Origin of the sequence: Myxococcus llanfairpwllgwyngyllgogerychwyrndrobwllllantysiliogogogochensis, from assembly GCF_006636215.1 — a bacterium.
GTDB classification, from domain to species: domain Bacteria; phylum Myxococcota; class Myxococcia; order Myxococcales; family Myxococcaceae; genus Myxococcus; species Myxococcus llanfairpwllgwyngyllgogerychwyrndrobwllllantysiliogogogochensis.
In genome coordinates, this window is record NZ_VIFM01000078.1 from 1 (window position 1) to 41,553 (window position 41,553).

Sequence of the window (41,553 nt, forward strand, 5' to 3'; positions counted from 1 at the left end):
GGCTGGAGGAGGGGAGGGGACGTTCCGGACAGCGGAGGTGACGGCGGGGCTTTTGTGGGACTCGCGTGACAACGAGCCCGCGCCCGTGCGCGGCATGTTCCACGAGCTGGCGGCACGCGGCGCGGTGGGGGCGACGGGCAGCTCGTTCAGCTACTGGGGCTCCACGGCGAACCTGCGCTTCTACCACCCCCTGGGACATGAGCGATTGGTGGCCGCGTTGCGCCTGATGGCCGACGTGCTTGGAGGGGATGTGCCCTTCTTCCTGCTCAGCGGCTTTGGCGGAGTGGAGTGGCGCGATGGCTGGGGCGGCGTGGGCGGCCTGTTCACCGCGCGAGGGCTGCTGAAGAACCGCCTGCAGGGCGAGGTGAAGACGGTGGGCAACGGCGAGCTGCGCTGGCGCTTCCTCGACGTGCGGCCGTGGGAGCAGCCGCTGGAGTTCACGCTGGTGGCCTTCTTCGATGCGGGACAGGTGTGGACGGACCTTCGCTTTCGGGACAAGGGGTTGTTCCGGTACGCGGGAGGTGGGGGCCTGCGAGTGGCCTGGGACAACACCTTCATCGTCCGAGCGGACTACGGCGTGAGTCCTCGGGATGGCACGTCCGCCTTCTATCTCGACTTCAACCACATGTTTTGAGTGGCCGATGTCATCCGGTGGCATTGACGCCCGCGGAGGGTGCCAGCTAGCGTGACGCCACGATGATGCTCTTGAACGCGAGCTTCCTGACGACCGCCACCGGCCGCTGTTGCCGTGGCGCGTGTTGTTAGTCGAGCTGCTTCGAGCGTCCTTCGTTCCACCGGTTCATTTCCGCTGAGTCCCGGGCCTAGCGCCTCGGACTCGTTGCTCCGGTGGTGTTCCGCGCCCCTGCGATGAGGCCCTGAACTCGTCGTGCGTGCGTGGCCTTGCGTCCCTCCGCCGGAGTCTTGCGCATGCCCATCACCCGCTTCGCGCCGCATGACGATTTCCTGCGTGTCTACTTCGCTGGGGATGGTGTTCCCCGGCACGCGGACTTCCACTGGTTCTGGCTGCGGCACAACTCGGAGCTGGACCGTCATCCGCTCACGCGCGAGCGCATCGTCTGTTCCTCGGAGCTGCCGCTGGAGCTGCGGCCTCGCGGGGTGCGGGTCTCGGCGGATGCCTCTGGCCTCGATGTCGACTGGGGGGACCGCGCCGATGGGCAGGTGAGTCGGTACGCGGCGGACTGGTTGCTTGCGAATGCCTATGCGGCAGACCGCGTCGCCGTGCCTCCGCCGCCCTCGGACAGTGTGTTGCTCACGGTGGAGGCTTCCCAGGTGCGCGAGCCGCTCGTGCCGTTCGCCTTGAAGCGACTCCAGGAGTCCGGGGCGGTCATCGTGCGGGGCTTCGAGGCGGACACGGAGGCGCTCATCGACCTCTTCGGTGGTGCAGGGCTCTCTGTCATCGAGACGCACTTCGGCCGCATCGAGGATTTGCGCACCGACAACACGACGAATCGGAACACGGACCAGCTTGGCTATACGGACAGCGCGGTGCAGTTGCACACGGACCAACCCTTCCTGGACCGACCGCCGCGCTACCAACTCCTGCATTGCCAGCGGCCCGCCGAGACGGGTGGGGAGAACAGCGTCGTGGATGGGCTCGCGGCGGCACGCTACCTGGCGGACCAGGACGCCGCTGCCTTCGAGCTTCTGCGCACGGTGCAGGTGACGTTCCATCGCAAGCAGGCGGCGTTCGAGCGGGTGCTGGTGTCACCCGTGTTCGACTTCGATGCGCCTGAGGGCTTTCGCATCCGGTACAGCTACTTCACGCTCGCGCCGCACCGGGTGCCGTTCGCCCGGATGGAGGCGTGGTACCGCGCCTACAACCGCTTCGCGACCCTGGTCAGGGACGAGCGCCACCAGTTCCGCTTCCGACTCGGGGCGGGTGACTTCCTCCTCTATGACAACTGGCGAATGCTTCACGCTCGCACCTCGTTCACGGGTGCCCGCTGGGTTCGCGGTGTGTACTTCGATGCGCGTTGAACCCCGGAGAACACCATGCCCGCTTCGCCTCGACTGGCCCCCCACGGAGTGAGTCACCAGGAAGTCCTCGACCAGATGCGCGAGCTGCGCGCCGATGATGCGCGCTGGAAGGAAGGGAAGACGTGGAGTCTCGTCTACCACGCGGGGGATGACATCCGCCGGCTGCTCGCGGACGCCTACACGGAGTTCATGTCCGAGAATGGCCTCAGTCCGTTGGCGTTCCCCAGCCTCGCGCGTTTCGAGTCAGAGGTGATGGCTACGGGCGCGGAGTTGTTTCACGGAGACACCGCCGCGGGGACGCTGACGTCGGGAGGAACGGAGTCCATCCTGATGGCGGTGAAGACGGCCCGGGATTTCGCTCGGGAGGAGCGGGGAATCATGGCGCCGGAGATGGTGCTGCCCGCGTCCGTGCATCCGGCCTTTCAGAAGGCCGCGCACTACTTTGGGGTGAAGCCCGTCAATGTGCCGCTGGGGCCGGACTTTCGCGCGGACGTGGCGGCGACTCGGGCCGCGTTGACGGCGAACACGGTGCTCGTGGTCGGCTCCGCGCCGGCCTATCCCCACGGACTGGTGGACCCGATTGTCGAACTGGCGGCGCTCGCACGGGAGCACGGTGTCCTCTTTCACGTGGATGCGTGTCTCGGGGGCTTCCTGTTGCCGTTCGCGCGGAAGCTGGGGCACGACGTGCCCGAATTCGACTTCGCGGTGCCTGGCGTTACGAGCCTGTCGGCGGACCTGCACAAGTATGGTTATGCGGCGAAGGGGGCGTCGCTCGTGCTGTACCGCACGCCGGAGCTGCGTCGGTATCAGTTCTTCACGTACGCGGACTGGTGTGGCGGCATCTATGCGTCGCCGTCGATGGCGGGGACCCGGCCGGGAGGCGCCATCGCGGCGGCCTGGGCAGTCCTGAAGTATCTGGGGGAGGAGGGATATCTGCGGCTCGCTGGGACGGTGCTCGATACGGCGAGGGCGTTGCGCGAGGGAGTCACTGCCATTCCAGGCTTGAAGCTGGTGGGCGAGCCCCGGCTAAGTGTCTTTGCCTTCGCGTCTGACACGTTGGATGTGTATGCGATGGAGGCGCGAGGGTGGAAGTTGGACCGGCAGATGGGGCCGCCAGCGCTGCACCTGATGGTGACGCCCGCGCACGAAAAGGTGGTGGAGCCGTTCCTCGCGGACTTGAGAGAGTGTTCCGCGAGTCTGGAGCGCGGAGAGCCTGCGCCCGAGGGAAGCGCCGCCATGTACGGAATGCTGGGCGCAATCCCAGACCGGCGCGAGGCCGCGGACTTCATCCGCCAGTTCATGGACTCCATCTACGGATGAGCGCGCTCATCCCGATTCGCGCGGTGCCCTCATCCTGGTTCGGGCTCGTGGGGACTCTCCGATGAGCGCGCTCATCCAGCGTCGCACGCTGGCCTCATCCTGGTTCGGGCTCGTGGGTGCCCTCCGATGAGCGCGCTCATCCAGGTCCTTGTGGTGGTGGGGCTTCCCGGGCTCGTGCTGCTGGGGACACGAGTCTTCAAGCCCGTGGCATGGGTAGGGCCCGTGGTGATGTGTTACGCGGCGGGCATCCTCCTGGGGAACGCACCGGGGTTGTCGCTCCAGACGGGCGTGAGCCTCTCGGTGAGCGAGGCGGCGGTGCCGCTGGCGATTCCCCTCCTGTTGTTCTCCACGGATGTGCCGCGCTGGACGAGGCTGGCCCGCACGACGTTGCTGTCTTTCGCCCTCGCCTGTGTGTCCGCCCTCGTGAGTGCCACCGTGGTGGGACTCGCCTTCTCGGGGCGGATGGACGAGTGGTGGAAGATGGCCGGCATGTTGGTGGGTGTGTACGTCGGCGGTACCGCCAACATGAACGCAGTGGGCGTGGCGCTCCAGGTGCGCGAGGAGACTTTCGTGCTCCTCAACACGGCGGACATTGTCGCGGGTGCTGCCTACCTGCTCGTGCTGATGACGGTCGCACAGCGCATCGCGCTGGCGTTCCTTCCTCCGTTCCCGAATCCGACGGGCTGGGATGGTTCAACCGCAGAGGAGGGGACGCGACAGGATGGCTTCTCCTGGCGGTTCGCACGAGGTCTGGCCCTGTCGCTGCTGCTGGCTGTCGCCATCTGCGGTGTGTCCGCTGGAGTGAGCCTGGGGCTCGCGGGTCGACTGGAGGCCACGGTGGTGCTGTTGCTCATCACCACACTGTCGCTGGCGGCGTCCTTCATCCCGGCCGTCCGCTCCCTTCCTGGGAGCTACGCGCTGGGGGACTACGCACTGCTCGTCTTCTGCGTGGCGGTTGGGACGTTGGCGGATGCGAGTCAATTGGGGAGCGCGGGACTGTCTGTCTTCGTCTTCTGCGCCAGCGTGATGGTGCTGGCCATCGTCCTGCATTTCGGTCTGGCGGCGCTGTTCCGCATCGATGCCGACACGGTGCTGATTACCTCCACGGCCACCATTTTCGGCCCGGCCTTCATCGCCCCCGTGGCCCGAGCGCTGCGCAATCGCGAGCTGATGGTCTCCGGCATCACCACGGGGCTGATGGGCTTTGCGCTGGGGACATACCTGGGGCTCGCCCTGTCCTGGCTCCTGCGGCCTTGACTCAAAGAGAAGTCCCCGTTCTCCAGTTTCAAGAGCGCTCCATGCTAACTGTTCGTCCTGTCTGCAGTGCTGTGCGTCTCGCTTGAGGAGGAGAGGTGCTCCTTCGCTGCGACGGGGTGTACGCGACGCAGTTTAGGCTGGCAGGGCACATGACTTTGTCACGCACTGGAGGACCTTCCCCCTGTGTCAGGGAAGAAGTCGCCTCGGCTGACCTGCTGAGCTAACCACCCGAAGGGGGCGAGTGCAGGCGGTTGCAGTGCCGTACTCAGACGCATTCAAGGCGCAGATGGTGAAGCGGATGATGGGTCGAGCGCGGTGAGTACACCACGCCCGCGCAACACTCAATGACGAAGACGAGCTGCCCCGACTCATCCGACATCTACCTTGACACTCACCGCGCTCGAAGGGCATGAGCGTAGATCCCACGCTCGCCCCATGAGTGAACCGGAAGCACGCTTCCGGGGCTCCTCCACATTCAGATACTTCATCTATGTTTCGAAACGATGCACGAGGTCTTCGCCGCCTGGGCTGCCTATCCAGGGCTCTCTTTCTTGGATGGGGTCTGCTGATTGCTTTGGTGGCGCTCTTCACCCCGCAGGCAGCCTGGGCAGCCTGTGTGGATGGCCAGCAGGAGTCATGCTCGGACAACGGGTGTCTCGGCACGAGGATCTGTCAGGGGACCGCCTGGGGGGATTGTGAGTTCAATGGCGCCTCGACGAACTCGTGCTCCGTCTGCGGCCGCTCCGGGAATCAGCTCTGCACGACTGGGGCTTCTCTGGAGGGCGGAGGCAGCCCCATCGCTGGCTCCTGTTCCGCGAGGGGCGCGGAGCGCTGCAACAACTGCGATGACGACGGGGATGGATTGGTCGACGAGAATGCCTCCAACGACGGGCCGATGGTGAATGGCCCCTGTCAGAGCGGCAGCGGGTGCCCGGGAACGAGCACGTGCACGAACGGCGCACTCCAGTGCGTCCACCAGGTCGGTGCCCGGGTGTCTTGCGGCAGCGCCACGGACGTGGTGTGCGCCAACGCAACGGCGGCATGCAAGGCCGATGGCACCCTGGCGGCATGCCAGTCTCCCGTGGTGGGGCCAGAGACCTGCAATGGTTGTGACGACGACCGCGATGGTGTCGTGGACAACGCGCCAGGGTCGTCCGCGCCGCTCCAGCGGGAATGTGAGAGCACCGCGGGCATGTGCCCGGGCTCGCAACAGGCCTGCATGAAGGAGACAGTGAACGGGTACACCACCCGTTACTGGAGCGCCTGTACTTCACTCGCGGAGAGCTGCAACGGCCTGGACGATGACTGCGATGGCAGCATCGACGAGGGCAACATCTGCCGGGTGGCCGAGCAGGTCTGCTCCTGTCAGCCCAGGACCTGCGCCCAGCAGGGCAAGAACTGCGGAGTCATCGAGGACGGGTGCGGTTGGCCGATGGACTGTGGAACGTGTGGATCAGGTGCCGTGTGTGGTGGCGGGGGGACCCCGAATGTCTGCGCCGGTATCTGCACGCCTCTGCCCCAGGCCCAGGCCTGCCAGGGCAAATGCGGAACCGTGTCGAATGGCTGCACGGGCTTCTACGCGTGTGGTGGCTGCAACGCCCCGCAGACTTGTGGCGGTGGGGGGGCTCCGAACGTTTGTGGATGTACGCCCTCGCCCTATGCCACGGCTTGCGCGGGAAAGAACTGTGGGTCGGTTCCCGACCTCTGTGGTGGCACTTATGTCTGTGGCTCCACGGGAGCTTGTACCTCCCCGCAGACCTGCGGTGGCGGTGGCTCTCCGAACGTGTGTGGTTGCACCATCATCCCGAGCGCGACGGCGTGCGCGGGGAAGAACTGTGGATCGGTCAGCAACGGCTGCGGTGGGTCCTATGTCTGCGGGAGCTGCTCGGGGGTGAACTCCTGTGGCGGCGGTGGCACCGCGAACGTCTGTGGCTGCACGCCGATGAGCGTCGCGGAGGCCTGCGAAGAGCAGGAGTGCGGGGCTGCCACCAACGGGTGTGGGGCCAACGTGAGCTGTGGGACTTGTTTCCCCGGGACGACCTGTAAGGGAGGCATCTGCCAAGGCAATCCCGATGGCGTGTCCGACGAGCCCGTCTCTCGCTGACCGAGCAGGTGTGGACAGCGAGGCGGCCAGACACCGTGGGTGAGGCTCGTGATGACGCGAACGGAGGGCGGAGCAGGTCCTCCCTCCTCGCGCCACGGGTTCTTGTGTGGTTTTGACGCGAAGTCCCCGATGTGGATGAGGCGGGTATGTCTTCAGTAATGAGTGTACGCGGGGAACGTGGGATTGGAATGAAGCGGATATTCTCGGTCTTGATGGTGCTCGTTTATGGCTCGCAGGTGGCGATCTCCTGTAGTTCGCCCCTCGCCGTGGATGAGCTGGCTTCGGAGGCGGCGGCCACCGCCGTGGCACGTCAGGCATCTCGCGCGGTGCTGACTCTGCCTGCGGATACGCTGCTGCCAACGGAAACGTTGGAGGGCACCGCGGCGGGGCACACGCCCGGCAAGCTCGACGTCGGCGTGGATGGCGCGGCGAACTATTCCATCCCACTCTGGAGTCCGGTGGGGCGGGGCGGTGTCGAGCCGTCCTTGTCCCTCCAGTACAGGAGCAGCCAGAGCAATGGCCTGGTCGGAGTGGGCTGGGGACTGAGTGGGCTGTCGCAGATCAGCCGGTGCGGCAAGAGCCTTGCCCAGGACCAGACCCTGGCCCCCATCCGCTTCGATGACACGGACCGTTTCTGTCTGGACGGACAGCGGCTCGTGCAGGTCGGCGCGGGGACGGGTTGGACGGAGTACCGCACGGAGGTGGACTCCTTCTCGAAGATCATCGCCCACCAGCCGGACGCCCTGGGACCGACCTGGTTCGAGGTGTGGGGACAGAATGGTCGAATCATGTCGTACGGCACGATGCCGGTGACGACCCACTCGCGTATCGAGGGGCGGCGCCTCGTCGTGGAGCCGCTCGGGACGACGAACCCCCAGCAGAACAACAACTACGAAGGCAGGGGAAGGCTCGCGTGGAGCCTCTCGGAGGTGGCCGACCGCTCGGGCAATCGGATGGTTGTCTATTATGGGTACTCCGAGGACGCCGCAGACGGATATGCCTATGAGCAGTGGCCCTCGCAGATCCGGTATACCTTCGGCCCGGAGGGCTCGGCGCTCGCCGACGCGCAGCGCTCCGTCAGTTTCTCGTATGAGACGAGGACCGACACGAGCTTCAGCTTCGTCTCCGGATTCAAGCTCAAGACCACACGGAGACTCTCGCGCGTGGAGATGAGAGGGCCTCCGTCAGGGTTATTGCGGAGCTACAACCTTCGATATCGCAACGACAGCATCTCCTCGCGCAGCCTCTTGCGCGAAATCCAAGAGTGCGACGGCCTCGAGGTCTGCGCGCACCCCACTGTCTTCACGTGGGAACTCGGGAACCTGGTGTTCAAGCGTCGCGAGCAGGCGATGGCGGATGGCGTCACCCCTGGAAGCCTGCGCACCCTGGATGTGAACGGCGACGGTCTGGATGACCTGCTTTACATGGCCTACACTGATTCGAGGTGGTACTTCCGGTTGAGCCGTGCCACTCCCGCCCAGGATCCGACGCAGGCTCCCTTCTCCGAGCCCATCGCCGCTGGGCTCCCGAGCGCCGGCCTCAATGATCCCACCGCGCCGGGGGTCTTCGAGGTGGGGGATTTCAATCGGGATGGTCGCTCGGACATCGTCTTGCTGCGCTTCAAGGAATTCATCCCCGGGGCTCCCCTGCCGGACGGGGGGCATTTCCCGCACCGGATAGACTATACGGTTCAAGCCTACCTCTCGACCGGTACGTCCTTTGTCGCGGCGGGCGAGGAGCAGAGCCTCGCTAAATACGAGCCCTTCGCCGTCATCTCGATGAAGCTCGCGGACCTGGACGGAGACATCGCGCCGGAGATCATCTTCTCCTGGGGCGCGGACGGCCACTGGGGATACCTCAAGTTCGATGGCACGACGATGTCCTCGTGGACCGCCCTGCCGCAGGCCTCTGGCCGCCGAGCCATCCTGTCGGGTGATATCGACGGTGATGGGACGGTCGAGCTGTTGGCCCGCCCGGGGCCGGAGGACAACGCGGGCGTCTGGCATCATGGTTATGGATTGACGCCGGAGGGGCAGCAGAAGAACTTCAACATCGGTCAGCTCGCCAGCGAATACCTGGGACGGGTGGAGTGGTTCGCGGACCTGAACGGTGATGGGCTGCCGGACCACCTCCTGAGTGGCGATTCGGGCGGAAACGTCATCGTCGCGCTCAACACGGGAAGGGGATATCTGGAAGCGGGGCTCCGGGTCCTCCCCTCCGACTTCGCGTTCCCTTCGTCAGTCGATTTCCTCGGCTATCGCAGGGACGCGGGAGTTCGCGTCGTCGACTTCGATGGAGACGGCCATCAGGACTTCCTCCTGGCGCGGGGAAACGCTTCATCGAACTTGACCATGTCCATGCTCTTGACCCGTGGGACCTTCTTCGAGGGGCGGGTTCCGAGAGATGAGACGGGGGCGACGCTCCCGGTGACGGCCAACAACCAGTTGATGGATGCCAATGGCGATGGCCAGGCGGATGTCATTGGCGCCGGAACCTCTGGCGGGCTCAGTCTCTTCCAGCGTGTTTCCATCAGGGCGGATTTGATGACCCACGTCCAGGACGGACTGGGCTTCCAGTCGAGCGTTCGCTACGCGCCGCTGTCGGATGGTCGGGTGTACTCGAGCGTGACGGGGGCTGGCCCCTGTTCCTATCCGGTTCTCTGTGTGAAGGGCGGCGGCTGGGTCGTCTCCCGGGTGGTTTCGGGCGCGTCGCCATGGGATAGCGGCGCGCAGTTCGACTTCCTCTATGCGGGGGGGCGCCGGGATGTCCGAGGGCGCGGCTGGCTGGGCTTCAGTCAGCGGGTGGTGAAGAACGCCGTGACAGGTACGACGACCACCACCACGTTCGACAATGCGACACAGGTCCAGTCGTTCTATCCGAACGCGCGGCTCCCTGTCGTGGAGACGCTCGAAGCGCCCATGGGCGCCGGGAAGGTGTTGACGGCGGAGCGGCGCACGACTCGCTCGTACACGGTGAGAGCGGGCTCGGCGGGAGGGGAGATCCTCGCCCTCTCCGAGTCCATGGTGCTGGATAGGGAGTGGGAGACACCGCCCGCGATCGCTGGTGCCATCCTCCGTCAGAACCAGTCGACGACAGGCTTCGACACGCTTCATGGGAACAAGCTCTGGGTCGAGGCGGTCTCCGGAGACGGGGAGACGTCCATCTGGGGGGCGACCTACGACGACGACGAGACCCAATGGCTGCTGGGGCGCGTCGACCGTGTGACGCAGACCTCCGCGATACCGGCGGGCGGGTTCGTCACTCGCACCACCGACTATGACTACCAGAGCGGCACGAAGCTCCTGCTCCGGGAGACGGTGGAGCCGACGGTCTCGGGCACTGAAGCAGAGGATGTCCGCCTGGTTACCACATATCAGCGGCTGGCGAGCGGCGTGGTCGAGAAGGTCGAGCAGTCGGATGTCCTGGGCCGGGTCAGCTCGACCACCCTTCGTTACGACGCGGAGGAGGTGTTCCCAGTGACGGCGCTCAATCATCTGGGGCACCGGACGGACTACGCCTTCCACCCTGGCTTGGGAATCGTCGCGCTCGAGCAGGATGCGAACGGATTGCTGCGTCAGCGGAAGTACGACGGCTTCGGGCGGCTGCGAAGCGAGAGCGCGGCCGGCGACGACGGCTGGTTGTTCAGCTATGGGCGGGACGAGCTGGGGCGGTCGACGTTGTCTGCTCAGTCGATGGGCGGGGAGGAGTTGTTCATCCTCCGCGACGTGGCGGGACGGGAGATCTTCAAGCGAGTCCGCAACTTCGATGACTCCTACAGCGCCGTCGGCGTGAGCTACGACGGGCTCGGCAGGCCGAAGACGGCCACGGTGCCCTATTCGGTGGACGCGGCGGTCGCCCCAGCCGTTCGCTCCTTCGAGTACGACAGCCTGGGGCGGCTGCAGAAGGTCACCCAGCCGGACGGCTCGACCATCGAGCATACCTACCAGAACCTCCAGCATTGGACGAAGGACGAGAACGGCCACATCCGGTACACCGTGGAGGACCAGTCCGGACGTGTGGTGCGGAGCGTGGACGTCCTCACGCCTGGCAACGAGTTGCTCACGCGCTACGAGTATGGGGCGTTCAGCACGCTCTCCGCCGTGGTCGATGCACACCAGAATCGCGTGTCCATGCAGTATGACCGGCTCGGACGGCCGACGAGCCTCGACGACCCGGACCAGGGGCACACCGTCACTCGATACAACGCCTTCGGGGAGGTCCGCGAGCAGGTCGATGCGGCGGGGCTCAGCACGCGCTACGAGCACGACGCGTTGGGACGCGTCATCTCGGAGATTCGAGCGGACGGGACGAGCACGTTCAGTTGGGACACTGCGGTCGACGCGAACGGCATCGCCAACGCGCTGGGACTGCTGGGCAATGTGACCAACGGACGCGACCCCCAGACGACCCAGGATGATGTCTCCTCCGCGTTCGTCTATGACGGCTACTCCCGCGTCCGGCGGGAGTTCAGCCAGGTCGAAGGACAGCTCTTCGACCTGGAGAGGACCTATGACTTCATCGGGCGCCTCGACACGGTGACCTACCCGGCGGTGGGGACTTCGCCGCGGATGAAGGTGCGTTATGGCTATGCGCCGGCGAACACCTTGCGCAATGTCGAGCAGGTGTCGCCGGTCTCGAAGACGTTGTGGACGGTCACCGGACGGGATGTGTCGGGTCGTGTCTCCTCCGAGCAGTTCGGAAACGGGGTGACGACGACGCGCCGGCGCGACGCCGAGGGCCACCTCCGATTCCTGGAGAGCCTGGGGCCTCAGGGCGCCGTACAGAGGTTCGCCTATGGCTACGAGCTGAACGGGAACCTCCGCCATCGGGATGACCTGTTGGCGAAGGTGGGGGAGGAGTTCAGCTACGACTCGCTGGAGCGGCTCACTGATTGGGTCGTGACGCTCAACTGCAAGAGCGCGCGGACGCGCTACGAATACGATGCGATTGGCAACCTGACCCGTCGCCGTACGACGATTGGGGAGGGGGCGGGTGCTATTGTCACGGACGTGCAGTCGTCCTTCGCCGGGGCGGCACCTCACGCGGTGAAGACGGTCGGAGCCTCGACGTATGGCTATGACGTCAAGGGCAACCGACGTTCGTCGTTCGACGCCGCCACCGGGGTGAGCACGAGCATCGACTATACGTCGTTCAATCTACCTACGAGCATCACCCGGGGAACGGGGACGTCGACCTTCGTGTATGACACGGCGAATGGGCGTGTCGCGAAGAAGCACTCGAATGGCGACTCCACGTATTATGTCTCGAACCTCTACGAGAAGCGGACCGTCTCGGGTGCGGTGGCTCATGCCTTCAAGATCTACGCGGAGGGGCGCGCGGTCGCTCAGGCGAACTGGACTGGGAATGGAGCCGGTGGCTTGGCGACCGAGTTGGTCTACCTGCACGACGACCATCTCGGGACGGTAGAGAGCATCACGGACTCGACGGGAACGGTCGTGGAGCGGCGCAAGTATGAGCCGTTCGGGGAGGCGCGCAGCCCGCTGAACCCCGCGGTGGCCAAGGCGCCTTCCGTCGGCGGTCCAGGGGTCCGGCTTGGGTTCACCGAGCACGAGGAGGACGCCGAGACGAACCTCGTCAACATGCGAGGGCGTCTCTATGACCCCAAGACAGCGAGCTTCGTGTCTCCGGACCCATACATCCAAGCTCCCATCCTGGGGCAGTCCTACAACCGTTACAGCTATGTCTTCAACAGCCCGCTCAACTTCGTCGACCCGTCTGGCTTCAGCGGCATCTCGCTGGTCTCCCAGGGGGACGGAGTGGCGTACTGGGATGGGGTGAGCCCGAGCGCGTGGGGAGGCGAAACCATGGATATCATAGGGCCGGGTCAGTCCGGAGGTTGGGCGAGCTTTACCGGGAGCATGATCGGAAGCATCGCCTCGGAAATCTCCTCGAGCATCTCCCGGAGCATCAGCGTCCAGGTAGGGATGTTCCACGCCAAGGTGGACATGGTCGGGGGGATCGCGGACGCAGTGACGGACCCGGCGTTCTTTTACAACGTGGTCACGACGGTTCGTACCACCTACGAGAAGGAAGGGCTGTCGGAGGCGGTCAATCTTTTCAATCCCATTCATCACTCCCTGACCTCCGGCTATATGGCGCGGGAGGCCTACGAGAAGGGGGATTACGAAGGGTACGGGTACCACTCCTTCAACTCTGGTTTGAGTATCGTGACCGCCGTAACGGGGGCCGCCGGGATCGCGCGGGCTGCGTCGGGTGTCGTTGCCGCAAGGGGCTTGGATGCGACGGTCAATGTTGGTGCGCTCGGTGGCAAACTTTATGGCGCAAAGAAGCTCGCCCAGTTGGAGTCATATCTGGGGAGGCGAGGCGTCACCTTGAAGGTGGGAGATGAGTTCGTGCCTCCAGGTATGGCTGGCGGCTTCAACGCGATAAAAGGAGAGCTGGTGTTGCGCAGCAATCCAACAGAGTATGTCGTTTGGCATGAATTGTCGCATTTCCGACAATCCCGAAAGCTAGGCGTGCAAGCCTACAGCGCTCAGAGTCGCGTTCAGAAGGAACAGTATGTTTTCGATGCGCTCAACAACTCCAGCCGGAGGTGGAGTTTGCTGAACGGGGACCAGCAGCAGCACGCGATCGAATACATCATGGATGTCGGGGGATTCCGATGACCGAGGCTGAAGTTCGGCGAAGCGCAGAGGCTTTTGTCGCCGCGCATGACACGAAATCCTTCAGGTTCACCCTGGCGGAGGTTCGGAAGCGTGCTTTAAAGCCTGGAGAGTGGGCCGTCGTCTTCGATGTGACGGACTCTGACGACGCGTTGATTGATGGACCAGTGGTTGTCATTGTGGATGACGAGACTGGAAGGGCTCGTTTCTCGTGATAACCGTTTCCGTCAAGTCGACCTAGACTCGCGTTGGTGGCCGGCCGTCGCAATCGAGCGGCGGCCTCCTGCCTCGTTCGCTCTCGCCCCTCAACCCGTTACCGCCACAGACTCCTGGCCGCCCTGGATGTCCGCGAGCCAGATGCACCCGCGTAGGGTGTGTCCTTCCGCGGCGCATCGTTGTTCGCACCGCGCCCTCCACCGCGCATTGCATTGCCAGGGCCCATAATAGATGGCCCAGTTCACGAACCCACCTGCCGCGCTTGGGATGGTAGGCCCCACCCATTTGGCGGAAGCCGGAGCTGCGCCACCCCGTCAGGCCGCCTCTTCCCGAATCTCCAACGCCTCCCGGACTCCCGGGAGCGCGGAGAGCAGCTCCAGCTCCGCCCTCTGGAGCACGGAGACCCGCTTGCCGGAGATGCGCTCCATCGTCAGCTCGATGCGGTGGTCCCCCGCCGCGTTGACGCGCCGGAAGATGCGGGCCCGCCGGCCCTCCGCCCGACAGGCGAGGATGTCCTTCTGGAGGCTGCGCAGGCGTCGGAACACCTTCAGCGCCATCCGCCCCTCGGGGGTGTCGAAGGTGTGGAAGTGCCGATTACGCGACAGTGGCTTGCTGGGGTCATGGAGCCTCTCCACGAGGCGCCGAACGAATGGGTCCATCGACGAGGGAGGATAACATCCGGTACCCTCCCGCTCAGCGATGCCCTGGCGAATTCGAACCCTTCCCTGGACCCTGGCGCTCCTCCTCCCGCTTGCTTGCAAGGAACCGGAGGTGGCCGCAGTCCAGAACCGTGCCCAACAGGCCCAAGCCGCCCTGGGGGAAGCCCGCGCCCAGCTCGCCAACGGGCAGCCCGGCCCCGCCCTCGTGGCCCTCAAGAAGGCCGCCACCGCCGCCCCCGACAGCGCGGAGCCCTATCTGCTGATGGCCGATGCCCACCTCATGAACAACAACATGGGCGCGGCCATCATGTCCCTCAAGCAGGCCGAGGCCCTCATCCCCGGCACCGACCCCTCCATCCAGAAGCAGCTCTCCGAGCTGTACCTGGGCAACGGCAACACCCAGGAGGCCCTCACCATCCTCTCCACCCTGCGCGACTCCGGCCTGCTCACGGAGTCGGACGTGCTCGGCCTGGCCCGGCTCCAGGCCCGCGAAGGCCAGATTGAAGCCTCCTTCGCCACGCTGGAGAGCGTCCTGCGCGACAGCCCGGACGACCCGGAGGCCAAGGCCATGGAGGCGGAAGTCCTCCTCATGAAGGGCGACGAGCTGCTCGCCGCCAACCTCATGGACAAGCTGCTCCAGCAGAACCCCGCGCACACCACCGCGCGCCTCCTGCGGGCCCGCTACTTTCTCGTCAGCGGCGTGCCGCAGATGGCCGAAGCCGACCTCCAGGCCGTCGAAGGCAAGGACGCCAACCGCGGAGACGTCGTCATGCTGCGCGCCCGCGCCCTGCTGGCCCAGGGCCGCGCGACGGACGCCGAGGCCGCCCTCAAGCCCCTGGTCGACGCCGAACCCCAGAACGCCGAGGCCCTCGCCTGGATGGCTGAGACGGTGCTCGCCCAGGGCCGCCGCGCGGATTCACTCGCCCTGGTGGACCGTGCCCTCCAGTTCCGCCCCCGCCTCGCCCGCGCCCTCTACGTGCGCGGCCGTGCCCAGGAGGAGGCCAAGGATTTGAAGGGCGCCGAGGAGAGCTACCGCTTCGCCCTCAGCGCCGAGCCCCGCTTCGCGCCCGTGCACACCCGACTGTGGCGCCTGTTCCTCCAGTCGGAGCGCAAGGTGGATGCGTACTCGTCCCTGGAGCGCCTGCTGGCGCTGGGCGAGGCCTCCCAGGAGGAGAAGGTCGCCCTGGCGAAGCTCTCCGCTCAGCTCCAGACGCAGATGGCTCGGGGCATGAAGCTCATCGACGAGGCCCTCACGCGCGAGCCCGACAACGTGGAGTACCAGGAGGTGAAGAAGGCGCTCCTGGCCGTCGCTCCCAAGCCGAAGAAGAAGTCCACCGGCCCCGTCATCATCCGTGGCGGGCGCCGCTGACCAGCAGCGGCGCGGCGGGCGCTCCGGGCAGTCCCGGCGCCTCCGCCACCACGCGCTCCAGGGCCTTGAGCCCCTTGCGCTGACCCACCGCGACGGCGATGAGGTTGTCCCGGTGGAAGTAGCGCCGCGCGACTTCGCGCACGCGCGCGGCGGACTGTGAGTCCACCAGGTCCGCCCGGTGTTCGAAGGTCTCCGGGGCGCGGAACAGCTCCGTGCCGCCGAACCACCCGGCCAGCTCCCCCGGGGAGTCCTGGGAGAACTCCAGCAGCATGCGGTGGCGGCGCTTGGCCCGAGCCAGCTCCTCCTCGCCAATCTCCTCGTCGCACAGCGCGCCCAGCACGCGGAACGACTCGGCCACCACCTGCGCGGCCTTCTCCGGCGCGCTAGCTGCCTCAATCTCGAACAGGCCCGAGTCGTGGTAGCCGTCCAGCGACGCGTGGACGGAGTACGCCAGTCCGCGCTTCTCCACGATTTCGAAGGGCAGCCGGGAGGACAGGCCGTCATCCAGCACGCGCCGGATGATTTGCAGCGCGGCGTAGTCGTCGTGCTGCTCGGGCACGGTGCGGAAGTTGAGGCGGAACTCCGTCTGCGACTCGTCGTGAGAGACGAAGTGCAGGCGGGGACCGGGCGCGGCCGTCGGCGGGGGCGCCTCCGTGCTGGCCGGGCCTCGCGGCAGGTGCGCGAAGGCGCGCTCGGTCAACTCCAGCACCTCCTCGCGGCGCACGCGGCCCGCGGCCGTGACGACCAGATTGCCGGTGACGTAGTGCTGCGCGAAGTGCTCCAGCACCTGGTTGTGCGCGAGCGCGGAGACGGACTCGCGCGTGCCCGCGATTTTCAGGGCCAGCGGGTGGTCGGGAAAGAGCAGGCGCTTGGACAGGTTGTCCAGGTCGATGTCGCGCCCCTTCTCGTCCACCTCGTCCAGCATCTCCTCCAGGATGATCTGCCGCTCCACTTCCATGTCCGTGAGACGCGGACGGGTGAGCATGTCCCCGAGGATGTCCATGCCCACGCGCATGTGCGCGGGGTGCAGCGGCGTGTAGTAGTACCCGTGGTCCCGGGTGGTGACGCCGTTGAGGTTGCCGCCCACTTCCTCCACGGCGGCGTTCATCTTCACCGTGTCCGGCCAGCCCGCACTGCCCCGGAAGAACAGGTGCTCCAGGTAGTGGCTGACGCCGTTGTTGGCGAGCGTCTCGTGGCGGCTGCCCGTGCGGACGTAGATGGCGAGCAGGGCGGTGTGGAGGTGGGGCGTCTCGACGGTGACGACGCGCAGCCCGGAGGGCAGCACGTCCCGATACGATGTGAAGCTCATGCGCGTGGAAGCCTTAACACGAAGGCCGTGCCCTGGCCGGGAATACTCTGGCAGGAGAGCGAGCCCCCGTGGGCCTGGAGGATCTGCTGACTCACCGCGAGCCCCAGCCCCGTGCCCCCCTCCTTGGTGGTGAAGAACGGCTCGAAGAGGTGACGGCGCACCTCCTCCGTCATCCCCTGACCTGTATCCCGCACCGTCACCTCCACGTCCTGCTCCAGGGGGCGGGTGGCGATGGTGAGCTGCCCTCCGTAGGGCATCGCCTCGCGGCTGTTGCGCAGGAGATTGAGGAAGACCTGGCGCAACTGCCCTTCGTCGGCGAGCACGGGGGGCGTCGTCGGGGAGAACTCGCGCACCACCTCCACGCCCGCGCGCATCAGCTCCTCGCGGGAGAAGTCCAGTACGCCGTCCAGCACCGCCGTCACGTCGCGTGGGTCCAGGTCCGGCCGCTGGGGCCGCGCCATGCGCAGGTAGTGCTCGGTGACGTCCGCCAGCCGGTCCACCTCGCGGGTGACGGCGGAGAGCAAGTCCTTCACCTCGTTGGCCTCGTCGGGCGCGGGGAACGTCGCGCGCTCCACCGCGTCCCCGAGCAGCTCCACGTTGAGTCCGATGGACGACAGGGGATTGCGCACCTCGTGAACAATCTGCGCGGAGATGCGGCCCACGGCGGCGAGCTGTTCGGCGCGCATCAGCGCCTCCGCCTGCGCCTTGATTTGCGCCTCGCGGGCCTGGAGCGAGCGGGCCATCTGGTCGAACGCTCGCGCGAGCACCGCCACCTCGTCGTGCCCGCGCACGCCCAGTTGCGCGCTGTAGTCACCCTTGCCGATGCGGGACACGCCCTCGATGAGCGTGCGCACCGGGCGCAGCGTGCGCGCCGACCACGCGGTGGCGCCCAGACCCAGGAGGATGGCCGCGACGGAGAGGCTGATGATGGCGAGGCCCGTCTGGCGCTCGCGCTCCTCCGCGCCGTCCACGCGCTCGCGGATGCGGTTGGACAGGGATAGCCGGAGCAGCCGCAGCTCACGGCCGATGGCGTCCTCCATGGTGAGCACGTCGGCGGTGGCGCGGTCCACCTGGGCCTTGTCCGGCGCCTGCGTGGAGAACGCGTCGAACACGCTCTCCGCGGCGCGGCCATATTCGCGGTAGCGCGAGTCCAGCTCGAGGAGGCGCGCCTCCAACTCCTCGATGAAGGGCACCTCGCTCGCCGGGGCCATGTCCCGAAGCTGGGTGGCCCGCTCGCGCGTGGTGGCCAGCCGCTGGGAGATGAAGGCCGTGGGCACGTAGACGCGGGCCAGGCGGATGATGGCGCGCCGTATCTCCGCGCTGTCCTCCTCCAGCATGCGCGCGGTGTGCCGCTGCTGGTTGGCGTGGTTCATCTCCATCTCCGCCGCGTCCTGGGAGAGCTGGAGATAGCCCTGGCTCAGCAGCCGGATTTCCAGCCGGTTGCGGTGCAGCTCCGCGACGCTGAAGAGGGACACCAGGCCGAAGGTGACGAGCACCACCGCGTAGCCCAGGAAGATGCGGGTGGCGAGGGAGAGCTTCATGCGCGCGAGGACCGTGCAGCGGCCGGAGCACCATCGCTACGCGGCCCGCGCCCGGGGTGCAAGCAACGCTGTCCTCCCGCCAGCCCCCCGGCGGGGCGACCGGCCGTCCTGGCCTCCTGACTCATGGCCCCAGAGGATAGCCCGGGGGACCGCGTCCCGCCCGGGGACATTCGTGCAAGTGGATTGCAATCGGCGTGGAGGCTCCCGCGTAGGGAGACGGGTGGTGAACCCCCTCGCTCGTCCACCAAGGAATCACGCCATGTCCCCCTCGGCCCGTGCCCCGCTGGGCGCCCTGCTGGCGCTGCTCGCGTTGCCCTCATACGTCCTGGGCGCGGAGCCCGCGAAGGACTCCGTCGAGCCCGCGAAGGTCGAGGCCCCCGCTGACGCCGCGACGAAGCTCCTGGGCATCTGGGCCGGAGAGCCTGTCTTCGGGCCCGAGATCCAGGGTGAGCTGACGGTGTTCCGCGAAGGGGACACGTGGCGCGCGCGCATCGCTGGGTACGAGGCACCGGGGCGCCTGGAGAAGAACGCGCTGACGGTGACGATGCCGGGAGGGCTGGGGACGTTCCGGGGCGTGGTGGGCATCGACGGCAAGCTCATCCGGGGCCACTGGGTGCAGCCGCGCGTCGTGGTGGGCGGCGTTCAGTACGCCACGCCCGTGGAGCTGCGCGCGCTCCAGAAGGGCGTGTGGCGGGGCCAGGTGACGCCGTGGGCGGACCGCTTCACGCTGTACCTCGTCGTGTACGCGCGGCCGGACGGCACCATCGCCGCGTACCTGAGAGATCCGGAGAAGGGCTTCGGCAAGCAGTTCGCGTTCAACGTCTCCATGCAGGGCAACGCGGTGAAGCTGGTGGACCCGCGCGGTCCGACGATGTTCGAGGGCACCTTCGACCCGCGCTTCGGTCGGCTGACGGTGCCCATCCTCTTCCTGGGCCCCATCAACTTCACGAAGAAGGAGCGCGACCAGGCCGTGGGCCTCTACCCGCGCACGCCCGCGTCCGGGCCCTATGCCTACCGCCAACCTGTCGCGGAGCAGGATGGCTGGGCGACGGCGTCGCTCTCCGACGTGGGCATGGACCCCGCGCCCATCCATGCGCTGGTGCAGCGCATCCTCGACACCGAGCCGGGCCCGTCGGCGGGGCCGCTCATCCAGGGCGTGCTCATCGCTCGCAAGGGCAAGCTCGTCGTCGAGGAGTACTTCCACGGGTTCGACAAGGAGCGCCTGCATGACCTGCGCTCCGCGTCCAAGACGCTGGCCCCGGTGTTGGTGGGCACGGCGATGGAGCAGGGTGCGAAGCTTTCACCCGAGACGCCCGTCTACTCGCTGTTCCCCTCGTACAAGAGCGCCGCGCCCGCGGACCCGCGCAAGGCCCAGCTCACGCTGGAGCACCTGATGACGATGACGTCGGGACTGGACTGCGACGAGAATAACGACGAGTCCCCTGGCAACGAGAACGCCCTCCAGGATCAGGAGGGGGACTGGTACACATACACGCTCGACCTGCCCATGGGCCGGGCGCCCGGAGAGCCGCAGGCGGTGTACTGCTCGGCGGGGATGAACCTGGTGGGCGGCATGGTGCGCAACGCGACGGGCACGTGGCTGCCCGAGCACTTCGCGCGCACCGTGGCCGAGCCCCTCCAGTTCCGCCGCTACGCGATGAACCTGATGCCGGATGGAGAGGCGTACCTGGGCGGCGGCCTCTACGCGCGTCCCCGTGACGCGCTGAAGCTGGGGCAGCTCTACCTGGCGGGCGGCGTGTGGAACGGCAGGCGCGTGGTCAGCAAGCGCTGGGTCGAGCGCTCCATCACCCGCCACTCCGTGATGAGCCCGGACCGGACCTACGGGTACGCGTGGTGGCGTCACGAGCTGCGCGTGGGCGAGCGCGTCTACGCGGAATATGAAGCAGGCGGCAACGGCGGGCAGTACGTCATGGTCATCCCCGAACTGGAGCTGACGGTGATGTTCACCGGCGGCAACTACGGCCAGTTCAACCTCTGGAAGACCTTCCGGGAGGAGCTGCTGCCCCGCTACATCCTCGCGGCGGTGCGCCGGTAGGCAGGGGTGGGAGCCCGGCCCGTGTCTTGGCTCGACGCCCGGACACAAACGTGGGTAGAAGGCCGGTCCAATGGAGCCCGTCTCGACGAAGAAAGCCTCGCTGGTGACCGAGATCTCGAAGGAGTTCACCTTCGAGGCCGCGCACCGCCTTCCCAACGTCCCCCCTGGCCACAAGTGCTCGCGCGTCCACGGGCACAGCTACCGCATCGAAATCACCGTGCGGGGGCCGGTGGACCCGCACTTCGGCTGGATTGTCGACTTCGCGGAGCTCAACGCCGCGTGGCAGCCGCTGCACGCGCTGCTGGACCACCGGCTGCTCAACGACGTGCCCGGCCTGGAGAACCCCACCAGCGAGCTGCTGGCCGCGTGGGTGTTCGAGCGGCTGAGCTTCGCCACCGCGCGCGTGGTGAAGCTGCGCGTGTCGGAGACGTGCACCTCGCAGTGCACCGTCTATCCGGCCGAGGGCTAAAGCCCTCAGGTCTCCACCTGGCCCAGGTTGGCGTGGAGCACCGCGCCATTCACCGTGGGCGTGGTGGCGCAGAAGTAGAGGACGTGGGCGATCTCCTCCGGGGTGATGAGGCGCCCGAAGGTCGACTTGGCGGCGATGGTGGCGGTGCGAGCCGCGTCGTCGCCCAGGTGCTCGCGCAGCATCTCCGTGTCGGTGAAGCCCGGGCACACGCAGGCGGTGTGGATGCGCGTGCCCGCCAGGTCCTGGCAGGTGGAGCGCATCAGCCCGACGAGCGCGTGCTTCGACGTCACGTAGGAGGCATTGCCCCGCACGGCCTTCTCCGAGAGCGTGGAGCCCACGTAGAGGATGGAGGAGCCGTCGCCCAGGTAGGGCCGCGTCAGCCGGTTGAGCACGGCGGGCGCGACGACGTTGACCTCCAGCACCCGGCGAAGCTGCGCCGCCGTCAGCGTCAGCGCGTCGTCGTGGTCATAGATGGCCGCGTTGTGCACCAGGCTGACGCGCCCCTTCGCCTGTCCCACGGCGTCGCGCAGCGCGGCCTCCACGCGGGGCTCCCAGTCGCCGGAGCCCAGGTCCACGCTCAGGTCCACGACGCCCGGCACGTGGCTCGGCTGGCGCGCCAGGTTCAGCACGCCCCAGCCCTCCTGGCGAAAACGCGCGGCCAGGGCCTGCCCGATGCCCCGACTGGCGCCCGTGACGATGGCCCAGTCGTTCGTCACGGAGCCACCCACTCCCAGGAGGACGACTGCCCCGGACCGGAAGCGCACTTCACCACCAGCCGGGTGACGCCGTCCTTTCGCAGGGCGGTGCCGTCGCCCACCAGCTCCTCACCGAAGACGCGCGCCAGCTCCTCGAGCGTCACGTTCTCCACCGGGAGCACGGTGATGTCGCGCGCGAGGAAGCGCAGCTCCTCGCCGTTGAAGCGCGCCAGGACATTGCCCTTCGCGTCCCGCTCGAGCTTCAGGTGCGGGGAGTGCTCCGGGAGGAAGAACGTCTCGTTCCATGTGCGGCAGCGGGCGATGATGGTCTGCTTCAGGGGGCCGTAGTCGGACAGCATCCCGTTGTCGGCGACCTCGCCCGTCAGCGCGACGTAGACAGTGAAGTTGTGGCCGTGCAGGTTCTCGCGGTGCGTCGCGGAGAAGATGGTGAAGTGCCCGGCCGAGAACTTCATCTCTTCCTTGTAGAGCTCCAGGGTCGTCGTACGTGGCATGGGCGGCCATGGGGTTAGCACCAAGCCCCATCCACCTCAACGGGCCTGCCGAGCCTCCGGGCGGGAAGTGTCACGCCGCGGGACGTCCTGGCCCCGTCCCTGGGAAATGCGCGATTCTGGAGCGCCCATGCTCCTGCCCCTGCTCACCCTGGGTGTGCTCCTGTCCGCCCGGCCACCGGCGGACGAGAAGGTCTTCGCCCCGTGCCCCGAAGCCTCGCCCGAGTGGACGGCCGCGCGCGAGCGCCTGCTGGCGCTGGATGCACGACTGGAAACCCTTCCGGACGGGGGTGACCGGAAGGCAGGCGCCAAAGCCCTGCGCGAGCTGCTCACGTCGCGCTGCTTCGCGATGAGCCGCGAGGAGCGCGAGCCGGTGCCCGAGGACGTGTCACCGCTGGCCCTGAAGGCCTGGTGGAAGCAGGGTGGACGGACCTGGGTGGAGTCCTATCTGGAGCTGGGCAAGCCCGGCGCGCGCACGGTGGTGCTGCCGCCCGAGGCGCGCGAGACGCTGACGCGGGACTCCGTGAAGCCGGACCACCGGCTCGCCTCGCTGCTGTGCGCCGCGTCGGACACCGCCTGCGCGAAGGAGATGGAGGGCCCGTACACCCGGGTGGACGCGGCCTTCCTCCGCGCGCTCGACCGACCGGACGAGTCCTCCGTCGCCGAAGCGGAAGCGGAATCTCGCAAGGGGTGCGAGGAGGATGCTCGCACCCGGCCCCAGCGCTGGCGCTACACGGCGTGGCGTGGCTGCGAGGGGGGCTGGACGTCCTTCGACAAGGTGCTCCCCGTGGTGCGCATGCGGATGCCGAAGGACGGATGGCTGGTGTTGAGAGGCCGCCGGGGGCACCACGGCTTCTGTGACGAGGTGCGCGCCTACCACCTGGGGACGGGGGCGGCCTGGGTGTCGCAGAGCTGCAGCGACCTGGCGTTGTACGACGACGCGAAGCGAATCGGTCAGGTGGATGTGAAGACCACGAACGCGAACCGGCTCGCGCGAGTGAGGGTGGGCACGCTCTCCGTCGATTCGCTGCGGGAGCTGACGTGGGTGCTGCTGCTCGCCGATGAGGCCATCACCGTCGACCGTGCTCGCCCGCTCACACGCACGGTGCCGGCGGGCTACCCCATCGAATGGCGGGAGCGGCCCTCCGGAATCACCACGCGGGGAGGAGGGGGTGGAGGCAGCTTCTGGGGCAACACCGGCCAGACGACGCTGCGGTGGACGTGGTTTCCCCCCGAGAAGGCCGAACCCCTGTCCGGCGAGCTGACGTGGCCCGAGTCCGCCGACCCGGCCGATGACCACGCGGACCGCCTGCTCGTCGACGCCGAGAAGTCCTTCAAGGAAGGCTGCCCGTCACGACCCGCGCCCGTGGACCTGCTCGACTTCACGCGCCCGGCCAGCGTCAACAAGCGCGACGCACCCGAAGGTGTCACCGCCCAACAGGACGACCTCGTCACCGCGCTGCGCGACTGGCGGCCATCCCCGGGCTGCTCCGTCACCAGCAAGTGACGTCCCACCTCGGGGCCGGCCGCTTCAAATTGCGTTGCGCGTCAGGCCTCGGGGTAATTAGTAAGAGGCAATGTTGCAAATTACCTCCGCGGTGAGGCGTGTCCCGCCTCGAGCGTCCCGTCCCCCGGTGCGCTGTTGTCGCTCCATGTCTCGCTAGCACCTCACGGGCCCTGACGCGGGGGCCGAGCCTGTCTCCAGGCTCGGTGCGCCGCGCTCCCGCGCCCGTCCCAGACACCCACACACCCTGTCTCCCGGCGGTGCCACACCGACCGGCCGGGTGACGTTCGCGCAGTCGTTCCTCGTCCTGTTTTTCACGGGCCGCCGGAGGTGCACACGCATGCGTGCGAGCGCCACCGGTGTGTCCCGACCCCTGAATGGAAGTTGGAGTCAGCCATGAATTGGAAACGTGCAGCGGTGGGAGGGGCTCTGGCCCTCCCGCTGGTGGTGGGCGGTCTTGTCCTCGCGCGCGACGAGGGTTCGGACGCGCAAGGTGGAGCAGGCCCGGCGAAGCCGGCGGCGGCTCCTGTCGTCGCGGCGGAGGTCGTCACCCGACAGGTGGCGGACAGCGCCGAATTCACCGGCACCCTCGCGGCGGTGCAGAGCGTGGAGCTGCGGCCTCGCGTCGGTGGCTATATCGATGCGGTGCGCTTCCAGGAGGGGGGCCTCGTCACCGCGGGACAGGTGTTGTTCCAGCTCGACGCGCGCACCTTCGAGGCGGCGAACGCCCGGGCCCAGGCGGACCTGCGTCAGGCCGAGGAGCGGCGCACGTTGACGGAGAAGAAGTTCGAGCGCGGTGAGAAGCTCGTGGCCGAGCAGGCCATCTCCCGGGGCGACTTCGATGTGTTGATGGCGGAGCGCGCGGAGGCCCGCGCCCGGGTCGAGTCCGCGAAGGCGGCGGCTCGCTCGGCGGAGATCGACCTGCATGACACCCGCGTGCGTGCGCCCGTGAGTGGTCGGGTGGGGCGGGCGCTGGTGACGGCGGGCAACCTGGTCAGCGGCGGCAGCGCCAACGCCACGTTGCTCACCACCATCGTCTCGGTGGAGCCGTTCTACGTCTACTTCGACGTGGACGAGGCGACGTACCTGCGCTTCGCGGGCACGGCCTCGGGGGCGCGCGGCAAGGACGGCCGCGTCAACGCGGTGCCCGTGCGTGTGGCGCTGACGGGTGAAGAGGGCTTCCCTCGTGAGGCCCGGTTGGACTTCCTGGACAATCAGGTGGCGGCGGTGACGGGCACGGCGCGAGCGCGCGCGGTGTTGCCCAACCCGGATGGGAAGCTGACGGCGGGCCTGTTCGCCCGGGTGCGGCTGGAGACGGGCACGGCGCGGCCCACCATCCTCATCCAGGACCAGGCGGTGGGGACGGACCAGAAGGGGCGCTACGTGCTCGTCGTCCGTCCGGACCAGACGCTGGAGCAGCGGCGCGTGGAGCTGGGGACCACCGAGGGCGGGCTGCGCGTGGTGCGCGAGGGCCTGTCGGCGGGTGAGCGCGTGGTGCTCAAGGGCATGGCGCGGCCGGGCATGGCGGTGGCGCCGACGATGGTGGCCATGGCCGGCTCCGAGCACGCCGAGGGGGCGCGGCCGTGAAGTTCGCGCATTTCTTCGTGGACCGGCCCATCTTCGCGGCCGTGTTGTCCGTGCTGCTGCTGATTGGCGGTGGCCTGTCCCTGATACAGCTTCCGTTGAGCGAGTACCCCGCCGTGTCACCGCCCACGGTGGTGGTGCGCGCGGCCTATCCGGGCGCGGACCCGGGCGTCATCGCGGAGACGGTGGCCGCGCCGTTGGAGCAGGAGATCAACGGCGTGGAGGGCATGCTCTACATGTCCTCGCAGGCGACGAGCGATGGCCGGGTGGCCGTCACCATCACCTTCGCCATGGGCGTGAATCCGGACACCGCGCAGGTGCAGGTGCAGAACCGGGTGGCCCGCGCGATTCCCCGCCTGCCCGCGGAGGTGCAGCGGCTGGGCGTGCTCACCGAGAAGTCGAGTCCGGACCTGCTGATGGTGGTGCACCTGGTGTCGCCGGACGAGTCGCTGGAGCCGCTCTATCTCTCCAACTACGCGGTGCTCCAGGTGCGCGACGTCCTCCAGCGCGTCCCGGGCGTGGGGGGTGTCAGTGTGCTGGGCGCGGGCGAGTACAGCATGCGCGTCTGGTTGGACCCCCAGTTGCTCGCCGCGCGCGGGCTCACCGCGAGCGACGTGGTGGGCGCCATCCGCGAGCAGAACGTGCAGGTGGCGGCGGGTGTCATCGGCCAGCAGCCGGATGAGCGCTCCGCCTTCCAGCTCACCGTCACCACCCAGGGACGCCTCACGGACGAGGAGCAGTTCCGCGACATCGTCGTGAAGGTGGGCGAGAGCGGACAGGTGACGCACCTGCGCGACGTGGCCCGGGTGGAGCTGGGCGCCAACTCCTATTCCGTGCGCGCCCGGTTGGATGGGAAGTCAGCGGTGGCCATCGGCATCAACCAGGCCTCGGGCTCCAACGCGCTGGACGTGTCCGCGGGCATCCGCGCCCGGATGGACGAGCTGAGCCAGGCGTTCCCCAAGGGCATGGAGTACCGCATCGCGTATGACCCGACGCTCTTCGTGCGCACGTCCATCCGCAACGTGGTGACGACGCTGCTGGAGGCGGTGGTGCTGGTGGTGCTGGTGGTGCTGCTGTTCCTCCAGACGTGGCGCGCCTCCATCATCCCGCTGGCGGCGGTGCCCGTGTCGCTGGTGGGCACGGCGGCGGTGATGCACATGTTGGGCTTCTCGCTCAACACGCTGTCCCTCTTCGGACTCGTGCTCTCCATCGGCATCGTCGTCGACGACGCCATCGTCGTGGTGGAGAACGTGGAGCGACACATCGCCCAGGGCGTCAATCCCAAGGAGGCGGCCCGTCGGGCGATGACCGAAGTGACGGGCCCCATCATCGCGATTACCTCCGTGCTGTCGGCGGTGTTCGTCCCCACGGCGTTCCTCGGCGGACTCACGGGCCAGTTCTATCGGCAGTTCGCGCTGACCATCGCCATCTCCACCATCCTCTCGGCCTTCAACTCGCTGACGCTCAGCCCGGCGCTCGCCGGGGTGCTGCTGCGCGGGCACCACGGGCCCAAGGACGGCCTCACGCGCTTCATGGACAAGGCGTTTGGCGGCTGGCTCTTCGGGCCCTTCAACCGCTTCTTCGACAAGGCCTCCGCTGGCTACGTGTCGCTGGTGAAGCGGGTGGTGCGCGTCAGCGCGCTGGCGCTCGTCGTATACGGAGGCCTGCTGCTCCTGACGTGGGTGGGCTTCGCCAAGGTGCCGGCGGGCTTCGTGCCCATGCAGGACAAGTACTACCTGGTGGGGCTGGCGCAGCTTCCTCCCGCATCCTCGCTGGAGCGGACGGACGACGTGGCGAAGCGGATGTCCGCGCTGATGCTGGCGGAGAAGGGCGTGGCGAGCGTCGTGGCCTTCTCCGGCATCACCATCAACGGCTTCGTCAACTCCCCCAACTCGGCCGTCGTCTTCGCGGTTCTCGACGACTTCGAGCAGCGCAAGACGAAGGACTTGTCCGCGAACGCCATCGCGGGTCGGCTCCAGGCGAAGCTGGGCGGCATCCAGGAGGGCTTCGCGGCCATCTTCCCTCCGCCCCCGGTGCCGGGCATGGGTTCCATGGCGGGCTTCAAGCTCCAGGTGGAGGACCGCGCGGGGCTGGGGCCGGAGGCGCTCTACGCCGCCACGCAGGCGCTGGTGCAGAAAGCTTCGGCCGAGCCCCAGTTGATGGGCCTGATGTCGGGCTTTGAAATCAACGTGCCGCAGCTCCAGGCGGACGTGGACCGGGTGAAGGCGAAGCAGCAGGGCGTGCCGCTGGGCTCGGTGTTCGAGACGCTCCAGATTCACCTGGGCTCGCTGTATGTGAATGACTTCAACCGCTTCGGGCGCACCTACCAGGTGAACGTCCAGGCGGACGCGAAGCACCGCATGGAGCCGGAGGACATCGGCCGACTCCAGGTTCGCAACCCGCAGGGCGGCATGGTGCCGCTGGCGTCACTGGTGACGGTGAAGCCCTCGTTCGGTCCGGACCAGGTGCTGCGCTACAACGGATATCCCTCCGCGGATATCAACGGCGCGGCGGCGCCCGGGGTGAGCACGGGACAGGCGGTGGCGGCGATGGAGCGCGTGGCGGCCGAGACACTTCCGGCCGGCATGAGCTTCGAGTGGACCGACCTGACGTACCAGGAGAAGCTCGCTGGCAAGGAAGGCCTGTTCGTCTTCCCGCTCGCCATCCTGCTGGCCTTCCTCATCCTGGCGGCGCAGTACAACAGTTGGTCGCTGCCGCTGGCGGTGTTGCTCACGGTGCCGCTGGCGTTGCTCAGCGCGATTGCCGGAGTGTGGTTCGTAGGTGGGGACAACAACATCTTCACGCAGATTGGGCTCGTGGTGCTCGTGGGCCTGGCGGCGAAGAACGCCATCCTCATCGTCGAGTTCGCGAGGGCACAGGAAGACGAGGGCGTGGGCGTGGTGCAGGCGGCGCTCGAGGCGTGCCGGCTGCGGCTGCGGCCCATCCTGATGACCTCCATCGCCTTCATCATGGGCGTGGTGCCGCTGGCGCTGGCCACGGGCGCGGGCGCGGAGATGCGCCAGGCGATGGGCGTGGCGGTGTTCGCGGGCATGCTCGGCGTGACGCTGTTCGGGCTGGTGCTGACGCCCATCTTCTACATCGTCATCCGGAAGTTCGCGCTGCGCGGGGCGGAGCGAGAGGCTCCCGTGATTCCTGCGGGAGCGACGGGCGCCGAAGGGCACTGAGCGCCGCGTCATCCGACGGATGACACCAGGTTGTCGAAGAGGGCTGCCTCCACCACGGGGCGGCCCTCTTTGCTTTTGGGAGGAGACGCGCGGCTCGCTCAATCGCGACACGGCGGGGGCCAGCGTGACGCGTCAGGTGCACTCCCGGGGCGGGGCCTGACACGTCAACCGCTCACTTCAGTCCAGACTCCTCGCGCGGCTTCCCTCGCCGCAGTCCCTTCGCGCGCGTGGTCTTCGGCTTGCACAAGGCGTCTCGAACTTGAAATCCGAGGGGTCGATGCGCTTCGTGCTGGGAGTCGTTGTCGCGGTGGGGCTGGTGGGCTGTGGTGGTCCGGACGTGCAGGGTGTCGATGCGGTGGAGCGCATCGGCCAGGAGATTGTCGGAGGGGTGGAGGCACGCCAGGGGAGCCACCCCTGGAACGTCAGCATGCAGCAGCAGGGGAGCCACTTCTGTGGCGCCTCGATCATCCGGGTCAGCGCGACGAAGAATGAGTCGGACATCGTCGTCACGGCCGCGCACTGCGTCTACGACGGCACGTCTGGACTGACGGTCTCCGCGGGCGTGCACGACCTTGGGAGGCCCGGGGCGGGTGCCCAGACGGTTCGAGGAGTGAGGACCGTCTACCATCCGGCCTACGACCCGGACACGACGATGAACGACATCGCCGTGGTCAAGCTCGAGAAGCCTCTCAAGTTCTCCGCCACGGTCCAGCCCATCCTGCTCCCGCTCGCGGGAGAGACCGTCCCGGACAATGTCGAGGCGACGGTGGCGGGGTGGGGCCTCACGCGCGAGGGCGGATATGACACGTCCCCTGTGCTGATGCAGGTGGGGGTCCCCACCATCGCGCATCGGCAGGTGGCGGCGTCCTACCGTTCCCAGGGTATCCACATCGACCCATACGCGATGCTCGGGGCCGGATACAGCCAGGGGGGCAAGGACGCCTGTCAGGGCGACAGCGGGGGACCGCTCTTCATTCTCGGAGCGCAGGGCAAACCCGTGCTTCAGGGCGTCGTGAGCTTTGGCGTGGGCTGCGCGAGGCCCGGCCTGCCCGGCATCTATGCCCGGGTCTCCAACTACATCCCGTGGATCAACACCCAGGTTCGCCTCCTGAGCGTCACGGCGAGGCCGTAGTCCGCCCGGGCGCGCGGCGTTCGGGCCCGTGGCTTCTCAAGGGGACTGCTCAGTCGCCTGGGCCGTGGCTACCTTGACGTCCCGGGAGGTCCACGTGGCGAAGCCGGTCCTGAAGTCGGGGAAGGGGACGCGCTCGAAGGCTTTGAGGGGCGCGGACACCGCGCTGCTCATCATCGACGTCATCAACGACCTGGACTTTCCCGGGGGAGAGCATGTGCTCCCCTGGGCGTCGCGGATGGTGGAGCGATTGGCACCCTTCGCCGCGCGGATGCGCAAGGCAGGGGTGCCGGTCATCTACGTCAACGACAACTTCAACCACTGGCGCAGCAACTTCCGGGACGTCTACCGGCATTGTACCCGGGCGGGCAGCCGGGGCCGAGGCATCGTCCGGGCCTTGCGACCACATGCCACGGACTACTTCGTCCTCAAGCCCAAGCATTCGGCCTTCTTCGCGACGTCGCTGGTTCCCCTGTTGGAGCACCTGGGGACGAAGAAGCTGCTGATGGCGGGCATCGCCACGAACCTGTGTGTCTTCTTCAGCGCCCATGACGCGCACATGCTTGAGTACGACATCACCGTGCTGAGCGACTGTTGTTGCGCGGAGAGCGACACGGACCACGACCTGGCGTTGGACCAGCTCCAGCGCTTCCTTGGGGTGCGCGTGTGCAGGGCCGACGAGGTGAAGCGCAAGGGGCGCTTCCGTCGACCCGCGCATCCCTCGAAGGGATCCGGACGCTTGTAGGCGAAGGGCTCCTCAGGCGCGGTGGAAGCGCTGGCGCAGGGCACGGAGCGTCGCCCGAGGACCCATCAATGTCAGGTCGAGCTGCGTCTGCCCGCGCTCTCCGCGGATGCTCGCGCCCGTGAGCCGGTCCTCGGGCAGGGGCTCCAGGATGTTCGAGACGTTCTTGTACCGCTCCGCCTGGGCTCGAAGCGTCTGTTCGCTCATCCCGAGCTCGCGCAGGGCGGCGAAGAGGTCGTCGTGGAGTTCCGGGGGCACCTGGAGGTGGGCCGCGACAGGCTCGTGGATGAAAGGGGAATGCTTTGTGACCAGGTAGCTGATCCTTCTCGCCCCGTGCCCTCCGAGTTCGACGTAGGAGAGCATGACGCGGCTGCTCCGGGTGTCGCGATAGAGGTCGCAGCCGTTGTAGGGATAGAAGCCCAGCGCGAAGTGGGTCCAGGCGCGATAGCTCACGGACGTCGTCGCTCCGAGGCCGTCGTCGTGGATGCCGCCAATCCATTCCCAGTGGGCGGGGACCTGCATGGGGACGTCGTCCAGCTCCTTCACGGCATCCTCGAGGCCGGGCTGGTTCCGGAGGTACTCGACGAGCGTGTCGTGGGTGATGGACATGGTGTCTCAATCTACCAGGAGGCCGAAGCTCCTGCGTCCGGCCGCGCGTTGCGCCTAGACTGCCGCCCCGTGTCCAGGTCCTCCGAGCAGAGCCCCCAGGGTGGTTTCCGCGCCCGTCTCCACACCATCATCTTCGAGGCCGACACTCCGGCGGGAAAGGCGTTCGACGTGGCCCTGCTGTGGGCCATCGTGTTCAGCATCGCGGCGGTGATGCTGGAGAGCGTGTCCTCCATCCGGGTCCGGTATGCGTCCGCCCTGCAGGTGGCGGAGTGGTTCTTCACCATCATCTTCGCGCTCGAGTACGTGTTGCGGCTCATCGCCGTGCGCCGACCGCTGGACTACGCGCGCAGCTTTTTCGGGCTGGTGGACCTGCTGGCCATCCTGCCGTCCTTCCTGAGCGTCATCTTTCCGGGGGCGCAGACGCTGCTCGTGGTCCGGGTGCTGCGCCTGCTGCGGGTCTTCCGGGTGCTGAAGCTGGGGCACCTCTTGGGGCAGGCGGAGGTCCTGCTCACCGCGCTGCGCGCGAGCCGGGGGAAGATCATCGTCTTCCTCGGCTTCGTGTTGACCGTGGACGTGGTCATGGGCGCCATCATGTATCTGGTGGAAGGGGAGCAGCACGGCTTCGACAGCATCCCCCGGTCCATGTACTGGGCCATCGTGACGATGACGACGGTGGGCTTCGGCGACATCACTCCCAAGACGGTGCCCGGTCAGTTCATCGCGTCGGTGTTGATGATCATGGGCTACGGCATCCTCGCGGTGCCCACGGGCATCGTCTCCGTGGAGCTGGCCGCCGCCACGAAGCAGCGTCCGGACACCCAGGCGTGTCCCGGCTGTGGCGCGCAGGGGCACGACCTGGACGCCCGTTACTGCAAGACGTGCGGGACCGCGCTGGACTGGACGTCCGCGAAAACCGCTGGGTGATGTGGGCCGCGGGTGTTCAGTGTTCACCGCGCGGCGGAAAAGCCCCGCCGGGGAGCGGCTTCATTCGCGAGCATGCGGTGCGCACGTTGCGCTTGCCCTGTTCCCTGGAGACCTCGCGATGAACCTCTTCATCACTGGCGCCACCGGCTTCATCGGTGGCTCCCTGGCGTTGGACTTGAAAGCTCGGGGGCATGCCATTCGTGGGCTCGTGCGCGACGACGAGAAGGCCCGGAAGCTGGCGGCGCTCGGAATCGAACCGGTGCGTGGAGACCTGGGCGACACGGCCCTGCTCATGGCCGAGGCCCGACGCGCGGACGGTGTCATCAACGCCGCCAGCAGCGACCACGAGCAGGCCATCCTGGCGTTGATTGACGGCGTGCGAGGCTCCGGCAAGCCGCTGATCCACACCAGCGGCTCCAGCGTCATTGGTGATGACGTGAAGGGCAATGCCCTGTCGCCCAACGTGTTCGACGAGGAGACGCCTTTCATCGTCGAGCCGGAGAAGCAGGCGCGGCATGCGCTCGACAACCGTGTCCTCGCCGCCGAGGGCGCGCGTGGCATCGTCCTGTGCAACACGATGATCTACGGCTCGGGGAAGGGGCTGAGCCGCGACAGCGTGCAGATTCCGCCGCTCATCGCCCAGGCGCGCAAGAGCGGGGTGGTGCGAATCGTCGGCAAGGGCATCAACCGCTGGTCGAACGTGCACCTCGACGATGTCACCACGCTCTATGCGCTGGCCCTGGAGCGGGCGCCGGCGGGGGCCTTCTACTTCGTGGAGAACGGCGAAGCGTCCTACGCGGAGATTGGCGAGGCCATCTCGGCGCGGTTGAAGCTGGGCCCGGTGCGGTCGTGGACGGTGGAGGAGGCCTCGCGCGAGTGGGGCGAGGGCCACGCTCGCTACTCGTTCGGCTCCAACAGTCGGGTGCGAGCGAAGCGGGCACGGCGCGAGCTGGGGTGGGCGCCGCGACACGACTCCGTGACGGCCTGGATTCGCGACGAGATGCCCGTCGACTGAGCGACGGTGCCCATCAGGCGGGGGCCAGACGTCCACTTCTGCTCGTTGCCGGGTGTTGGACGCATCGTTCTTCCACCCCGCAGCGCACTTCGGGTTTGCTGCACGCCGGCAGAGCTTCGTTTCCATCCCAGCTCGCGGAGTGACTTCATGCGTACCCTGCTGACGACCCTGGCCTGCACCACCCTCCTGTCCTTCGCGGGGGCCGCCCACGGGCAGGCTCCCGCCAAACCCACGAAGCCCAGTGGCAACATGGCCCCCGGTGGTGCCGCGGGCAGCCAGCAGTCCGAGCCCCGCCAGGGACCGAATCCCACCGGTGCGCCCGTCGAGACGGCGCCGCCCAACGTGCCCGAGTTCAAGCCGGCCTTCCCGGGCCAGACGCGCGCGCCGGGCGTCCAGACGCGCACGCCGTTCCGAGTCACCGAGGTGGCCTCGGGCTTCAACAAGCCGTGGGCCATCGCCTTCCTTCCGGACCAGCGCATGTTGGTGACGGAGAAGCCGACCGGGAAGATCTTCATCGTCACGCCGAAGGGCGAGAAGTCGCAGCCCGTCGCGGGTGTGCCGCGCGTGGATGGGCGCAACCAGGGCGGGCTCCTCGACGTGGAGGTGGGGCCGGACTACGCCACCAGTGGCCTCATCTACTGGAGCTATTACGAGCCGCGCGAGGGCGGCAACGGGCTCGCGGTGGCGCGCGCGAAGCTGGTGGATGGGGCGAAGCCCAAGGTCGAGGGGCTGAAGGTCATCTTCCGGATGGAGCCCACGCTGGAGTCGACGCTGCATGCCGGTGGGCGTCTGGTCTTCGCGCCGGATGGGAAGCTGTTCGTCACGTTGGGTGAGCGCTCGATTCTCCAGGGCCGCGTCCAGGCGCGCGACCTGAAGAGCGACTTCGGGAAGATTGTCCGCATCAACCCGGACGGCTCCATTCCGCAGGACAACCCGTTTGTCGGTCGCAAGGATGCGCGGCCTGAAATCTGGACGCTGGGCCACCGAAACATCCTGTCCGCGGCGCTCGACAGCAAGCATCGGCTCTGGGAGGTGGAGATGGGGCCGCGCGGTGGCGACGAGCTGAACCTCATCGAGAAGGGCAAGGACTACGGCTGGCCCACCATTGGCTACGGCGAGGAGTACTCGGGTGCGCCCATCCACAAGTCCACGCAGGGCCCGGGTATGGAGCAGCCCGTGTACTACTGGGACCCGGTGATTTCGCCCTCGGGGATGACCATCTACTCGGGAGACCTGTTCCCTGAATGGAAGGGCAACTTCTTCATCGGCGGTCTGTCGAGCCAGGCGCTGGTGCGGCTGGTGCTCAAGGACGACCGCGTGGTGGGCGAGGAGCGGTTGCTCCTGGACCAGGACTCGCGCATCCGCGAGGTCGTCCAGGGCCCCGAGGGCGCGCTCTATCTGCTCACCGACGACGACAACGGGCGACTGCTCAAGCTGACGCCGCGCTGACCGGCCATCGTCGGCTGCAGGCGCTCGCGTAGGGTGCGGTTCGGCCCGATACTCGAGCGCATGCGGCATGAAGCCGGTGGGCGTCGAGAAGGTCGCGGGGTGAGAGGGTGGAAATCCCATGGCGGGCCTGAAGTACTCATTTGTCTTCGGTGTCTTCGCGGCGCTGCTGATGGTCCTGGCCTTCCAGCTTCGGGGCCTGGGGTGGGGGTTGCTCTGGCCCGCGCTGAGCTTCGCGCTCGTGGCGGTGGCGTATGCCGGGGCGTGGCCGGCGGTTTTTGGTAAGTGCTCCGATGGACGGATGCATCCCTGGGCGCTGGTCGTCTTGTTGCCCTATCTGCTGATGACCTGGGCGACGTGGCGACTCGCGCGGCGGCTCTCGCGCGAATCAGTGCATGACGAGGTCGCGCCCGGCATCCTCATCGGGCGTCGGTTGTTGGCGGGGGAGTTACCGGTGGGTACTCGGACGGTGGTGGACCTGACGTCCGAGTTCATCGAGCCCGAAGGCATCCGGAGTGTTGAGCACTACGTCTGTCATCCCATCCTCGACGCGACGGCGCCGCCGGTGGAGCGCCTGGCGTCCTGCGTCGAGTCTTGGGCGATGCTGCCGACGCCGCTCTACATCCACTGCGCGCAGGGACATGGGCGCACGGGCATGGTGGCTGCCGCGCTCCTCCTGGCGCGTGGACTGGCTCCCGATGCGAAGCAAGCCCTGGCCATGGTGCAGAAGGCGCGACCGGGCGTGCGGCTGTCGGCGGCGCAGGCGGCCGCGTTGGAGACACTGGGGGCGCGATTGCTTCGAGTGGGGAGTGTGACAGCGGGGATTTGCGGCACGTAACTGGAAGCGGCGCCCCGGCGCCGTCCGTTCGCAGCAACAACCGGGTCGCAACCTGCTCCCCGGTGCGCCATCTCCTGTGTCTGTCCGGTGTGCTGACTGCGCCGCCGGAGACAAGAGGGAGTGTCTTTATGGCGTGGCGACCGAAGCAGCGAACAATGTCAGCTCAGGTGTCCGTGGAGTGGGGGGCCTCATGACCACGCCTGTCCGCAGGATGCGTGCGTCGAGCCCTCCCAACGTGGAGCAGCGCCTGGAGGCGCTCGACTGGGCGGCTCTCGGCTCGGAGCTGGATACACGCGGGTGCGCCACGCTGGCTTCCATGCTGACGCCTGACGAGTGCGTGGCCCTCGCGGCGCTCTACGCCTCCGATGCGCCGTTCCGCAGTCGCGTTGTCATGGCTCGGCACGGCTTTGGTCGGGGCGAGTACAAGTACTTCGCCTATCCGCTCCCTGACCTCGTCGCCCGTCTACGAAGCGGGCTCTACCCCCAGCTCGCCGCCATCGCGAATCGCTGGAACGAAGCCATGCGCATCGACACGCGCTACCCCGACACGCACGCCGCCTACCTCCAGCACTGTCATCAGGCCGAGCAGCTCCGGGCGACGCCACTGCTCCTCCAGTATGGCGAGGGCGACTACAACTGCCTCCACCAGGACCTCTATGGAGAGGAGGTCTTCCCGCTCCAGGTGGCCTTCCTCCTGTCGGAGCCGGAGCGAGACTTCACGGGAGGCGAGCTGGTGCTCACCGAACAGCGCCCCCGCATGCAGTCCCGCGCGGAGGTGGTGCCACTTCGCCAGGGAGATGGCGTCATCTTCCCCGTCCACCACCGCCCCGTGCAGGGCACGCGAGGCATCTACCGCGTCAACATGCGTCACGGCGTGAGCCGCCTCCGCTCGGGCCACCGTCACACGGTGGGCATCATCTTCCACGATGCCCGCTGACGGGCCCCACGCCCGGCTTCCTCAGTCACCCCTGAGCGCGACCGAGGGAGACACCTGTGCCGCTCTCCGCGCGGGGAGCAGGGCCGCGGCAAAGGCCACCAGCCCCAGAACCACCAGCACCACCGCGTACGTGAGTGGATCCACGGGTTGAACCCCGCTGAGCAGATGCACGAGCGTCCGACTGGCCGCCGCCGCGAGCACGAGCCCGAGTCCCAGCCCCATCGCCGTCAATCCCAGATACCGACGCAGCACCAGGTTCGTCACCTGGTGTGTCCTCGCGCCCAGGGCCAGGCGGATGCCCAGCTCCCGTGTCCGCTGGGATACCGCATAGGCGACGACGCCATAGAGCCCCACCGCGGCCAGCAGCAGTGCCACCCCGGCGAAGACTCCGACGAGCAGCAAGTAGAAGCGCAGCGGCGCCACCGTGTGGTCCACGACCGAGGCCAGCGTGCGCACGCTGCCGAGCGCGAGGCTCGAGTCGAGCGACCGGACCTCCGCGCGCACCGCCGAGGCGAGCGTGAGCGGGTCCGCCGACGTTCGCAGCACCAGCGTCATCTGCGTGCTGCGTGCCTGCTCATAGGGGAGATAGACCTCCGCGACAGCGGGCGCCGCCAGCCCGTCGATGGCGAGGTTGTCCACCACGCCGACCACGACTCCTCCGAACGCACCGTTTCCCCAGTTCATGTCGGTGCTCAGCGTCCGCCCCAACGGGTCCTCGTTCGGCCAGAACCGGCGAGCGGCCTCCGCGTTGACCAACACGGCGCGCCTACCTTCACCTCGGTCCTCGGCGCTCAGCCCCCGGCCACTCAGGAGCTTCACGCGCAGGGTCTCCAGGGCGCCAGGACTGACGATGCGCACGCTGGCCTTCCAGGGGGCCGCTCCAGGTGGCACCGGACGCTGGGGGTCCTTCAGGTCGAGCGGCATCTTGCCTCCGTCCATCGGCAGGCCAGCGACGATGCCCGCGGCCTCGACGCCGGGCAGGGCGCGCAGCCTCGCGAGGAGCTGGTCGAAGAAGGCCTCGGGCGCGGCGGTGCCGAAGCCATACCGATTGGGCGGCAGGTCGATCTTCACCGTGAGGACTCCCTCCGGCTCGAACCCCGGCGCCGCTCGCTGAAGATGCACGAAGCTGCGCAACAGCAGCCCCGCGCTCACCAGCAGCAACACCGCGAGCGCGGTCTCCCCGACGATGAGCAATGCGCGCGTCTTGTGGTGATGGGCGCCACCGCCACTCCCCGCATTCGCCATGCGCAGCCCACCGCCGAGCGACACGCGCGTGGCCTTCAGCGTGGGAACGAGGCCGAACAACACCGTGGTGAGCATCGCCAACGCGGCGGTGAAGGCCAGCACGGTGCCGTCGATGGAGGCCTCCTCGAGACGAGGAATGTCCTGGGGGCCGAACGCGGTCAGGACATCCATGGCCCACATGGCCGCGAGCAGTCCCATCGCGCCACCCGCGAGCGCCAGCAGGCCGCTCTCCGCGAGCAGCTCGCGAGCCAGCCGGCCCCGGCTCGCGCCCAGGGCGAGGCGAATCGACAGCTCTCCCTCACGAGAGGCCGCACGTGCGAGCAACAGGTGGGTGAGGTTCGCGCAGGCGACGAGCAGGACCAGCCCCACCGCGCCCATCAACATCAGCAGGGACGGACGCACCTTTCCCAGCAGCACGTCGCGCAGGGACTCCACGCTCGCGCCCACATCCCGGTTCGTCCGGGGATGCTGCTCGGCCAGTCCTCGTGCAATCGCGGCCACCTCGGCGGTTGCCTGCTCCACGCTCGCGCCGGGCGCGAGGCGGCCATACACCTCCAGCCAGTGGGCACCGCGTGCTTCCGGCGTCAACGACTCCGGGCCCAGGACCAGGGGCAACCAGAGATCCGAACGCGCCGGGAAGTCGAAGCCGGGCGCCATGACTCCCACCACCGTGGCGGGCACGGGGGCTCCCGTGCTCAGGGTTCGCCCCAGCACCGTCGGACTTCCGCCGAAGCGACGCTGCCACAAGGAATGAGAGATGACGGCGACCGGAGGCGCCCCTGGAGCATCGTCTCCTGGCTGGAGCGCTCGGCCCAGGTGCACGCGCGGGCCGAGCACCTGGAAGAGGTCGGCAGTGGCGAGGGTTCCCTGGACCTTCACGGGGAGCGACTCGGCGTCATGCGCGCCCAGGGTCAGCTCGGTGCTCGCGAGCGCGGCCAGTCCGGTGAAGGAGCGCGCCTGCTCGCGCAGGCTCACCAGGTCAGGAGGTGAAGTGGGACCCGGGCCCTGCTTCCCCACGCTGTACAGCCGCACCACGCGCGCGTCGTCCTGGAGAGGGAGGGGACGCAGCAGCACGGTGTGCACCACGCTGAAGATGGCCGCGTTCGCCCCGATTCCGAGCGTGAGCGTGAGCACCGCCACCAGGGTGAACGTGGGACTGCGTCGCAACCGGCGCAGCGCGTGACGGAAGTCCTGGCGGAGAAAGTCCATGCGTGTGCCCGACAGCACGGAGCGTGCCATGAGGCGCACTCTCTGTCGTCAGACGCACGGTGCGACGAGCCACCTGGCGCGGTGGCCGGAGCTGGGACAATCGGTTCCCGGCTCCGGACACTCGCGTCTCATGAACGTGTCTTCGAGGCTCAGTTCTTGGGGAAGCAGCCCACGGAGAGGGCCCACGGCTCGCTATTGTGGATGCCATCACTCGCCACCAGGTACACCCAGTCGTGGGTGGCGCGGAAGGCGACCGGACTGGACGAATCCGGGCCTGGATTGATGTCCGCAACACGGGTTCCCGACGCGGTGCCGTCGGTCCACACCAGCTCCACGCCTACGGCCTCGTTGTAGTAGGGGAACGTCGCTCCACCGCCCACGACGAAGGGCGGGAAGGGGTCTCCGGAGATGGAGGGCTCGGGCCCAGGGCGGAGGTCCTTGATGAGCCGGGTGCCCGAGGGCGTGCCGTCGGTGACCCAGGGCTCTTTCCCCGTGTCGGGCGTGGTGGCGTAGAAGAAGACCTTGTTCTTGCCGGCGACCAGGCTGGTGGGCCCGTACCCCGACGGTGGCGAGGTCGGGTGGGTGTCCGCGAGCATCAAGGTGCCCGCCGTCGTGCCGTTACTCCTCCAGGGCTCCCGACCATGGGTGGCGTCGTCGGCGAACAGGATGACATTGCCCTTCAGCGGCACCAGCTCATTAGGCGCCGAGCCCATGGCACCGGGACGGATGTCCTTCACGAGGCGCGTGTCGTCCTCGCAGCCCATCGAGGTCCACAGCTCCGAGCCGTGGACGCCGTCGTTCGCGGTGAAATAGAGCTTCTTCTTCCCCGACGTCAGCCAGGCGATGTCCGAGCCCGCCGAGCCCGCACGGATGTCTTCCACCAGCTCGGTGTCCTCCTTCGTTCCATCCGTCGTCCAGAGTTCCCGACCGTGGGTGCCGTCATCCGCCACGAAGAACACGGTGCCGTCTTCCAGTCGGAAGAGCTGGTCGGGCGACGACCCCATGGCACCAGGGAAGATGTCTCGCACCCGTCGAGTCCCCCCGCTCGTGCCGTCGGACTTCCACAGCTCACGACCTTTGCTGCCGTCGTCCGCAGCGAAGAGCAGCCGCTTGCCATCCAGCAGGGGCTGCCCGGGTGAGGAGCTCGGGAGGCCGGGGAAGATGTCCTTCACGAGGCGCGTGCCTCCCGTCGTTCCGTCACTGCGCCACAGCTCCGTGCCGTGCGTGCCGTCATCGGCGGCGAAGTAGAGCGTCTTGCCCACGGCGACAGGGTTGAGGGGATTGTCGGAAAAGGCGCTCCCAAAGGGATTGATGTCCTCGACCAGTCGAGTCCCGCCGGGAGTGCCATCCGTCTTCCACAGCTCGCTGCCATGGATGCCATCATCGAGGATGAAGAAGACCTTGGAGCCCACGACGGTCATCCTCTTGGGAGCGTCGGAGAGGTTTCCGAGCAGCAGCGTGGCCTTCCATCCGGAGTGGAGGTCCTGCCCGCCCGACTTCTCCTCCAACTTCCATAGGTAGTAGGTGTCGAGGCTCGGACCGTAGACGATGCTCATGTAGACGACGCCGTCCACTTCGGCGCTGTCGAGCAGGTTCGTCGAGCCGGTCCCCGGCGCGAGGTCGGCGACGAACCTGGGGCCGGTGCACTGCGGTGCGTTGTTGAGGTCCTGGCTCAGCTCAAGCTCGGAGTCGCTGTCGGTGGTCGGTGGGTCCACCGACTCCTCCATGGGGCCGCAGGCGCAGAAGAGCGCACAACTGCCTGCGAGGAAGTATGAACGGGAGTGACGCATGGATTCATTTCCTTTCCCCGGACCCATCGTTCATCCGGGTCCGCGGAATGTGGAGGGTGATTGGCGAATGCCCAGTGCTCTGGGGCCTGAGGTCAGGTTCGCTGGTTCACCGATGTGAATGAGGCGACATTCCCCCGCGCGGCTATCATCCGGGGCCACGGTGGACGGGGCGCGCGATGGACGACTTCCAGGCGATTCTGAATGAAGTGATGGCGGCCATCCGGCCGACGGTGGGGCAAGGGCGGGTGGCGAACTACATCCCCGCGCTGGCCGCGGTGGACCCCGCACGGTTCGGCATGGCGCTGGCGACCGTCGATGGCGAGGTGTTCGGCGTGGGGGATTGGCGGGTGCCCTTCTCCGTGCAGAGCATCTCCAAGGTGTTCGCGCTGGCGCTGACGCTGGCTCGCGATGGGGATGCGCTGTGGCGCAGGGTGGGCAAGGAGCCCTCGGGCAATCCGTTCAACTCGCTGGTGCAGCTCGAGTACGAGCAGGGTGTGCCCCGCAACCCGTTCATCAATGCGGGGGCGCTGGTCGTCACGGACCGGCTGCTGAGTCTCACGGGTGATTCGCGCGGAGTGTTGCGGGAGTTCCTGCGGGCGGAGAGTGGCAACGCGTCCGTGGACTTCGACCCGGTGGTCGCCGCGTCAGAGGCCGAGCACGGCCACCGCAACTCCGCGCTGGCGCACTTCATGGCGAGCTACGGCAACATCCAGAACCCGGTGCCTCGCGTGCTGGAGCACTATTTCTGGCAGTGCTCGCTGTCGATGAGCTGCGCGGACCTCGCGCGGGCCTGTGGCTTCCTGGCGCGTCATGGGCAGGGCGCGAAAGGGGAGCGGTTGCTCACGCGCAGCCAGGCCAAGCAGGTCAACGCGGTGATGCTCACCTGCGGCACGTATGACGCCGCGGGCGAGTTCGCCTATCGCGTGGGTCTGCCATGCAAGAGTGGTGTCGGTGGCGGCATCATCGCCGTCATCCCGAATCGCTGTGGATTGTGTGTGTGGAGTCCGGGGCTGGATGCCCACGGCAACTCCGTTGCGGGTGTGGAAGCACTGGACCGGTTCACGACGCTGACCGGGCTCTCGGTGTTTTGAGGGGGATGGGTGGCGTTGAAGGTGAACCGGTCCTCGCGAAGATGTTCTTCCGCTGAGGACCGGCCCCCACCGCCCATCCCTCACGCCCGAGCCGTCCCGATGTGAAGCGGATCTCCCGCTTCGCTTGCTGCAACCCGCCCGTCCAACCCGCCCGTCCTG

Annotated in this window: 27 protein-coding genes; 19 read left to right on the forward strand and 8 right to left on the reverse strand. The window is 67.6% G+C overall.

Features of this window, described 5'->3' with window-relative positions:
* The 5 genes from omp85 to FJV41_RS20395 all read left to right on the forward strand — a co-directional run.
* Positions 1-634, forward strand: a 634-nt coding sequence (gene omp85, locus FJV41_RS20370; RefSeq protein ID WP_141644180.1) for an Omp85 family outer membrane protein, incomplete at its 5' end; no start/stop codon positions are given.
* 293 nt (positions 635-927) lie between these two features.
* A complete protein-coding gene (locus FJV41_RS20375) occupies positions 928-1,998 on the forward strand; it encodes a TauD/TfdA family dioxygenase (protein WP_141644181.1) in 1,071 nt (356 codons plus the stop codon).
* A 15-nt stretch (positions 1,999-2,013) separates the two neighbouring features.
* Complete coding sequence (locus tag FJV41_RS20380; protein ID WP_141644182.1) at positions 2,014-3,318, forward strand: pyridoxal phosphate-dependent decarboxylase family protein; 1,305 nt, start codon at positions 2,014-2,016, stop codon at positions 3,316-3,318.
* 126 nt (positions 3,319-3,444) lie between these two features.
* Positions 3,445-4,575, forward strand: a complete 1,131-nt coding sequence (locus FJV41_RS20385; RefSeq protein ID WP_141644183.1) for a DUF819 family protein — start codon at positions 3,445-3,447, stop codon at positions 4,573-4,575.
* Between the two features lie 2,292 nt (positions 4,576-6,867).
* The gene (locus tag FJV41_RS20395) at positions 6,868-13,326 is read left to right on the forward strand and encodes an FG-GAP-like repeat-containing protein (protein ID WP_181790798.1); all 6,459 of its coding nucleotides are present in this window, start codon (positions 6,868-6,870) and stop codon (positions 13,324-13,326) included.
* A 527-nt stretch (positions 13,327-13,853) separates the two neighbouring features.
* On the opposite strand, the gene FJV41_RS20400 is transcribed toward FJV41_RS20395, so the two are convergent.
* On the reverse strand, positions 13,854-14,198 hold the full coding sequence (locus tag FJV41_RS20400; protein WP_141644186.1) for a hypothetical protein: 345 nt from the start codon (positions 14,196-14,198) through the stop codon (positions 13,854-13,856).
* 112 nt (positions 14,199-14,310) lie between these two features.
* Here FJV41_RS20400 and FJV41_RS20405 point away from each other — a divergent pair, with 112 nt between their 5' ends.
* Entirely contained in the window at positions 14,311-15,567 is a 1,257-nt protein-coding gene (locus tag FJV41_RS20405) for a tetratricopeptide repeat protein (RefSeq protein WP_246137310.1), read from the forward strand.
* Here FJV41_RS20405 and FJV41_RS20410 read toward each other — a convergent pair.
* Entirely contained in the window at positions 15,545-16,876 is a 1,332-nt protein-coding gene (locus FJV41_RS20410) for a M16 family metallopeptidase (RefSeq protein ID WP_141644188.1), read from the reverse strand. The two genes, FJV41_RS20405 and FJV41_RS20410, sit on opposite strands and share 23 nt — an antisense overlap.
* Positions 16,873-18,417 (reverse strand): sensor histidine kinase, encoded by a 1,545-nt coding sequence (locus FJV41_RS20415; protein WP_141644189.1) that lies wholly within the window; start codon positions 18,415-18,417, stop codon positions 16,873-16,875. The genes FJV41_RS20410 and FJV41_RS20415 overlap by 4 nt, the downstream gene beginning before the upstream one ends.
* A gap of 259 nt (positions 18,418-18,676) precedes the next feature.
* Here FJV41_RS20415 and FJV41_RS20420 point away from each other — a divergent pair, with 259 nt between their 5' ends.
* Positions 18,677-20,473 (forward strand): serine hydrolase domain-containing protein, encoded by a 1,797-nt coding sequence (locus FJV41_RS20420; protein WP_141644190.1) that lies wholly within the window; start codon positions 18,677-18,679, stop codon positions 20,471-20,473.
* 70 nt (positions 20,474-20,543) lie between these two features.
* Positions 20,544-20,942: a 6-carboxytetrahydropterin synthase QueD gene (gene queD, locus FJV41_RS20425; RefSeq protein ID WP_141644191.1), complete on the forward strand. Its 399-nt coding sequence runs from the start codon at positions 20,544-20,546 to the stop codon at positions 20,940-20,942.
* Between the two features lie 5 nt (positions 20,943-20,947).
* Here the strand turns inward: queD and FJV41_RS20430 are convergent, their stop codons facing one another.
* Together FJV41_RS20430 and FJV41_RS20435 are read right to left on the reverse strand one after the other, a co-directional pair.
* The gene (locus FJV41_RS20430) at positions 20,948-21,658 is read right to left on the reverse strand and encodes an SDR family NAD(P)-dependent oxidoreductase (protein ID WP_141644192.1); all 711 of its coding nucleotides are present in this window, start codon (positions 21,656-21,658) and stop codon (positions 20,948-20,950) included.
* A complete protein-coding gene (locus tag FJV41_RS20435; protein WP_141644193.1) occupies positions 21,655-22,149 on the reverse strand; it encodes a 6-pyruvoyl trahydropterin synthase family protein in 495 nt (164 codons plus the stop codon). The genes FJV41_RS20430 and FJV41_RS20435 overlap by 4 nt, the downstream gene beginning before the upstream one ends.
* A gap of 127 nt (positions 22,150-22,276) precedes the next feature.
* Between FJV41_RS20435 and FJV41_RS20440 the strand changes: the two genes are divergently transcribed.
* The 5 genes from FJV41_RS20440 (at position 22,277) to FJV41_RS20460 (ending at position 30,293) form a co-directional block, all read left to right on the forward strand.
* The gene (locus FJV41_RS20440; RefSeq protein WP_141644194.1) at positions 22,277-23,653 is read left to right on the forward strand and encodes a hypothetical protein; all 1,377 of its coding nucleotides are present in this window, start codon (positions 22,277-22,279) and stop codon (positions 23,651-23,653) included.
* Positions 23,654-24,046: 393 nt separating this feature from the next.
* Positions 24,047-25,237: an efflux RND transporter periplasmic adaptor subunit gene (locus FJV41_RS20445; RefSeq protein WP_141644195.1), complete on the forward strand. Its 1,191-nt coding sequence runs from the start codon at positions 24,047-24,049 to the stop codon at positions 25,235-25,237.
* A complete protein-coding gene (locus tag FJV41_RS20450) occupies positions 25,234-28,419 on the forward strand; it encodes an efflux RND transporter permease subunit (RefSeq protein ID WP_141644196.1) in 3,186 nt (1,061 codons plus the stop codon). Before FJV41_RS20445 ends, FJV41_RS20450 begins: the two co-directional genes overlap by 4 nt.
* A gap of 277 nt (positions 28,420-28,696) precedes the next feature.
* Complete coding sequence (locus tag FJV41_RS20455) at positions 28,697-29,551, forward strand: serine protease (RefSeq protein WP_141644197.1); 855 nt, start codon at positions 28,697-28,699, stop codon at positions 29,549-29,551.
* 94 nt (positions 29,552-29,645) lie between these two features.
* The gene (locus FJV41_RS20460) at positions 29,646-30,293 is read left to right on the forward strand and encodes a cysteine hydrolase family protein (protein ID WP_246137311.1); all 648 of its coding nucleotides are present in this window, start codon (positions 29,646-29,648) and stop codon (positions 30,291-30,293) included.
* A gap of 12 nt (positions 30,294-30,305) precedes the next feature.
* Here the strand turns inward: FJV41_RS20460 and FJV41_RS20465 are convergent, their stop codons facing one another.
* A complete protein-coding gene (locus tag FJV41_RS20465) occupies positions 30,306-30,899 on the reverse strand; it encodes a hypothetical protein (protein ID WP_141644198.1) in 594 nt (197 codons plus the stop codon).
* A 69-nt stretch (positions 30,900-30,968) separates the two neighbouring features.
* On the opposite strand from FJV41_RS20465, the gene FJV41_RS20470 reads away from it, so the two are divergent.
* The 5 genes from FJV41_RS20470 to FJV41_RS20490 all read left to right on the forward strand — a co-directional run bounded on the left by FJV41_RS20470 (position 30,969) and on the right by FJV41_RS20490 (position 36,059).
* Positions 30,969-31,823 carry an ion transporter gene (locus FJV41_RS20470; protein WP_141644199.1) on the forward strand — a complete coding sequence of 285 codons (855 nt, stop codon included), beginning with the start codon at positions 30,969-30,971 and terminating at the stop codon, positions 31,821-31,823.
* A gap of 118 nt (positions 31,824-31,941) precedes the next feature.
* A complete protein-coding gene (locus tag FJV41_RS20475) occupies positions 31,942-32,838 on the forward strand; it encodes an NAD-dependent epimerase/dehydratase family protein (RefSeq protein WP_141644200.1) in 897 nt (298 codons plus the stop codon).
* Between the two features lie 147 nt (positions 32,839-32,985).
* Positions 32,986-34,287 (forward strand): PQQ-dependent sugar dehydrogenase, encoded by a 1,302-nt coding sequence (locus FJV41_RS20480; protein ID WP_141644201.1) that lies wholly within the window; start codon positions 32,986-32,988, stop codon positions 34,285-34,287.
* Between the two features lie 118 nt (positions 34,288-34,405).
* Entirely contained in the window at positions 34,406-35,122 is a 717-nt protein-coding gene (locus tag FJV41_RS20485; protein ID WP_141644202.1) for a phosphatase domain-containing protein, read from the forward strand.
* A 211-nt stretch (positions 35,123-35,333) separates the two neighbouring features.
* Positions 35,334-36,059, forward strand: coding sequence for a 2OG-Fe(II) oxygenase (locus FJV41_RS20490; protein ID WP_438616747.1), 726 nt, complete (start codon positions 35,334-35,336; stop codon positions 36,057-36,059).
* A 21-nt stretch (positions 36,060-36,080) separates the two neighbouring features.
* Here the strand turns inward: FJV41_RS20490 and FJV41_RS20495 are convergent, their stop codons facing one another.
* Positions 36,081-38,543 (reverse strand): ABC transporter permease, encoded by a 2,463-nt coding sequence (locus FJV41_RS20495; protein ID WP_246137312.1) that lies wholly within the window; start codon positions 38,541-38,543, stop codon positions 36,081-36,083.
* Between the two features lie 119 nt (positions 38,544-38,662).
* A complete protein-coding gene (locus tag FJV41_RS20500) occupies positions 38,663-40,303 on the reverse strand; it encodes an ELWxxDGT repeat protein (protein WP_181790800.1) in 1,641 nt (546 codons plus the stop codon).
* A gap of 176 nt (positions 40,304-40,479) precedes the next feature.
* Between FJV41_RS20500 and FJV41_RS20505 the strand changes: the two genes are divergently transcribed.
* On the forward strand, positions 40,480-41,394 hold the full coding sequence (locus FJV41_RS20505) for a glutaminase (RefSeq protein WP_141644205.1): 915 nt from the start codon (positions 40,480-40,482) through the stop codon (positions 41,392-41,394).
* Positions 41,395-41,553 lie beyond the last annotated feature (159 nt).

Bases quoted from the DNA above. Each gene is read 5' to 3' on its own strand.
- FJV41_RS20375 (WP_141644181.1), top strand. From the start codon at position 928: ATGCCCATCACCCGCTTCGCGCCGCATGACGATTTCCTGCGTGTCTAC.
- queD (WP_141644191.1), top strand. From the start codon at position 20,544: ATGGAGCCCGTCTCGACGAAGAAAGCCTCGCTGGTGACCGAGATCTCG.
- FJV41_RS20475 (WP_141644200.1), top strand. From the start codon at position 31,942: ATGAACCTCTTCATCACTGGCGCCACCGGCTTCATCGGTGGCTCCCTG.
- FJV41_RS20485 (WP_141644202.1), top strand. From the start codon at position 34,406: ATGGCGGGCCTGAAGTACTCATTTGTCTTCGGTGTCTTCGCGGCGCTG.
- FJV41_RS20400 (WP_141644186.1), bottom strand. From the start codon at position 14,198: ATGGACCCATTCGTTCGGCGCCTCGTGGAGAGGCTCCATGACCCCAGC.
- FJV41_RS20445 (WP_141644195.1), top strand. From the start codon at position 24,047: ATGAATTGGAAACGTGCAGCGGTGGGAGGGGCTCTGGCCCTCCCGCTG.
- FJV41_RS20455 (WP_141644197.1), top strand. From the start codon at position 28,697: ATGCGCTTCGTGCTGGGAGTCGTTGTCGCGGTGGGGCTGGTGGGCTGT.
- FJV41_RS20435 (WP_141644193.1), bottom strand. From the start codon at position 22,149: ATGCCACGTACGACGACCCTGGAGCTCTACAAGGAAGAGATGAAGTTC.
- FJV41_RS20490 (WP_438616747.1), top strand. From the start codon at position 35,334: ATGCGTGCGTCGAGCCCTCCCAACGTGGAGCAGCGCCTGGAGGCGCTC.
- FJV41_RS20385 (WP_141644183.1), top strand. From the start codon at position 3,445: ATGAGCGCGCTCATCCAGGTCCTTGTGGTGGTGGGGCTTCCCGGGCTC.
- FJV41_RS20395 (WP_181790798.1), top strand. From the start codon at position 6,868: ATGAAGCGGATATTCTCGGTCTTGATGGTGCTCGTTTATGGCTCGCAG.
- FJV41_RS20420 (WP_141644190.1), top strand. From the start codon at position 18,677: ATGTCCCCCTCGGCCCGTGCCCCGCTGGGCGCCCTGCTGGCGCTGCTC.
- FJV41_RS20410 (WP_141644188.1), bottom strand. From the start codon at position 16,876: ATGAGCTTCACATCGTATCGGGACGTGCTGCCCTCCGGGCTGCGCGTC.
- FJV41_RS20480 (WP_141644201.1), top strand. From the start codon at position 32,986: ATGCGTACCCTGCTGACGACCCTGGCCTGCACCACCCTCCTGTCCTTC.
- FJV41_RS20465 (WP_141644198.1), bottom strand. From the start codon at position 30,899: ATGTCCATCACCCACGACACGCTCGTCGAGTACCTCCGGAACCAGCCC.
- FJV41_RS20505 (WP_141644205.1), top strand. From the start codon at position 40,480: ATGGACGACTTCCAGGCGATTCTGAATGAAGTGATGGCGGCCATCCGG.
- FJV41_RS20495 (WP_246137312.1), bottom strand. From the start codon at position 38,543: ATGGCACGCTCCGTGCTGTCGGGCACACGCATGGACTTTCTCCGCCAG.
- FJV41_RS20440 (WP_141644194.1), top strand. From the start codon at position 22,277: ATGCTCCTGCCCCTGCTCACCCTGGGTGTGCTCCTGTCCGCCCGGCCA.
- FJV41_RS20500 (WP_181790800.1), bottom strand. From the start codon at position 40,303: ATGCGTCACTCCCGTTCATACTTCCTCGCAGGCAGTTGTGCGCTCTTC.
- FJV41_RS20380 (WP_141644182.1), top strand. From the start codon at position 2,014: ATGCCCGCTTCGCCTCGACTGGCCCCCCACGGAGTGAGTCACCAGGAA.
- FJV41_RS20415 (WP_141644189.1), bottom strand. From the start codon at position 18,417: ATGAAGCTCTCCCTCGCCACCCGCATCTTCCTGGGCTACGCGGTGGTG.